This window comes from Candidatus Cardinium hertigii (assembly GCF_050864855.1).
GTDB lineage: Bacteria > Bacteroidota > Bacteroidia > Cytophagales > Amoebophilaceae > Cardinium > Cardinium hertigii_C.
This window is the reverse complement of record NZ_JBOZWW010000058.1, coordinates 57,672-115,342: the sequence shown is the minus strand read 5'-3', so window position 1 is coordinate 115,342 and position 57,671 is coordinate 57,672. Positions and strand designations below refer to the sequence as shown.

Below are 57,671 nucleotides of genomic sequence, written 5' to 3'. Positions count from 1 at the left end.
AATTGTACTTTACAACCATACTCATAAGGATTTCTAGACTTACCTTTACTCACACAGTAGACCGAGGGTTCATGGATACTATAAACTTTATCTTTACTATTTTTTGATTGATTTATAAGTTTTTTACTTATAGATAGTAGGCGCGTAAATTGGTTGCGTATTAGATCATCACAGGATGCTATAGAACGTTCTACATCTCTTATTACCCGACCAAGATAGGTTTTTAATGTTTTAACGCCCTTGGATAAACGTTTATACTGTTTGGCATGAGCATACCTATCAACTTTACGTTTAATAGATAGACCTAACCGCTGATAAGTTTGACGCAGTTTAATACCTGTTTTCTTGGCTATACTGACCAGTTTTTCTCTGGCTTTATTAAGCAAAGAAGAGTCAGTTGGGTAACGGATATTTTTCTCCATTACAGTAGTATCAGCTATAACTTTTTCAAGTTCTTTTCGGGTCACTACTTTTTTTTTTAGCGATAAGTCTATAGTCATAGATAAGATTTTATTGAGACCTTCTTGACCTAATCTATGGCGCCAACGGGTCAATGAACTGGGGTTACAAGGCACCTTAAACTGAAAATAATCATATCCACAAAAGTATTGCCAATAAGGGTTTTCTACCCATCTAACCACTACTTGTTCATCAGAAATATTATACATATGACTGATAATGAGAAGACCTATAATTAAACGAATAGGCAAAGGAGGTTGACCAGGTCCATAGCTAAAACCGCGGTCTAAATCTGATGCTAAGGCGTGCCAAGTAATCGAATCAGATAACTGGAATAAAGGATGTTTCGGGTTAAGAAAACTAGATAAGCGTTGCTCAAACAAACGCTCAAGGCTATTATTTATTTTCTTAGATTTCATCCTTATTTTGCAAGCTTTTTATACAAAACAACTCTAAAACTGGTTATTAACCAATACAAATTTAACCATTTATTTGCTGATTAACAAATAATTATACAGTATTTCAGGACCGACTATTTAGTCGACGCTAAAATATGATGTAATTATTTGTTAATGAAATGTAAAATTAATTGATGGATACAATTATAGTATAGCTATGCTATAATTTCGATAATTTGAGACCGTTGCGATAGATAGTTATTGTAATTTTTGATAAGTTTCAAATTGTATTTTTTGTAGTTTTTAAGGTTAAGGATGCATAAATTTGATTATTTAGTGATTTTCAAGTTAATATTTGTATATTTTAGATATACCATCCCCCTAAAAACCCTTTAAAATGATATTTGGAGCTCTGTATACATTATAGGCTATAGATTCCATTTTTCTACTAATGACCAGTTAATCAAATTATTGATTTGATCAAAAAACGTATGCTTGCATTTACGCCGACTAGCTGATATATCTGATAAACTTAACTGACCGCTTACTTTGATTGACATAACAATATCATAAATTTTTTATTACAAAAGCTAAACAATAAATACAAGTTAATCTTTTAATAAAATTAACAATTACTTTTTTATCCTAAAATCTAAAAACCTATTGCAATGGCCTCTGATTGTTTATCAATGATTTTAAAAATATTAAAGAGATTAAACATTACATGTATAAATACAATTACAACAGATTTCATTCCAGCATTAAATATCAGAAACCTATGAATGTATATATTACACATTTAAAAAATCAATACCCTAAGAACGGAATATCACGGAAACAAAGTATATAATTTCTTGTCCGCTTTTTTCAGTCCACTATATTACCCTTCTGATGCAGAGTCAGTCATAACCAGTGTAGCTACAAAAGCCAAAAAGGCTATATAACAGGCGGGTGCTATAGGGGTATGATATGTATGAAAAAGATAGAAACAAATAGCAGTAGCAGATTTTCCAAATAAAGTACTACCCAATACCGTAGCCAATCCTATGGTAACATAAGGTGTTCCTGTAGCTACTTGCTCTTTCGACCAAATAGTCAAAAAGCAGCTAAAAATAACCCCTAGAAAAATGAACCAACAGCGTACTGCTGTTATATAAAAGATAGAAGCGTTTTGTAATCCTGAAAAAAGGGGAATAATGGATAAAGTGATTAGCCCACTGGCTACTCCCATAAGGTTATTGTGGTCATATTTTTGACCAATTTTACCGATCCAGCTCATTAGCAAGATATCCAATACCATAAAGATGGGCAGGTATTCCATCATAGTTCCATAGGTAACCGTAGTGACCATAGGCACAAAACTACTCATAAAAAGAAAGGGAATTGTATAGGCCACGTAACCAAATCCAGCCACTATAGCGATGCGTATAATGGCTTTACGTGCTTTCCAAAGTGGTAGATAGGCGCATGCTTTTGGTGCCATAAAGTTGAGGTCGTTTTCCGTTTCTGTTGCTTTATTGCTGAAAAAAAGAATATTGCATAACGTAGATAGGGCAGCTATTAAAAAGGGAAAACGCCAATATGAAAATGGATCATCGATCCATGCAAAACAGACCGCTACGGCACCAGCTAATAAAATACCCATCATTGAAGCAACTTCATAAAATGGTGCTAGCTTTTTAGCCTGTTGGAGGGTTACACCTTTAAGTAGGTAGATTTTGGAAATATTATATGCACCGGCTGCACATAATTCTGAGCAACCCCTGGCCAACCACAATAACACAACTGTCCATAGTGATCCTCCTTTATAGATGGGTAAACAACTCATCCCTATTAAACTAATCCCTATACCCAAAAGCGTATAACGCAATACAACCATTTCTTTTTTATTTTGCGCCATATTGCTAAAAAAGAGCAGGCCAAAAGGCTTGGCGACAAAAGAAATAATAAAAGGACTATAGCCCCATATCAACTGGACCAATAGCTCTTTTTTAGGAAAAAAAAGAGGTGCCATAATCGGTACTAAGTAACCATATAATGCATTATCAAAATGGATCAAGAGATTGGCTACTCCTATACATAGTTCTTCTTTGGAGAAAAGTGCCTTTCGTGCATTTGCCATTATAGAAGTGAAAATTTGATTGCAACCTTCTTATCTATGCTTTTTAGCGTCTGTTCTATAATCGCAAGGCATTCTGCGTGGTTCTTTTCCCTAGCTATATCAAAGGCTGTTTTGCCATTATGGTTTTTTTGATTGACATTAATGCTTTTAGCATCCAGTAAAGCTTTTACCACTTTTAGATCATGGCGTGATGTTGGATGATGAAGCAGGGTATTGCCGTTTGTATCTTTTTGATTGACGAGAATACTTTTATGGGCTATTAAGGCTTTTACTACTCCTAGATGACCGTTATATGCTGAGAAATGGAGAGGTGTACGATCATCTTTATCTTTTAGATTGACCAACATATCTTTAGTGTCTAGTAAAGTTTTTACCATTTCTACATCACCTTGATCTGCTGCAACATGAAGTGGAGTATGGTCATATTTATTTTTTGGATTGATTGCTATACCTTTAGTGGCTAGTAATGCTTTAACGACTTTTACATGGCCATTTACTTCTGCCCAATGAAGGGGGGTAGCCCCATATTGGTCTTTTGGATTGACCTCTATACCTTTGGCGGCTAGTAATCCTTTGACCACTTTTACATGACCATTTGCTGCTGCCCAATGAAGAGGATCTTGAATATAATTGTATTGCGTATGTAGATCAACTGTTGGATCTTGTAGTAAAGATTTTACTGCATCTATATCATCTTCTTTAATTGCTATATACAGCTTATTGTCAATTTTTTTTATAGATGAATATGAGTTGGTATAACCATGACTATAGTTCGGGAGTAAGCAAAATAAGAGCAACCTATATAAGATAAACGTTATGCTAGAGGAATGCATATATGGCCTGTGTTGTATACATCTATACTATGTATGTAGTATATTGATCTGTTCTTTTATGCGCTTCTAATCGTTGGTTATTTTCTTTAAGTAGAACTTTATATGCAGCCAAATTAAGTAAAATCTTAAATATAATATAGTAGTGGACTAAAAATTTTATTAATTTTGTTTCTTTCTTTTTGGGTCCACTATAATAAGAGCTAAAAATCCAAGCTATTTTTTACTTTTTTGCCGCTATAGTACTAGCACTGTGGCACCACTTTTAAAAATGATTTGATCTATGCGTTGGTTTGTTATGGCAGTCGCTTTGATACTATTAAGTGGCTGGTCTGTTGATGCATTGGAACCGATTGTGGTGCCAAAAGCAATAAAATTTGCTGGTATACATTTAAAATTTACAGATGGTGTCCGTAATCGTGTACAAGAAAAAGTCAATCAATTGACAAGACCAAAGAAGATTTTTAGTGAAATATTAGATAGAACCCATCTTTTTTTTCCGCTTATAGAAAAGACTTTGGCGGAAGAAAATGTTCCAGATGATTTTAAGTTTCAGGCTTTACATGAAAGTATGCTGGTAGGAGATGCAGTGAGTCATACCCATGATGTAGGTTTTTGGCAAATACATAAAGTAGCTGCTATAGACTTAAAATTAATGATCGATCATCCTGTAGATGAAAGAATGCACTTGATTGAATCTACCAAGGCAGCAGCCCGTTTTTTAAAGAGTCATTGCCAATATTTTGATAGTTGGTTGGGAGCATTACTGGCCTATAATAGGGGTAGGACAGGGGCGATCAAACTGTTTCCTAAGGAATACCGTGGAGCCAAGGTGGTACGATTGAATGATAAAACAGATGGGTATATTATTTCAGTTTTAGCTACTAAGATTGCATTTGGAAAGATCGCTGGGAAAAAAAAACATTCTACATATAAGTTATGTCTTTATCATCAAGGCCATCATGGTCAAAACTTAAAAGACATTGCGGCCCATTTCAACATAGAAGAGAAATTGTTATCTAAACACAATCAGTGGCTTAGGACCTCTGTGGTACCAGATCATACAAAATGCGCTTTGTTGGTGCCATTGTTACATACGCATGCGTCCATGCGTCCTATTTTAAAGTTGCCCAAGCCAGTAAAGAATGTATTGCCTAAGGATAAAAAAGTAGTCTCAAATAGGCCACCTAAGCAAGGTCAATTGCATCGTATAGATTATGGAAAATACCTACAGTCTGCTAAAATCTTTCCGAAGGTGCGTCCTTTAAACAATAATGGCTCTAGTAGATTCATTCAAGCCAACGGAAGACGAGCCATTGTAGCCCAAAAAGGAGATACCATTGCTTATTTAGCCCAGTTGGTAAAGATGTCTATAGATAAATTTATTCTTATAAACGACATTAAAAAAATAGATCAACTGATTCCAGGGCATATATATTATTATAGTGCAAAAGGCAGTAAAGGGGGGATACATTATCATGTGGTAGCACCTGGAGAAGATACATGGTCTATTGCACAGCGCTATGGTATAAAGCAATCTGCTCTTTTGGAAAAAAATCGTATGCGACAGCCAGAACCTCTAGAAAAAGGACGCATATTATGGTTGCGGTTTATTAGGCCTTCTAAGGTTCCAGTGGAATATTACAATCTAGATCTATCTTGAAACGAAAATGGCATATAGTAGCAAGCTGCTCAATAACTATTTTTAGAGCTATTTTGTATAATTTTATGCTGATCTTGAGAAATAAGTTTGTAAAATACAACTGATCATGAATGATTTACAACATGCCAAAAGTCTTAAGGAATTGGTCCATAGGTTTCTTGAAACTTCTCCTTTTCAGAAACAATTGACAACAGCTATGGTACGTGCCGCATGGCATAAAACCATGCCTAAAGTGGTTTGTAATCGGACAGAAAAGCTCTATGTACATGATAATAAAATATTTTTAAAAATAACTTCTGCGCCTTTACGACATGAGCTAAACCTTAATAAGGATAAAATCCTTACTACACTTCATGCAGAGATGGCTCATACCCTTTTACAGGATGTTGTTTTTTTATAAAAAATTAAGGGTAAGTAGTAAAGAATAGCTTTGATAATCATAAATGCTTTACCATCAGGTATCTATAATTCTACAAAGGGTTTTAATTAAAATTGTTCATAATGATTGATATATAGATTTGTAAGATTAGGATCTATATTTATTAGCTGCAAAAGTTTAGATTTCTAATATCCATGCAAAAATATTTATAAAAGCTAAAAGCGACAAAACTTTTTAATTTAAAGCAATAAAGATGTCAAAGATTAGTGCCATTAAGGCGTATGAAATTTTAGATTCCCGTGGCCATCCAACCATAGCAGCTGAAGTACATCTAGTATCAGGCGAAATAGGATATGCCAGTGTACCCTCTGGTGCTTCTACAGGTTCCCTTGAAGCATTAGAACTAAGAGATCTAGATGCCAATCGTTATCATGGGAAAGGGGTGTTACAAGCAGTCGAACATATACAAAAGATTATTGGTACAAATTTAATTGGAAAAAATATTGATGATCAAGTTGGTTTGGACAGCTTAATGATAGCCCTTGATGGTTCGTCCAATAAACAGCATTTGGGTGCTAATGCTATTTTAGCTGTTTCTTTAGCCATTGCTAAAGCGGCTGCTTTGCATTTTTGCCAACCATTGTATCAATATTTTTCTAGTTTAATAGGTGGAGTATCGAATGGAATATACAGGATGCCAGTGCCTATGATGAATATTATAAATGGCGGTTTGCATGCAGATAATCCGCTTGCTGTACAAGAGTTTATGATTCTGCCTTTAGGATTTGCTTCTTTTAGTGAAGCATTGCGTGCAGGTGTAGAAATTTTTCATGTTTTAAAGCATTCTTTGAAGCAAAAAGGGCTAAGTACAAATGTGGGTGATGAAGGTGGCTTTGCTCCTAATTTATATAGTACCACAGAAGCGATTGAATCTATTTTAGAAGCCGTTATCCAAGCTGGTTACACCCCTGGTGAAGATATTTATTTGGGTTTAGATGTGGCTAGTACTGGATGGTATCAACCAGATGGATTTTATTATATAGAAAATAAGCAGTTCACTAGATCGGAATGGGTAGCTTATTTGGTAAAATTAGTGGATCGCTATCCTATCATAAGTATAGAAGATGGTATGGCTGAAACAGATTATACCGGTTGGGGTCAACTGACGCAACAATTGGGTGAACGGGTGCAATTGGTAGGGGATGATCTATTTGTGACCCATCCAGACCTAGTCAAGCAAGGCATAGAGAAAAATTTAGCTAATGCAGTCCTGATTAAATACAATCAAATAGGAAGTTTAACAGAGACTTTTCAAACGATTGCATTGACCATAAAAGCGCATTATAGTGCTATTATTTCCCATCGATCTGGAGAAACAGAGGATACTACGATTGCTGATCTAGTGGTTGGGACAGGGGTTGGACAGATTAAAACAGGTGCAGTTTGTCGTACAGATCGCGTTGCTAAATACAATCGCTTATTGCGTATTGAATCTGATTTAAAAAATAAAGTAAATTATGCAGGACGAGATGCTTTTGCTCGCTTTTTAAATAAAAAATAAGGAACATATAGACTAGCTGTTTGGTCTCACTAAAAAGTAATTTGAATTGGTAACAAGCTATTCTGGATTTTTTTATTTATAATTATATAACAGAAGCCATCTTAAGTTTAGTTGGCAGGCCGTTTAAATGAATATTACTAAGTAAGTGATGCTATATTTGATTGTATTTGAGTGAATGGTTTGTAATAAAGGGTTTTCTGAGGTTGATATATACCTGTTTATCTATTACTCAAACCAACAAGCCGTCCACAGCTTAAATTTAAAAGTAGTATGTTCGACCTACTACTCTATGGATTACAGATTTGTTGATGGCTATTCGTTTGTGCAAGCAAATTTTATGAATCAGTATAGCAGAGAATTTATTGGTAATGAAGCAAGCATAATATGCTAGTCTTCTAGTCTTGGTTGCAATTTTTATAAAAAAACAAAAAAATGAATAAAAATTTAAAACAAATTGATCTTATCAAACCGTCTAACTGCTCATCAAAAAGGATTGCAACGTTGTCATTTTTAGCTGCTTTACAGTTTTCTTCTTGTATAAGTGGTAAGCGTCAAGGATTTACGGATCTTAATGCTCCCCGTTCGATTGACTATTTTCCATTGGATATGTATAAAGACGTGGATAGGTTCAAACAGTTGCAGTGTAAGACACGTGATACACTTTTCCACCATGTGCCTGATTTAAATGGCCAAAGTGCGCTTCGCAATGCTATAAGTAAAGGTGACTTAATATCCGTTAAAGCTTTATTGAATGGTAAAGACATAGATCCCAATGCAGTGGGAAATGGTTTAACTTCACTTATGTGGGCGCTTAAATGTAAGCATGAAAAAATATTTGATTTTTTATTGGCACATCAGGATATAGATACCACCACTGCAGATCCGGAAACAGATATGACGCCGCTCCATTTGGCTATTATAAATAGATGGCCGGCTGGCGTAAGGGCGTTGGTGCCCCGTTTGCTTCAAGAGGATTTATCTGTTAAAGATAAAAGGGGAAGAACGCCGTTAGATCTGGCGATCCTCGATGGAGGAAAGGATCTACTTATGTTGCTTGTGGATACATTTCCTGCAGAAGTTTTAAGTGGCAAAGATGAAAATGGTATGCCACTATTACATATATGTATGCGACGCCAGTTGATTGATGCTATCGTACGCTTGATCCATAAGCTTCCTAACGGAGATCTATATCAAAAAGATCAAACAGGTATGACCCCCCTCCATTTGGCAGTTAAGTATTTGCCTAAGGATATACTAGTGTTGCTAGCAAATAAACTTCCTGTAGAAGCTTTGGCCAGTGAAGATAATAAGGGCAGGACACCGCTACACTTAGCTGCCCGTATTAAAAAGAAAAATGCGTTTAAATTATTATTGGATCAAATAGTAGATCGTTCGGGTAAAGACGGTGCAATTGCAGCATTGTTTAAACCCAATAATAAAGGTTCTTCTGTATTCCAGTGTAGTTATTTACCTAAACATAGGGATTGGTCGGCCTTATTGCATAACAGTAAAGTCCAAATTCCAACTGTATCTATTCAGGAAAAGCAGATGTTTAAGTATCTATTGGAAACCTTACCTGGCTGTCTGACCATTCAGGAGCTTGTTACTATCGTCCGCGAAATTGATGAAGTTCAGGATAGCTGTGTAATCAGCAAGCAACTTGGTGCTAAATTGCGCGGTATGGTAAGGGACGCTATCAACAAGCAGCGGTATGGTAGTGACGCAGATAAAATCAAGAGGCAGGTAGCCCAAGCAAGAAATCGTAAGGTCTAAAAAGTTCTTATAGGTCAGTCTGTTCTGTAAGCTAAGCAAAACTGCGCTTTCTGGGGTAGGGGAGGTGCTAATGGGCTAGCTTGCAGAACAGATTAGCACTGTTTTGTATGGTTTCTTTATAATTTCTTATCATTTTTTACACATTAATGCTTCTATTGCTTCCGCTTCTATAGGAATGTTTTGTGTTAAATTTTGTACGCCATCTGTTGTAATCACAACATTATTTTCTAGTCGTATGCCTATTTTTTCTTCCTTAATATAAATACCTGGCTCTATTGTTAAAACCATATTGGGTAAAATGACACCATGGGTATCGCCTAGGTCATGTGTACTCAGTCCGAGGTGATGTGAGATGCCATGCATGAAATATTTTCTGTAAGCTGGAGCCTCTTTAGGCTGGTTTTTAATATCGGTAGCCTTGATCAGGTTGAGTGCAACCAGTTCTTCTTCTACCCACCCACCAATTGCATTATGATAATCTAAGAAAGGTAGTCCTGGCCGCAATAGCCCTTCTGCAGCTTGCAATATACGCAGTACACTATTATATACTTGTCGTTGTCGGGCTGTGAATTTTCCATCAATAGGTATAACGCGTGTTACATCGGCAGAATAATTTGCATATTCTGCACCTATATCCATCAATAACAGTTCGCCTGGTGGGCAAGGCTTATCATTGTTGGTATAGTGTAAAATGCAACTATTTGTACCGCTGGCAATAATAGGGGCATAAGCAAATCCCCTTGAACCTCTCCTAAGCAATTCATATGAGAGCAATGCTTCTATTTCATACTCCATTAATCCAGGATGGACCATTGGTATAGTAGATAGAAACCCAGCTGCTGTAATGTCACAAGCCGTTTGTATAAGGGCAATTTCTATTTCGTCTTTTATGCCACGTAGTTTTTGCATAATTGGCGCTAGCCGTGCATATGTATGCAAGGGATAGTGGTGCTGGCACCAGCTAATAAAACGCCTGTCTCGAGTGGCTATAGGGAAGTTTGTCCTTGGATGCTCATTCGTATTAAGGTATAGCTGATCGGCTAAACCCATTAACGTATGAAAAATTGGCTTAAAGTCACTCAACCAGTGCACCGTCACAATTCCACTTATACGGCTTACTGCTTCTTTAGTATACTTGTTTCCTTCCCAAACAGACAGTATCGGATTGGTTTCTTTGATAAATAAAATTTCTTTCCATTCCTTTTTAATGGCATCTGGATAGAGCAGTAGAATAGTCTCTTCTTGGTCAATGCCAGAAAGATAAAAAAGATCACTATTTTGTACAAATGGCATCGTTCCATCTGTATTTTTGGCCATCAAATCATTGGCATGCAACACTACTAAGCTATTGGGATAAAGATAGATTTCCATTTTTTTTCTATTCTTTATGAATAGATTTGGATCAATGTTTCTATAACGCATAGGATCGTATGTAGTTTAGATATACACCGTGTAGCTGTTCAACCACCTGGGCTTTTGTTACCCAACTGTATAGATATCAATAATGTGTACCACATTTTTGAGGCTATCTGGCTTTGTATAAGTTACTTAATATTATTGCTTAATTGCTTAATAAACAAAAAGAACCATACGATTGGTTTACGTTTACACCATTGACATCGGTGGATAGCATGCAGCAGTTATGTAAGGAAACTTACTAAATTTTCTTTTGATAACTTGGCACATATTTTTCTTCCATCTGGTGTATACATGGTATTAGTAGATGAAAATAGTTGTGCCAATAGTGCGTCTATTTCTATGCCATTTAGTTTTATACCATGTGGTATGCTCGCTTTTTTGGCCAATGCTCTGATAAAACATTCTGAAGTTTCTAATTTTTGCTTGTTGTTGTTCCATTTAAGTTGTTCTATTACGCCTTCCAATAATTGCTTTGGTGAGTGGTGTTTTAATTCAGCTGGACAGCCATGAATAATAATCGTAGATTCCCCAAATGGGTCAATGATAAAGCCCAATGAACGTAAAATAGCTTTATTTTCTAATAGAACCATATAATCCACACCGTTTACAGTTAGATATTCTGGCATAAGCAACTGTTGCGATGCCCCATTTTTATTTTGAAAGTGGTCCATAAACTTATCATACAGCACCCGTTCATGAGCAGCTTGTTGGTCAATTAACAGTGCACCAGATTGTAGTTGAACAATAATATAGCTGGTATACAGTTGTACAGCTTTTCCTGTCCCCTCTTCGTAATGGACGGTTCCAACGTTTTGGCTAGCGGTTTCACTTTCTGCTTTGTCATCCGGAAATAAACTTTGCCAATCTTTAGGTGATGTAAGAGATCTATTAGAACGATCTACTTTAAATTGTGTATAATTTCGTTCTTTTGTTGAATGAGGGGAGCTTACTTGGATAGGATTGCTAAAATGCAGCAAAGAAAAATTGGTATCTTGTTCAAAATCTAAAGAATCAACCACATGATGGGTAGCTAAACTTTTTTTAATCGCCGCTTGCAAAATCGCATAAAGTGCTTTTTCATCTTGAAATTTAATTTCTGTTTTAGTAGGGTGTACATTTATGTCAATCAATTGAGGAGCAATGGTTAAATAGATGGCATAAAAGGGGAAACTATCTGTTGGTAGCAGTCTATCGTATGCATGTTTAATGGCATGATTTAAAAATGGACTTTTTACAAAGCGCTGGTTTACAAATAAAAACTGCTCTCCTCTTGTTTTTTTTGCTTGTTCTGGTTTCCCGATGTACCCTTCTATGGTCACCATATTGGTAGTTTCTTTACAGGGGATCAGTTGTTTTCTATAACTTTCGCCAAACAGATGTACTATTCTATGGCTTAATTTTTCTGGTGATAGGTTATATATTTCTATATCATTGTGGTGGAGCCTCCATCCAATTTCTGTTCTAGCAAGTGCGGCATGCTGGATTTCTTCTAGAATATGTTTGAATTCTACTGGATTGGATTTTAAGAAGTTTCTTCGTGCTGGAACGTTATAAAATAGATTTTTTACACTAATTTTAGTCCCTGGTGGTGTAGCAATTGCTTCTTGTTTTTTGATTTTAGATCCCTCTATCGCAATGAAAACGCCAATAGCTGCTTCGTGTAAACGGGTTTCCATTTCTACCTGTGCTACCGCTGCAATAGAGGCCATCGCCTCGCCTCTAAAACCCATGGTTTGGATTTTAGATAAATCATCTGTATGGGTAATCTTGGATGTGGCGTGTTTTTCAAAACACATTCGAGCATCGATTTCATCCATTCCTATGCCATCGTCAATCACTTGAATAAGTTGTTTACCAGAATCTTTTATAATAATTTTTATCTTTTTGCTGCCTGCATCTATTGCATTATCTAGTAGTTCTTTGACTACAGAAGCAGGGCGTTGCACTACTTCTCCAGCTGCTATTTGATTGATTAGTAAGTCAGAAAGCAGGTGAATGGTATGCATGGTAGTAATTCAATAGGATGAAGGATAGCTGTGATATAAAAACAAATTCTATTTGGCTAAACAGATTAGACTTTTTGACTACTTATTGCAATTATATGGTTGGTTACCATGCCATATGGTGTACTGTTTTGCTAAATGCGATCGAAAAAATTAGAGGTGCTACTTTCCCAGTATAATAGCTTATCAGCAGATAAAGCATTAAAATTTTTTTGTTGTAAAACCGAGCTATGAAGCGTTGAACAACCTTTTAACAAAAAGCTTATACAACTTGTAGATTGTAATTTTTTTTAATACCATTAAACCATGGCCTTTTGAAATGAAAGATATCACTCTCTAGGAAGATAGGGCAAAAGCTGATTTTCTTAGTTTGTTTTATTTTTAAGCCTATTTGAGAAGATTTAATACAATCTCTTTTATTAGCTTGTTTGAAACTTGGTTTTTTCGATATTATTAATCGATTTTATATATGCCGCTGCATCTTGCGCTATATACCATACATTTTTGATCTGTTTGTTTTATCCCAGCTTACATATAGCAAATGGATTATTGACCCAATGCAACTTGCATAATGAGGATTAAGAAAGACCTAGCTTGTGGGGCTGGCTTAAAATTTTATTGTTAATAACAAAACAAATTTACACATGCACCGCAATATAAACAAAACAAAATTAATATGCAAAGGAAGTATGCGCAAAAGCCTATTTTTATCTACTATGGGTACATTTTTATTTGCTTTTAACTGTAATAAAGGTATGCATGACTTTCATGCAAAAGCAATTCAAAATCGTTTAGATCCTGATTTTAGATTATTAAATAACCCATCAGTGGATCATTTTAGTGTCTCCTCTTCTATAAAAGAGGAAGAAAATAGTAGAACCATCTATAATCCTGTTATACAGCAAGTAGTTGACTCAACTCCAAGTAAGATGCCTGCAGCAATAGTAGCGGTTACAGATGATCTGCAAGAACATGTTAAAACGTCTAGTATATCGATCCAAACAGATGATCTGCAAGAACATGTTAAAACGTCTAGTATATCGATCCAAACAGATGATCTGCAAGAACATGTTAAAACGTCTAGTATATCGATCCAAACAGATGATCTGCAAGAACATGTTAAAACGTCTAGTATATCGATCCAAACAGATGATCTGAAAGAACATACTGAAGCTTCTAGTGTAGCGAATCAAACAGATGGTCTGTTAGAAGAGGCTGATTGTGACGGTCATGAAGATGAATCTTTTGATTGTACCTGGGATAATTCCTTTGATATAAGCAGTAATACCTATCCCGATCAAGATGAATATGAAGATAAAGATAAAGATGAAGATTCTTTTGTTGATGAGCTACCATTTGATGGACCACTAAATTTGTTTAGTGAATTGCCTGATTGTGTTGATAACAATCAACTTCAGAATGATGATAACCATTCTATAATACAAGAGGATAACCAAAATAATGGTTATTGTTTTTCTCAAGAGACAGAGAATGCGCTGGAAAGGCCATCCAATTATTTTTTATCCCTACATACACCACTGGATGATGATAGGGATGAAGGCCTATCTGGTAGTATGCATAAAGATCAAAATCAAAATAGAGCTGTAGCGTAACCATGTTGGCCTCCTATTGCGTCCATGGCCTTCATGGCGGTTGTAGAATAGGAGCAATATAAAATGTGCCATATATGCGGGTCTGTAGTTAATCTATTAGATTTAGCTATAAACCCGCGCTATATGCGGTATCTGTTGGAATATAGAATGGTTCTGTAAACCTGCAAACTGCTTCTTGCTATAGAAGCCGAACAGATATAGACGATGTTGCTACTTGGCTTTAACGCATAATTTTTAGCTTATTCAGTGCTTTGCTATATTTATTAGCGTTTTTTAAATGTTCTCTATAAGAACGGGCAAAATAATGCAAGCCTGAAAAATCTTCTTTTGCTGAAAAGAAAAGGTAATCATGTGGTATATAATTCAATACGGCGTCAATCATTGCTACGTTAGGCAAACCAATAGGTCCAGGTGGCAACCCTTTTCTACGATAGGAATTATAGGGAGAATCGATATAGGTATCCTGTTGTAAGACTCTTTTAATACTGCATTGCTTTTCTTTTAGCGCATAGACAAGCATTGGACAAGATTGAAGGGGCATATGGCGTTTGAGTCTATTTAAATAGACGCCTGCAATCTTAGCAGCTTCTTGTGGGTCGTTTGTTTCTGCTTGAACGATAGAGGCTAAAATAGAAACTTCTATTGGAGATAAGCCTATTTTTTTCGCTTGATTCAGACGTATTGTATCCCAAAAACGTTGGTAAACCAGATGGATTTTTGATAGCAACTGTTCTGCTGTAATGGTCCAGTATACTTCGTAGGTATCTGGAATAAACATAGTTAATACATTTTCTGGCGTAAAGCCATAGACTGATAACTTTTCTGCATCATGTAGCAGTGCTGATAGTGGTTCCTTGGTGATCCCTATAGGACGGACCAGCTGATCTATTAAGGAAGCTTTATTGGCCGCAGTAGAAAAAGTAAGCTTAACGGGATGTTGCATGCCACCACGTAGCACTTTAATCATATGCCAATTGTCCATATTATCCATTATTCGGTATTGACCAGGCCTATGTTCAGGATAATACCTCAATAAGTAGGTTGCCCATAAAAAAGTGGTTCCATTTTTTATATATCCTTCATGTTCTAGTTTGCTTTTGAGTTGGTAACGGGTACATCCCTTTGGAATGATCAGCAACCGACTGGGTGCGTGTGTGTTAGGAAAGGCCAGTATTGCATATAAGCTAACGCAAATTAAAAACCCAATTCCAATCATGCATCGCCACTGTCGCTTTGTTTTGAACCAAAAAAGCGGGTAAACGAAAGAAAGATTTACCATAAATGGGGTGTTTTTTAATAAAATAGCTGGAAAATCAAATGGTATACACTTGTGGTTGATAGGTGATTATAGGTTGGTATACTTATATTTCCAGTGTGCTGCCTCACCATATTCTGCTATATAGTCCATGCGCTCTGTACGTATTTGTATCTCTAATTGCCCATATTTATAGGTTTCAAAGGTAAGGTGGAGTGACTCATATCTACTATCTCTTGGTATACTGATCCAATCCCGCATAATATTGCATATTGGTTTGTACAGATTACTAATAATACTAAGTATTTTCCAACAAGCTACTTTTTCTTCTTGCAATGTTTTACCATCCATATTGGTTAATATAATTCTAATAGCCGTAAGGTCATGGACTTGATCAAAATCAATTTTTAGTTTTTGAATTTTATGCCAAATAGAATAAACCGATTTAATCCGTTTTTTTATAATAAAATCAATACCGCGTTCTTTTACAGCTGCTTGCACTTCTTCAGCAACAAGATTTAATTTTTGCTGTCTTTTTATTTTAGTCATTCCAAGCTTGGCGGTAATGGCATAGTAACTCAATGTATCTGTATGTTTTAACCAAAAATCTGCCAACTTAGTTTGAATATCATATAACCGCATTCTATGCGATAATGGGATATAAAAATGTTTGAGCTCCAGTAGCAGTTGGGTGTTAGAAGGGACCAATTCTGTATCGACATTTTCAAATGTTATGCCACTACAATGTAGGTGCATAATGTCACAAATTTGTAGCAAAATGGCTAAAATATGGTGGCAATTTATGTCAGGATGATTCGGATAGTTACGAATGGTATCGTTGCGTAATCTGTAATCTTTTAACAGGGCCAATTCCTGTAGTATAGAAGCTGTTTTTAAACCAAAATGCTTTTCAACAGCTTCTTTTTCAATAAATTTTGTTAAAAAAGCTGGTGTTAAGAGGGCAACTATAACGGTAGGAAGATCTAAAAACATCTCTGTAGCAGCAATCATGGCTACTTGTAGCGAATCTTTTACACAACGTTTGGATATTGCTTTATCCATTTTTGTTTCAAACTGCTCTGCCCATTCATATGCTGCTTGAATGGTAGACCAAGCTTGTTGGGTATCATTTGGATCTTTGCTTACGGCTCTTGCAAGCTGATGTAAATCCCAATTATTTACATCAGGAATTTCATGTTTTTTTATCATTTGATACAATCAAAAAATTGTCAGGTTAACCCGATCTATAAGCTTATCTTTTCAAGATTAAGGTTTACCCTTAAAGTAAATTTTCTGTTCTTAAAGTTACGAAGTTATCCTTCCAAGCGCAAAAAATAAACACTTATAGCAATAGTAACTTTTCAAAACGAATGCATACAATATATATGTATTATTACAAAATAATTACTAAAATTGCAAAAAAACACTTTTGCTCAGATTCTTTGATCTAATATAGATTTACCTGTTCTACAAGATGTACTCAAAATTTATTTAGGTTGCAATGTTTTATACGGGTCTAATGTATATGTTCATAACCACTAAGATGTCCTGTACTAGTTTATTTGTATTTAAAAATGCGCTAAATATTTTATTTTTGTAAAACATTTAAAGTTTACAATTTTTGATATATGGTTACAACTGTTTCAGAGCCCTATCATATACCAGTCATGCCAGATCAGGTGGTGCAGGGCTTGTCTATAGTACCAACAGGCCACTATGCTGACCTTACTTTTGGAGGAGGAGGCCATGCGAAAAGAATAGTCGAATCCCTATCTAGTGGCCATTTATTTGCCTTTGATAAGGACCCAGCAGCTGCTAAAATGGCCCAATCGTTTGCTGGTAAACCTTTAACTTTTATTAGGGCATCGTTTCGTTTTGTGAAGGAGTTTATAAATTTTTACGGTATTGCACAACTAGATGGTATCTTAGCAGATTTAGGCACTTCTTCTTACCAAATAGATACGCCAGAACGTGGTTTTTCTACTCGTTTTGATGGTACACTGGATATGAGAATGGATCCAAATGCTCTTTATTCGGCTCAGCATATAGTCAATAGCTATACAGTAGAACAATTGGCTGATGTATTGAATGGTTATGGGGAAATAGTAGGCGCGATGGCCGTTGCTGAAGCTATTATACAGGCACGCAAGCGTGCACCCATTCTAACGACCCATCAGTTAAGAACTATTCTTGAACCATTCGCGCCTAAAATAAAAGTAAATCAGTATCTTGCAAGGGTGTTTCAAGCCATTCGTATTGAAGTAAATAATGAGCTTGTTGCATTAGAGGAACTACTAAAGCGTAGTGTTGAATGTATTAAACCGAAAGGGCGTTTGGCCATTATTGCCTATCATTCTTTAGAGGATCGATTGGTTAAGAACTTTTTTAATACAGGTAATGTATGGGGCAAGATAGAACAGGATGGGTATGGCAATCTATTGCGTCCTTTTGTTCCGCTACAAAAAAAACCTTTTATGCCCTCTATAGAGGAGGTAAATAGAAACAATCGTGCGCGAAGCGCACGGTTACGGATAGCGGTACGTGTGGCATAACGTTATGCAACGAATCGATATCCACGGTCTTTTTAACCATCATGGATTGATAATGATTATCGAGTTTTTTGCACTTTTTTTTTCCGCATTACTAGGTGGCCTTTTGGTGGTTACACAGTGTTCGATGCGGGTTTTACCATGCTTGCTAACTTTTTCGGGAGGGTACTTATTGGCCAATACTTTCTTGCATTTAATGCCTGAGCTTTTTCTGTCTAAGGTAGTGCCTCTGTATGTAGGAGGGTGTATGATGATTGGATTTTTTTTGCAGCGTTTTATTGAAACCTTTACCGCTGGTGTGGAGCATGGCCATTCTATGGCCCCAACTTCAGGCCATGCTTGCCTAAAGGATTATAAAATGTTTTCGTTTTTAACTTCTATTGCATTGCATGCGCTATTAGATGGTACCCTTTTAGCCCATGGTCACCCTGGCCATGCTGCCCAAAAAGGGCTTTTATTCGGTATGATGCTCCATAAGTTTCTGGAGGCTTTTGCTTTAACCAGTGTGTTGCGTGGTTTTAACCTATCTATTAGACGCATGCTACGTTATTTGGTGCTATTTGCTTTGGCTTCTCCAGTAGGGTTGTGGCTGAGTAGCTATGCCCATCATTATATTTCTGATGGAGGTAGTGTTGTATTATCTGCTATTGTAACCGGTAATTTTTTGTACATTTCAGCTACTATGCTTTTTGAAGCGAGTCCCAATCATCATTCGAACCAGTTTACTTTATGGGTTAGTGTACTTGGGGCTGGATTGGCGGCATTGGTGGAATGTGTATTATAGTGGGTTGGTTGGGCGCTACAAAAAATAGGTTCAGTTTATAATATGGAGTGCATAGCCTATGAAACCATCTGATATCAGTAAGGAAATCAAACGTTTGGTAGATTTAATTGGGTACTACAATGAATGTTATTTTCAAAAGGGAATTTCTGAAATTTCTGATTATGCATATGACCAATTGTTGGAACAGTTGACGCGATTGGAGGAGGCCCATCCTCATTTAAAATGTTCTAACTCTCCCACTGAAGTAGTTGGAGAACAACCTTCCAAGGGTTTTGAAGTGGTGTACCACCAGACGCCTATGCGCTCTTTGGCTAAAACCTATTCAGAAATAGAGGTGATGCAATTTGTGGAAAGGGTAAAAAAAATGTTTCCAAATGAGACGGTAGATTTTGTATGCGAACCTAAAATAGATGGTGTAGCACTAAGCATCCTTTATGAAAAGGGCCGTTTGGTACGTGTGGTGACACGGGGCGATGGTGAAAAAGGTGATGATGTCACACGCCATGTGGCCCAATGTTTGCCCTTACCCCAAAACATTCGAGGTGTGCCATCTGATCCATTTGAGGTGCGTGGCGAAGCCTTTATGTCTAAGGCAGTTTTTAAAGCGTTAAATCGTGCACGCAAGGCAAAAGGTGAGCCTTTGTGGGCCAATCCCCGTAATATTACAGCTGGTACCTTAAAGGCATTGGATGTAGAGGGGGTGAAAGATCGTCAGTTGGCATTTTATGGGTATGGTTTGTATGGGTCATCCTATACTTGTCCTACGCAACAAGCGGCCTTGGCGGTACTGGCTGCCTTGGGTTTTTCTGTGCCACCTACCTATAAGGTATGTCGCAATGGTATGGAAATAATGGAGTATGTCCGTTATTGTGCGTGGCATAAAAAAGATTTACCAGTTGAGGTCGATGGAATCGTGATCAAGGTAAATACGTTGGATCAACAAGATAGAATGGGTACAACTGCCAAATCGCCACGTTGGGCCATTGCCTATAAATATCAACCAGAAAGTGCATCCTCTATCTTAGAAGGGGTAACTTTTCAGCTAGGCAGAACGGGAATAGTGACGCCAGTTGCCCATTTTACTCCAGTTCCATTGGCAGGCACCATGGTCCGTCGTGCTTCTTTGTACAATGCAGATGCGTTGGCTAGACTTGATCTTTGTTTGGGCGATACGGTTTTTATTGAAAAAGGTGGGGAAATTATTCCCAAGGTTGTGGGAGTAGATAGGGCCCGTCGCCATAGGGATGGTCAACCTATTCGTTTTATCTCTTCTTGCCCTGCTTGTGGGACATTACTCCACCGGGCAGCAGGAGTTGTTGCCTACTACTGTCCCAATAAGCAGCACTGTTTGCCCCAGTTAAAGGGTACTTTACTCCATTTTGCCCATCGGAAAGCGATGGATATTGATACCTTGGGCCCTAAAACAGTTGATGCTTTATTGGAGGCCAAATTGGTCCAAACGGCAGCAGATTTGTATACATTGCCTTATGATGCGGTCAATGGCTTAGAGGGCTTTCAAACGCTATCCACGCAAAAATTATTGGCTCATATTCAAGCCTCCAAAACAAGACCTTTTGATCGGGTATTGTTTGCCTTGGGTATTCAGCATGTAGGAGAAACGGTAGCCAGGAAATTAGCACTACACTTTAGGTCTATGGAGCGGTTGCAAGAGGCTACCGAAGAGGAGCTATTGCAGCTACCAGATATTGGAGAGAAGATTGTGCAGAGTATACTGGGTTACCTCCAGGATCCTTACCAACAAACCATGCTTCATGCGCTTCAAGCTGCGGGGGTGCAGTTTGCGCTGCCGGAGCCTGTGGATACTTTGTTGCCATTTGCTTCAAAAAACTTTGTTATATCGGGTACTTTTCAAAAATTTACAAGGGAAGAATGTACTAAATTAATAGAAGAAGCAGGAGGGAGGGTATTGCCTGCTGTTTCTACTAAGGTGGATTATTTCGTAGCAGGCACTAAAGTTGGTCCATCCAAGTTGGCGAAGGCCATGGAATGGGGCATTCCCATTTTGGAGGAAGTTGAGTTTATAAAGATGATGGCATGATGCATTTATACTTACGTGCAAAGCTTTTTATTTTAGCCGTTGTGACCCGTTTGGCCGCAAAAAATAAGACGGTGGCGCGCAGCAATGTGGGGTTGAAGCAAGCAACCACTATAGGCGTATTGTATAGTTATGAAAGTCCTGCCAAGCATGAGGTGGTACAACGTTTTATTCGAGATTTAAAAAATTTGGATAAGCAAGTCAGTGTGCTTTGTTACACTACACATAAAGACCGTATCCATACCAGTAGCCATTTGCGCTATGCTTTTGACCATCATGCCATTACTATTTTAGGGAAGGCAAAAAGTGACCGCATACAAAAGTTTATAAAAAGTTCTTTTGATTATTTGTTTTACTTAGATTTGACGGTCCATCCCGTCTTGGCATCTATTCTAGTCCACCATCATGCCAAATGCCGTGTGGGTCATTTTGATTCTATGTGCAGGAATTTCTTTGAAGTAATGGTCAAAGTAAATCGAACCACTCCGATCGAAGACATCAAAAGATTGGCCAGTCAGATGTTGCACTATACGGGATGTATGGAAGGGCAATGATAAAGTTACCCGAGGATGATAGAAAGTACCATTCGTTTACTGACCCACCTGGCTTATATACTTTATTATGGATATCTACTTAGATCATGCCGCTACTACGCCATTAGATCCAGCCGTATTGGATAGCATGCTGCCTTATATGGCCCATTTTTGTGGCAATCCTTCTTCTGTACATCGTTATGGCTGCCGTGCGAAAGCAGCAATTGAAAAAGCTAGAAAAAAAATAGCCTCCTTATTCGATGTGACACCTTCTGAAATCTTCTTTACCTCTGGTGGTACAGAGGGGAACAATATGCTCTTAAGGGGTGTTATAGAGGCGATGCAAATTGCCCATGTGTTGACTGCTCCCTTAGAGCATCTTTCGGTTCGGATGCCTCTAGAAACCTTGGCCAGACAGGGTAAGATTACCTTATCCTATGTCCAGGTAGACCAAGACGGGGGCTTTAGCTTGGATGAAGTAGCCCAATGGTTAAAAGACCATCCCCATGCTTTGGTCAGCTTTATGCGGGTCAATCATGAAATAGGTAATCTAACAGACGTCGTAGCCATCGGACAGCTTTGTAAGGCATATGGGGCCTATTTTCATTCTGATACCATTCAAAGCATCTATTGCGGCCTTGCTGACTTCCAGTCTTGCCACCTTGCCCTTGGTTCTGCCCATAAAATACATGGACCCAAAGGGATTGGCTTTGTCTATATAGATGCTACAGTATCCGTTGCACCACTGATTACGGGAGGGGGGCAAGAGTTAAATATGCGTGGAGGGACTGAAAATGTGGCTTATATTGTTGGCATGGCCAAAGCATTGGAAATGGCTTTTGCGCATAAAACAAAAGTAGTAGCACATTTATTGGCTATTAAACAGTATATGATCGAGTTATTGAAAACAGATATGCCTGATGTAACCTTTAATGGACAGAGTGCAAGCTTAACCCAAAGCAGTCCCAACCTATTAAATATTTCATTGCCTGACTCGGACGGGCGCGATATGGTGGTCTATCATTTAGATATTCATGGGATAGCTGCTTCTACAGGCAGTGCTTGTACAAGTGGTAGTGCTATAGGTTCGGCGGTTGTAGCGGCTTTGAAAAAAGAAAACAACCATGCGATACGTTTCTCTTTTAGTAAAAATACTACTTTTTCAGAAGTTAAAAAAACAGTTGATTTGCTCAAGCAGCTTTATATAAAGTAAGGTAGTATGAGAAAGGTGGGGGGGATGTACTAACCAACTGTATCGTTGTTTTTTTCCAATGGGTAGTTGGCACAAATGGCTAATGCGGCTTTGGCCGCTTCTTCTAAGGCTGCGCCTATCTCTGGGTTTAGGTATTTATTGGCTACTTGGACATCTATGGCTAGTGTTTCTTGTGCCATATGGTGTACCTCTGGTAGATGGACATAGCCGGCTGCATGGCGCAAATCATAGAGCCGTTCGGCTAGTTTGATAAACAGAACAGAAAGCTGTACATGTTCTTCCTTCACAGCTTCTTGCAAGCGGTTTTGTACATAAAGCAAAGAAGGATCGTCTAATGCTTGTCGTTTGTCTGTATTGACTACATTCCATACAAAGGCATACACCCCTAAATTATAATGTTCCTTTATGTATGAAAGGGGCAAGCAGGTATGGCGTACCAGCTCATAGAGCAAAGAGGCATAAATCACTTTAGGAGAGTGAAAAGCCCATTCTACCACGAGTGTAGCAATCCCTACTGCCCGTACATAAAACAATTGCCCTGAGGCATGCCGCTTACTGCCAAAGCGTTGCCGCATTAGTAGCAGCAACCCTGAAAGGGTGACTAGATCGATCGGATCATTTTCATAAGCAGATTTGCAGACATAGTCATGGAATTGCATCAAAACCATCATGGAATCAGCCTGCTCCTTAGGGGAGACAGGGCCTTCTGCCGCTAAAGCATCTATAGGTAGCCCAGCCGTTATGTGATGCAGTATTTCAGTAACATCAGTAGGCAATATCAGCAGAATAGTTGGTGGTTTTCTATCCATAGAAACTTCTGCGTAACCATGGTGGGCACTTACAATAGTCGATATAGTAGCCTCCTGCAGGTCTATCGATGGCGGACGTTGCTGCTGCGTTTGAGGTCGTATACAGTCTATCCTATCATCATAGCATTTTTTTACCTTCGGAAGCGCTTCAGAAGGGGTGGCTGCTTCGCTTATTACCCAGCCAGTAGCTTGAAAAAGAATCGATAGTGGGCAATGGCTTTCAATACCATCTGCTTGCTTAAATTGCAAAGCGGTAGGCTGCAGTTGTAGGCGGATAATCGGGGCCTTAGCTAGGCTACCCACCCGTAAAACAGCCTGAATCAATAAGTAAACTACTTGGTTGACATCACATATGATATCAGGGCACAATGGCCCATGCGTGCCATTTATTTTTTCTACCAGTAGCCTAGGCGGGTTGGACATCTCTTGGGACAACGCAAATTCTACTTTATGGATCAGTTGGTCTATACTAATTTTAGTAGGCTGAAGCAGTGCATGCCTTTTTGCCTTTTCTCTTCTATTAAAATAGGCTACCCAATCATACAGCTTATGGATAATACTTTGAAAATCTTGCTTGTAAAGGGGCATGTTTTGGTCTAAGAAAGAGATAGATTCTTCCATTTTGTGCACCACTTGCGCTAGAATAGCGCCATAGCCCTTGCACCCGCCAGCTGAAGCAGCTGGTACTATGGCTGCATCATATAAAGAAGCTTTTAGTTTTTCCGCTTCTTTAAGCTTTTCTCTATTTTCAAGATAAAGAATTTTAGTTGCAGAACAATTTAATCTGACTTTAAAGTAAATAATCATGGCAAATATGAATAGTATCGCTACACATAGTGGAAGTAGGGGAACTAATTCGGGTAAAAAGTATTGAATAGACATGGAGAGCATTAATAATCCGGTCCCTGCTACCACTTTTGTCCCTAGGTAGAGGGGTAAGGTCCATAAAATAATCGCGCAATGGGTCAAAGATAAGGATGCCGTAAAAATCGGGTCTAATGAATACCAACAGTTCCAAAGCAAATCTAACGGTAAAAGAATCGTTAGGACGATAAGTGCACCTAGGCCAATCAACCAGTTGGGCAGTGCTTTGCTAAAGAAAGTTTTAGAAGCTATAACAAAGGCACCTATACAAACTTGGCTTATTGCCCAAGAGATGCCAGTTGGTTCATAAAACCAATAATCCATAATAGAAGTAACTATGATATATAATCCTATTAATCGTAGGGTAGTATCACCAGGAGCCAATTTACCCAAAGTTATTTTTCTATTGGCCCACGCCATTTTAATCGCTGCTCTTCGTTCCGCACGCTTACGCTCCTGCGCTTGGCGCATCTGCCGAAATTCGTCATCTGGTTTAGACCAACCCGCCCCTTCTGGTTGTATCAGTAGATAATGGGCCGCTAGCATCGCCAAGCCATTGGCCAACATAGCAACAAAAGAACCATCCATCCCTGTAGCAGGTGCAACCCACTTGTTCCAGGCTAAAATAGTGAAGAGACCGGTAGCCATACCGATTAAAGCGGTACGCGAAGTACCCCGGAAACCAAAAACGGCTAATATAAAAGGTGCTGTTCCTATAGGTACAGCACAATCAATACCCCAATACATTAATTTTAACAGATCTTTACAGTGAAAAGCTAGGAGCATAGCCAATAAACCTACTACTAATGTAGTCCGTCTAGCTATTTTAAGTCGATATGCGTCAGGGAATTTTTTTCCTTTTTGTAGACTTTGCATGATATCATGACTCACCATAATAGAAGAAGCATTTAATCCAGAATCCGCTGTAGACATCGTCATAGAAAGTAAACTAATCGCAAGAAATCCTTTAAATAAGGAAGGAATATGGGTAGTTATATATTCCCAAATATTTTCTTTTGCTAAATCAGGTGCTCCTACAAAAACAAATAGACCAGTTAGTACTATGAAAAAAGTTATAATAAAATTAAAAAGTATTGCATAGGAAAAAACTTTTCGAGCTTGAATGGGACTAGAAGTCATATAGACCCGTTGTATAAGGTCAGGCTGCATAAATGATATCAGAGCAGACATAAGCAGTAGCACCATTCCCACTAGCTGGATATTAAACTGAAATAAGTTGCTAAATTGGAACTTAGGTTGGTCTTGTAGTATAGGAACAATTTCAGTAATTGGTTTGCCTATTTGTATAAACATAAACCAGGCTAGAAGAGGAATAATAACGGAAAAAGTTATAAACTGCAATACATCTGTATAGGTAATGGCCCGAACCCCCCCAAATGTAGAATAAAAAATAAGGAGTACAGTGGAAAGAATAGTAATGATCCGAGGGTCAATCGATCCCAAAGACATATTAATCGCTTGAGACATTACGTTAATTTGCAAAGTAATACCAATTATACAAGTACAGATACCAACCAAAGCAGCTATAATCCTTGGATAGGTACCATAAATACTACCTATCGTTTCTGTCATAGAGAAGTGTTGCATAAATGGTCCCATGCGCAAAGCTAACTTACTAATAATCCAGAATCCAAAACTATTCAATGTAATAAGGACTATCCAGTATAAGCCAAGAATATGAGTACACTCTACAGTACGAATTAATGCTCCCCCCCCAAATGACGTAGCCAATACGGTAGCGACCAAAGTAGCCGTACCAAATTGTTTATTCCCCACCGCATATTCCCGAAAAGTAGTTTTTTTTCTACTAAAATAGACACCCATTAGAAAGGTTAATCCCAAAAAAGCTGCCACTATATATAACGGCATATTAAAGTATATCATAAGATCAAGCCGTTAAAGAGTTAATAAATAGGCATAGCAGTAGTGCTACGCTTTATAATACGCATTCTTACTTAGAAATCAAAAAGGGGGAGCTGTTGTAATGGGTGGCTAAAGGGAGAGATAGGGCATTATTTTTTTCCCCCAATCTGGATGGTAGCCGGGTAGGTTTTGAATGGCACGCAAGGTAGTAAATTTTCCTTTGCGTTTTCTGTAATCTATAATGGCTTGGGCCATAGCGTATGAAATATAGGGATGGGCAGCCAAGCGCTTAAAGGTTGCCTGGTTTAAGGATATTTTTTTAGGTGGATGTCCTTTTCGTATGGTGGTGTGCTGCATCAGTTTGGTGCGCAGATGGCCAGATAGGCCATATACTTCTTTGTATTGGTCAAAGGAAACAAATCCGCCCAATTTGTCTCTATAGCGTAGGATTCTAAGGGCAAGTGGTTGGGGCATCCCTTCTATGGCTAGCAATGGTTCTGCTGTAGCGCTGTTTATATCGAATGGGACCAATCTATTGCTATTGGCTTGCAATAAAGCCAGCTGTTTGTCCAGTAAGGCGGTGTCTGCACAATGGTCTGGTCTATAGGTCCATCTGTAGTATAGCTGTACTACTTTAGGGGCGATAACGGCCACTAGCATAAAGGTTACTATAGCTAGTAAGCTATTGCTTTCCCTATTGGAAAAGTGAAAGGCTTTTTTGATCGACTGTTTTATCTTGCGCAACATGGTCCATACGAGCGGTGTTGTATTTTTCCCATTTCTCTATGAGTTTAACAAAATTTTCTGGTAAAGGCGCTTCAAAGAAGAGGGGTCTGCCCGTAACTGGGTGGTTAAAGCCCAATAGGGCTGCATGGAGTGGCTGATAAGGCATGATTTTAAAGCAGTTGCGTATAAAGGCCTTGTAGGAAGCATAGCGTTGTCCCTTAACAATTACATCACCGCCATATTTGGAATCACCGAAGAGGGGGTGGCCGATCTGTTGCATATGGACGCGGATCTGATGGGTACGTCCTGTTTCTAATCTACAGGCTACAAGGGCAACTTGGTGGAGGGGCTTGATGACCTGATAATGGGTAACGGCTCTTTTCCCTTGTTGGGCATCGGGAAAAGCTACGATTTTTTGATGGTGGCGAGGACTTTTCCCAATATTTAAATCGATGGTGCCGCATCTATTTTCAGGGGTGCCCCAAACCAATGTATGGTAGATCCGTTTGACCGTATGGTTGTAAAATTGACGGGACAAATGGGCCAAACTCTCTGCTGTTTTGGCAACTACCAGTAGACCAGAGGTATCTTTATCAATCCGATGTACCAAGCCCGGCCGGGTAGGCATATCGTCTTTTAAAGGTAAATTTTTATAGCGATGGAGCAATGCATGGGCCAGCGTTCCGGTTTGATGGGCGGTATCTGGATGGACTACCATCTGGGCCGGTTTGTGGACAACCAGTAGGTGGTCATCTTCATATACGATATCCAATGGTATCGCTTCTGGAGTTAGGTTAGTTGCCTCCGTGGCGGTAGGTATATGGGCTACGATGGCATCTTTAGGCTGAACCTTATAGTTGGATTTAATCGGCTGATTGTTAATGGAAACCCATTCTTTTGCAATGGCTGACTGAACTTTATGGCGGCTTATATGTAAAGCGTCTGATAGAAATTTATCTATACGCAGGTTGCAATTTTCGTTTGTAACGGTAATCAAATGTGGCTTTAAAAGCCCTTGAGATAGACTGTATGGTTTCATGTATAAATATAAAAACGGCTTAGTGCAATCTGCTATAAGATAAGCTCACCTTATATAGTCGTTTCGTTTCATAAGTGCATCCATTAGCAATCCATTTTTAAATAGTTTTCGTTTGCCGACCAAATGGGCTTTTCGATTCCCCATTACACTGGGAGTAGGTTTGGATGCGCTAGGATGCGCGGCTGCTTCTTGTGGCAAAGGTGGCGCTTGAGGCTTTCTGTAGCCCATTGGCTTGGAGTTGGTAGAAGAGATGGCTTGATGCGCTACCTCCTTCTCTTTCTCCTCTTCATTCTCTTCATCATAATCATATTCATATTGATATTCATAATCACAATCGTTTTCTTTATGGGAAGTTTCATGATCTGAATGCTTCCGATCGTTATAGCGTCGGATACCCCAAAGGATGAAAATTATAAGAATTTTAAAGCCTGCTTTAGATAGAAATGTATAAAAATCCATTGGTTGACCTTACAAATAAACAAAAATGTATTTCGTGCTGTACTGGATCAATTTACTACAAAAAAGGTAATATATGTTTTTTTGATCAAGCAAAAAGTAGTCTATACATCCCTTAATATATCAGATTATGTTATAAAACATTTTCGTTTCATAAGTTCATGCATCAGTAATGCACTTCTAAATAATTTTTGTTTGCTTATCAAGGAAGCTTTTTTTGCCTGTATTATGGGATAGTATCCTTGATTCTGTTGCCATTTTTGCTCCGATTCTTGAAAAGAAAGGATTGCTTTAGCAGGTTGCTTGGCTACTTTATTTTTCTTTAAGGTAGTAGAAACGGAATGATTATTTACTATTTTAGCTTTTTGTACAGAAAGTATCGTGTTATGCGAAGTGGCTTTTAACCGATGTGGCTTCTTAGCCCATGTGCTACAGTTGGGTATACCGTTAGGCGATGATGAACCAGTATTGGACGCAGTCGCTTTGCATAAGGTCGTAATGAGGTTATAAACAGCTAAGCAAATATCTTTACATAAAGGATATAGAATATAGATTTTATGAATAACTGGTCCTATAAGGCCAATAGTAATAAGCATACCCATAAAAATCAATACTATAGTACCTTTAGTTTCATTAGAAATCATGTTATCTTTTTTCTAGATGAAGTATATGTCTGCTTGGAATGCCCCAGAATGCGAATCTATTAAAGATAGGTTTAACTGTCGAATGCAGGCGAATAGACATAAAAATTTATGCAACCATTTGGCAATGGTTAAAAATAGAAAATAGGAGATTATCCCTTGTATTCAACTAAAAAGTAGCGTTAAAGCGTCCACTAAAGCTGTCGTTTAATTTCTTTTCGCTCAAAACCCTCTATAATATCTCCTACTTCAATTGCGTCAAAATTTTTAATATGTATACCACATTCAGAGACAGATTTTACCTGTTTGATTTCTTCTAGTCCATGCTTTATAGTCTGAATGGGACCTGTAAATACCACTTCTTCTTTCCGAATGACACGTATGGGGTTAGATTGTTTGATAAAACCTGTTTGAACCTGACAGCCTGCAATATTACCAATTTTTGAAAAAGTAAAGATTTTTTTAACTTCTGCTCGACCGGTAGGTACTTCTTCGATAGTAGGTGCCAAAAGTCCCTGTACCGCATTGCGTACATCATCTATAACACTATAAATAATGGAATAGTGTTTAATCTCTACCCCTTCTCTTTCAGCCAATTTTTTAGCTTGTGCAGATGGTTTAATATGAAAAGCAATGATAATAGCTTCAGAAGCAGCAGCAAGGAGCACGTCAGACTCTGAGACGGCTCCTACACACTTGTGTACAATATTGACGCCTACTTCTTCATGGGATAGACTCAGCAATGCATCTGCCAATGCTTCAATAGAACCATCCATATCCCCTTTAATGATAATATTAAGTTCCTTGAAGTTGCCTACGGCTAAACGACGTCCAATTTCATCTAGGGTAAGTTGCGATTTTGTGCGCAATGCCTGCTCGCGCAACAGCTGTTGCTTTTTTTGTGCCAATTCTCCTACTTCTTTTACACTACCCATTACACGAAAGGTATCGCCTGCTCTGGGGGGGCCATTTAATCCCAATATTTGCACCGCTGTAGCAGGAGGCGCTATTTTTTGCGCTATGTTTTGGTGGTTTAACATCGCTTTTACCTTTCCATAGTAGACACCGGCTAGGATAATATCGCCTATCCGTAAGGTGCCATCTTGTACAATGCCAGTTGATACGTACCCCCTACCAGGATCTAAGAAAGACTCAATAATCGTCCCTTTGGCCTTTTTAGAGGGTGTTGCTTCTAGGTTTAAGAGAGAAGCTTCGAGCAGAATTTTTTCCAGCAGTTCGTTGACGCCTTGCCCTGTTTTAGCCGATATCTCTTGGCATTGGTATTTTCCACCCCAATCCTCCACTAAGATGTTGAGCGTGGCCAAATCTTTTTTAACCTTTTCTGAGTTGGCTTGCGGTTTATCCATTTTATTGATGGCAATAATAATGGGACAACCTGCTACTTGTGCGTGGCTAATAGACTCTTTCGTCTGGTTCATAATGCTGTCATCTGCAGCGACCACAATTACAATAATATCGGTTACCTGTGCGCCCCTGGTACGCATAGCTGTGAAAGCTTCATGGCCGGGTGTATCTAAAAAGACAATCTTTTTCTTTTGATCGGTCTTAATAGCATAGGCTCCAATGTGCTGGGTAATACCGCCAGCTTCTTTTGCAGCTATTTTTGTAGTACGGATATAATCTAATAATGAAGTTTTGCCATGGTCTACGTGTCCCATAATGGTTACAATAGGTGGACGTTCTACCAGTGGACCACTGGCTTCTTCTATATCTTGGTAGACCTCTTCTTCTTGTATGGCCACAAATTCTACACTGTAGCCAAACTCATCCGCAACTACAGTGATGGCTTCTGCATCCAGACGTTGGTTGATCGATATAATCATACCTAAAGACATACAGGTAGAAAGTACTTCATTTACCGTAGTGTCCATAAAAGAGGCCAGTTCACTAGCTGAAATAAATTCTGTGATTTTTAAAATTTTTTCTGCTGTTTTTTCTTGACTTTGACGTTTTTCTTCAGCTTTTAGATGGGCGCTACGTTTGTCTTTTTTATATTTAGAGCGGGTCGCATCGCCGGTCCCTTGGTTTAATTTTGCTAAAGTTCTTTTGATTTGACTTTCTATTTCTTGGGAGGATACCCCTTCTTGTTCTTTTGGGCCTAATCTTGTTTTAAGATCTTTTTCTTTGCGAAAACCATTCGAGTTTGTATTAAAATTAGATAATCCTGTTTTTTTACCATGTATAGACCTAGGTGCAGCGGGGCCATCTATAGGCTTTTTGAACCTATTGTGTGGTTTGGTGCCCCCTGTTTTAGATGCACCGATGCCCCCGCTGGATTTTTGGGGTAGTGGACCGGTGCTCTGGTGGTGCCTTCTAAAAGTAGATTCAGGTAGCGTCATTTTACCTACGATAGAGGGCCTTTTAAGGGGTTCTGAAAAAGATATTTTATCTGGCTTAACAGGGGCTGGTTTGGCTGTTTCTTCTAAATAAGGTGGCTGGGTATTGGCCTCCGTTGTTACGGAAGGAGGAGGTATTGCTCCAGTGTCAGACGGAGTAGAAGGAACCATAGAAGGGACTTTAGCTTTCGTTTTTTCAGTAGTCAAGTCAATTTTTCCAACTGTTTTTAAACCAGGTAAAACGGGAATAGAAGCTTCATAATGAGCAGGTGGAGTAGGGGGCGTTTGTGCACCTTCTTTCACTTTTACTGGTGTGGCTCCTTTTTGTAGAAGTGGTTCTTTACTTTTTGTCCCATCATGCTTATCAGATGGGGCAACAATGTTTAGGTAGGTTTTACCAATGGTTACATGTGCAGCTTCTTCTTTATCCATACCAGCTGAGACAAATTCAGTAGCCAATAGGTTAAATTGTTCGATCGTTATTTTAGCGTTGGGCTTGTTATCTACTACAAATCCTTTTTGAGCTAAAAAAGACGCAAGCGTCTCTGTTCCTACATTTAATTTTCGAGCCACTTGGCTGAGTCGCATGTTTTTTTCTTGATTCATAGGTTGTATTACGCTACCTAGCGGATGTATTTAGGTTAACGATTGAGCGCTTGATCTAATATGGCATAGATTTCGTCTATTGTTTCTTGTTCTAAATCTATACGTTCCTCAAGGGTTGTTTTGGATAAAGTTAAAACGCTTCTAGCGGAGTCTAAACCAACTTTATGCAGTTCTTCCAAAATCCAAGGTTCAATGGCATCATTAAACGCAGAAAGTGGCATATCATGTTGTTCTAAATCGCTGGCCACATCCCTATACACATCTAGTTCTTTGCCAATTAGCCGACTGGCTAGTTTAATATTTTGGCCTCCTTTGCCAATGGCTAGTGCTACTTGATTGGGATCCAAGTAGACAGAAATCCTATCATTGCTTGATTCAATTCGATTGATACATGCAGGACTGAGGGCACGTGTAATATACAATTCTAAATTATCAGTATAATTAATAATATCAATATTTTCATACTGCACTTCTTTGACAATGCCGTGTATACGAGATCCTTTGATACCTACACAAGCGCCTACTGGATCGATTCTGTCGTCGAAAGTTTCAACGGCTACTTTTGCACGAGCACCGGGATCTCGTACAATTTTTTTTATGGCAATAAGCCCATCCTGGATTTCAGGAATCTCATTTTCAAATAACTTTTCTAGAAAAATAGGTGATGTCCTAGAAAGTATCACACGAGGTATTGCATTATGAATCCCTACTTTGGAGATAACTGCACGAACATGTTCTCCTTTTTTAAACTGATCCTTAGGTATTTGTTCTGATTTTGGTAAAAAAAGTTCATTGCTTTCGTCATCTAATAAAATGATTTCCCTACTCAAAATTTGATTTACTTCAGCTGTAATTAAGCAACCCACTAGTTGTTCATATTTATTATAGAGGGATTCTTTTTCCAGTTCTCGAACTTTTTGTACCAGCATTTGCTTAGCAGTCATAATCAGCCTTCTGCCAAAATCGGAAATTTTAATTTCCTCAGATAGTTCTTCTCCTAGTTCAAAATCGGCCTCTATTTTTCTAGCCTCTGAAAGGGGTATTTTATCAGGGGCGCATCGATCTGCTCCATCATCTGCTACTACTTCACGAAAACGCCATATCTGGAGATCTCCTTTGTCAAGGTTGATAATTATATCAAAATTATCACTATTCCCAAATTTGCTAACCATAACTGCACGCAATACATCTTCTAAAATACGTATGACGGTGGGGCGATCAATATTTTTAGATTTGGCAAATTCTGCAAATGACTCTACTAATTTATTATTATCCATGTGTCACTAAACATAAGCACGTATCAAGGTAAAACAGGCAGAAAAAGCAGCATAAACCACCGCTCTGCAACATAAATTGCTTTACCAGGGCTAAAACTAGGTTACGCGTTTTACTTTTTTATTAAAGGTTATTATAATGTACGCTGGGAATTAAAAATAATAAATTTATATTACTGTAACTAAAAATCTAATCCTAAATAGATGGCATGTAGGATGGCTACACAACAAAATTACATTTTTTTAACATAATGCCAGTTTACAGCGGTAAGATTGAACCCCACACAATATACAAAAAAATATCTCTAAACCATTTTACCTTCTCTTAGAAATAGTAAAATAGACTAAGCTATCCATTGCGTCCATTTTTTTTATATCTATTATAACGAATACCGGCCACTTCTTTTTGTAAATGTATCAGTTCTGTATCGATGACGCCTTGACCAATGCTTAATAGAATGCCCAATGCAATACCTGTAAATAAAACAGAAGTCCCACCCATACTCACAAATGGTAAAGGAAGGCCTGTAACAGGGCCGAGACCTACAGCAATGGACATATTCAATAAAGCTTGAAATACAATTAAAAGACTTATACCTGTAGCTAAAATTCCCCCATAATAACTAGAAGCTGTAGGCAGCAAAGCAATCGATCTATATAGTAAAAGCAAATAGAGCGCTGTGACAAATATACCGCCTATAAGACCATACTCTTCGATTAAGATGGCATAAATAAAGTCGGAATAGGGGTGGGGTAAGAAGTTGCGTTGGGTGCTGTTACCGGGTCCTTTGCCCAAAAGTCCACCTGTTGCAATAGCAATGTAAGATTGTTCAGCTTGAAAAGAGACATTACCTTTGATAAATCCCTCTATTCTTTTGAGGGCTGTCCCCCCACGTTGACCCCATATTAATGCGCCGCTTGCAACGAATATACCAGTAAGTACAATAATGAGTAAATATTTAATAGGGATTCTACCAATAAACATAAGGGTCAAGCAGGTGGCAAATAATAGAATGGCACAAGAAAAATTGGTTAAAGCAATTAATCCACTAATAAGGCCCGACCAGATTAACATAGGCAAACAGGCAGATCTAAAGCAAGTAATATTTTTTTGTTGCTTGGCTAGCATATGGGCGATCCGTATGATAAGGGAAAGTTGTGCTAGGTCGGATGGTTGAAAAGATTTATTAATAAAAGGGATATTTAGCCAACGAGAAGCTTCATTTAATTTTAGTCCATATTGCCAGGTTACCAACAAGAGTGGAATAGACATCCAAAGGGCAACTTTAGCGATAGCGGCATAGTAGCGGTAATCAATCCGATGGCTTAACCACATAGAAGCCAATCCGCCACCTATAAGCAGCGCCTGCCTGATCAAATAATATTCAGTATTGTGATGCATTTGTCTATAGGCTAGAGAACTAGAAGCGCTATAAACGGCTAAAATACTCAAGTGAGAGAATATAAAAGCAATCCCCCATATAATGGGATCTCCTTTTAGTTTTGCTTTAATCAACTGCTTCATAGGTAGTGGACTATATCCTATTTATATGCACTTAGTTAAAAGTAGGGTAATCGGATTTTTTTATGAGTCTATGGTATTTTTTTGACAGTATGGCTACTGCTGCAATCCAAATGATGCAAATTAAGATAAATACTACCATTGAAAATGGTGCCAGTTGATTGGGTTGTGCCGTAGCAAAAATAGTATAAGCAATGACTTGTACAATCGCACCTACAGATTTTCCTATTTTCCCACCTAATATATCCACTGCTGCTTTGCCTTTTGTAGCCATCTCACGGTCTAATGGGATGTATACCATCTCTTTGGTTGCATCAAATAAAGCGTATTTAGTTCCTTTGGCTAATACGTTTTGTAGACCACCGATCGCTATAATAATGGTTAAAGTGGATATACCCATTATAGCCTCTGGTAAAAAATTCAAATGCGTCGCTATTATAAAAAGGAAAAAAAAGCTGCCCACTGCCAGTGTTGTAATAGGTGTAACCAGTGCCGCACCTAGCCAACTTAGCTTCCGAATCATTGTATTGCCCAAGCAAGAACAAGTGAGGGTACAAATGCCTGTCCAGAATAAGACTTTTCCTTGATAAGTAATAAAATTTGTAGGATCTTTTTTATAAAAAAGACTGGTTTCATAGTGCCAGAGTCCTTCTATTAAATGCACAACTGTGGAGTAAGAAATCATCAATACACAGATTAAGCCAAGGTATTTAGACTTGGAAACTAGTTTAAAACTTTCATACAGACCCAGCTGTAGTTTGGTCTGTATGTGAACGGCTTTACCATAGATGATATGCTTTTCAATATACTTGTGTATAAATAAGATAAAGAGACACAAGAGCATAATCATCACCATAAGGGCAGCTATTTTTAGCTCTATTGCTGTTTTACGTACCCCTAGAAAGGGCAATAGAAAATGATCACTACGAGAAAAGTAAACCATAACACTGCTGGAAATAAGTAGATTAGCTTGTCCAACTAAGTTCCAAAAAAAGTAAAATCGGTTTGCTTCTTCTGTTTTAGTTATGGCATTGGCCAGTTGCCAATATAATAAGGTAAAAACAATCATAGGCCAAAGTTCACCCATTACATAGAAAAGTACCAATGTCCATTTCCCCCACATCATAAAAAACCATTTAAAGTGGGGATGGAGCTTAATACAACCATCTACCATACAAGGATCAGGATGTAATAGTCCTTGATAAGGGAATAAAAAAAAGCCGAATAAGATGAAAAAAAAGAGAAAAAAAAGTACAATGCCTCTAAAGATCTTTTCTGTGGTTGTCTTATTACATAAGAGGGTATAGATCACTACAAATACAACCCCTGCGGGCATTTCAATAAATAATTTGATAAAACTCAATACCTCTGCGCCTATTAAGGTAACGACAAGACTATCTTTTATGCCACGAATTAAATTTTGATTCAGTAGAATAAGAAACATTAAGATCGCCATAGAAAAAAATTTTTTTAGCGTACTGTTCTTAACAGGCCAGTGGGTAGCATAGGAATTTTTTAATAGGGCGATTACTTGTTTCATATTGATTTTTAGATTATTAAGTGTATCTTATACATCAAAATGGTGGTCGTACAGATGGATTGTAATCGCTAAGATTTGCCTAAGAAAAGCATTACAAGACCGTGGCCAATAGAATAGGGAACGATTTGCAAAATGCGCATCGTTAATCCATTAAAGATGGAAAGAAACTTCTTTTCTACTGTGATGTTATGTTTTAAGCGACCTATCCAAGTCATGCGCATCTCTGCACCACAATTTTGTGTGGCGATTAAATCAAAAGGCATGGTTAAAGCAGATGCAGCTATACCCAATAAAGTATTAACGATTATATTGATTCCTATTCCGTTTGTATCCTTTGTAAGCGCATGAGCCAATATGCATGGGGAGGCACTTAGTATATTTCTTAAAAGAACAGGGGTAAAAATATCCATAACCCTTTCTTTGCGTTTTATAAGGGGACCTTTATTGGCAGCAATTTCTTTTGTTTCGCTGTATACGGTGACGATGGTTTCAACTATTCCTGCTAGGAAGCATTCCCAACTAACCGATAAGGTAAAATAGGTTATTGGATAATAGTTAATAGAGCAACGGAAGAGCCATTGCGAAAGTCCAAAGGATAAAGCGGCTATGACCTGTCGAAATGCATAAATATGGGCACCTGAAAAAAACAATTTAATGTTTCTACTATCTATACATCTATTAATAATGGAGGTATAGGATTCACCCGTTTCTTGGTGGACTACTTTTATAAATTGAGCAGGTGCTACTAGATAAGCTACCATCATGCAGACGGTACCATGTGCAAGTGGATCAAGAAAGAAATGATATAAAAGTGTATTGTGCTGCATAGCCATAAATGATATAGGTAATTTGGGTTGATCTATATATCTAATCTATCACTAAGTGTGCTACAAATAGATATATTTTCTAGGTATAGAAGCTAACCTTGTATTGAGTTGCTGCGTTGTATGCGAACCATCATTTATTTAGGGGAAACGGTATGTGCATTTTGCAACGGGGTTAGCAACAGATCTTAAATATAAACCTTTCAAACGATTTTTTCAATTCATTATGTATTTAACGTCTTCTTATCTTTCTAAAACTAAAAAAGACCTGTAAAAAAAGTTCTCTGGCGTTTGTTTTAAAGCATCCATTGATAAGTCACTGTAGGATGTCTGATATAAGGTAGCACAATGGTTCGTTTGTGATTCTTATTTAATATTGGTAAATTGCTGCGCCATAACAAATCGCCATATAATAAAATATATTCCATGCAAAAATACATTCGTACTTTTTTGCCAACAGATTACGTTAGCACAGATTGGGCTTCCATTCAGCCCTTCTATAGCCACTTACTCGCTAGAGACCTCTCTTCATTGGATGGTCTAAAACAATTTTTAGCCGATTGGAGTGAGCTAGAAGGGGTACTAGAAGAGGATGCAGGCTGGCGTTACATTCGTACTTCTTGCAATACGACTGATCCAGTGGCTAAAGATCGTTACGAATACTATATTACGTCTATAGCTCCTCATTTAGCTGCTGTTACAGATCAATTGCATCAAAAAGTTTTAGCTGCAAAATCGGCCCATATATTACGTAAACAAACGCAATATGATATCTTTTTTCGAAAAATCGAAAATCAATTGCGTTGTTACAGACAAGAAAATATACCTATTCAAACTGAAATTCACTTAAATACAAGTCAATTTGGTGTGATAGCAGGTGCGATGGTAGTAGAGATAGCTGGTGAAGAGTGTACTTTGCAACAAGCTGCACCCCATTTAGAATCTACCGACCGGGCCTTTCGACGTGAGGTATATGATAAGATGCAACAACGCAGGTTGCAAGATAAAGATGCACTTAATGCACTCTACTCAAAGTTGATTCAGCAACGCCATCAATTGGCTTTGAATGCTGGATTTAAGAATTTTAGAGACTATGCCTTCGTATCTATGGATCGATTTGATTACACCCCAGCAGATTGTTTGACCTTGCATACAGCGATCCAAGAAGAAATAGTTCCACTCCTCAATGAATGTGCAAAAGCGCGCAAAGCAGCGCTCGGATTGGCCGTACTACAGCCATTTGATCATGCAGTAGATATAGAGGGCAGAAAACCATTGCGTCCTTTTACAGATGCTGAAGAACTGGTTGCTAAGACCATTACGGTATTTGAGCAATTGGATCCTTTTTTAGCAGATTGTTTGCGTACCATGCAACAAATGGGCCATTTGGACTTAGCTTCGCGTAAGGGGAAAGCACCTGGTGGGTATAATTATCCTTTGGATGAGACAGGCGTACCTTTTATTTTTATGAATGCAGCTTCTACTGTAGATGATGTACGAACCATGTTCCATGAAGCAGGCCATGCGGTTCATTCTTTTTTAGTGCATAACTTACCCCTAAATGTTTTTAAGCATTGTCCATCAGAAATTGCAGAATTGGCCTCTATGTCTATGGAGTTGCTTACTATGCCCTATTGGGATGTTTTCTTTGCCAAACAAGAAGAGCTTAATCGTGCTAAAAAAGATCATTTGATCCATGTCATCAGTTGTTTGCCTTGGATAGCTGCTATTGATGCTTTTCAGCATTGGGTCTATACGCATCCTGATCATACTGTATCAGAAAGAGCAGAAAATTGGAATCGTATCTTTACTAGTTTTTCAGATGGTGTAACGGATTGGACAGGTTACGAGGTAGTGAAAAGCCATTTATGGCAAAAACAATTGCATCTTTTTGAAGTGCCTTTCTATTATATTGAATATGCTATCGCACAGCTTGGTGCAATAGGCGTATGGAAACATGCACAAACAAATCCTACACAAGCATGGAATGGCTACCTCAATGCATTGAAATTGGGTTATACTACATCGATCCCTAAGGTCTACCAAACAGCGGGTATTGGTTTTGATTTTAGCAAGGGACATATTCGTTCCCTCGCGCAATTCGTGCGCAAAACTTGGGCGGAACTTTAGCCTTAGCCTTGCACTTTTCCCAATATAAGCTACTCTCTTTTGTAGCTACTTTTATGATGTTGTGGGTGTTTGATTGGATCAACTCTATTCAAGTACTTGACATTCACATGTTATAGAATCACTGTAAAAAATATCTTTCGCAAACTGAATTACCTCTTTTACCATAGTAGGATGGCATAATATATTTTTAAATGCTTCAATAGGAAATTCCTTTAAAAGTTCATCATGAGGGGCATCTTCAATAATCTTTCTTTTGAAATTTTCTTTGTTTGTAATATGCCATGCAAGCTGACTATAAAGCGGTACAATCATATCATGTTTGTTGTCTATAAGATCAAAATCTGTTTCGTTAAGATCTGTTTCGCCAACTATAATTTTAGTCCATGCGCTGTTGAGGTGTTTAAAATCATGGCTGGTTTCATGGCTGGTTTCTTTAGGTAGAAAAATTTTAAAGTCACTTGCCCCTCCTCCTATAGCTAGTATGGGCACTTCTTCTTCGGGAAGTGCATCCTTAATCGAGTTTAAAAATATACTTCCTGGTTTTAAATCGTAGCATCCAGCAATGAACTCTGCAACGACCAAATTTTCTAGCCTGCGCACAAGCTCTTGTTCAATCCAGTTAGTAGGTTGACCCATACTATCGGATAGTTTGTACATATCATTCAAAACAGGCGGTGTAAAATATTTTGAATACAATTCTTTGTTTTTAATCCCGGTGATTGTGTCACACTGGTTAAGTGTCTCAATTGTGTCAAGGAGCGGTGCGCCTTCCCATGGTGTAGCTAGTGTAATAATACCTTTTACATTTAATTCATCTTTATATTGATGAAACATATTATACGCACGAAGACCACCTTGGCTATGGCCTATTAGTAGGGTAGGGCTATGCTGTAGGTTAGGTTTGTCCTCTGAAAGTTTATTAAAGCATTTATTGCTTTGATCTTTTATAGAAAATATAGCCGTCTTCTCTGGCAGTATGTTATCCAAAACAACCACAGATTCTTTACCAAATTCATTCTCAAGTGCTTCTTGAAGTGTCTTAAGAGAAGAAACATTCGCACCTAACCCATGAAACAAGACGATTAATGGCTTGGTATGAACTTGGTGGAAATTCGTACTACCATTTTGGAAGCGTCTATTACAATCGCAACCAATTGTAAAGAGTAAAAAAGTTATGCAAATAGAAACGTTAAATAAAAACATATTTTTTAGGTAAAAGCAATCCTTTGCCTGATTTGGTTGCGATTATGAGACCAATAGAGATACGTTGCTGATTCTTAATATAATTTAAATTGAATTCAATTACAAGGCTATGATGCCATCAACAGAATGATGTAAAGTCTATGGATGGTCTATAGTCAGATAGATTGATCGCTATAGGTTTTTGTCCAAATAGTTTATCACTAGCATTTTGAAAAGAAGGGGTTAGCGCGGTTGCCATAAAGCAGTCAGGCAATCTTTTTTTTGTTTTGTTCAAAAGATGATGTCTACTTAAAAGTTGCTGGACCGCTAATGCGGTAAGTTTTGCTGGATTGATCAGTTCAATCTTTTTTAAAAAGTGTTTCCTTAAAAAGAAATTTAATGCTTGTTCTAAAAATATATAATGTGTACAAGCTGGAATCAGTGCATCTAACTTTGGGGAAACGATTTGGTTTAAATAATCATCTAACAAAACATGGTCTACTGATTTTCCATTGAAAGAGGCCTCTACCATAGGCACCAGTAGCGGCGTGGCCAGAGAAGTAAGTGTTATACCAGTGGTTCGAAACCGTTTTGCATAGATGCCATATGATACAGTATATTTTGTGGCTATAAGACCTATCTGGTTATAGCGATTCATTCCATCGATGTATCTAACTACTGGATCAACGACATTGATGATACCCATTTCATCTCCTATCGTTTTAAGATAATTGGGCATAAAATAATCTGCGGCAGCAGTGGCTGTATTACAGGCAATCACTAGTAGTTTATACCGTTTACTTAGGCAAAAATTTACTACTTGTGCAATATAACCACATAATGCTACAGATGTTTTGTCACCATAAGGTAAATTTTTAGTATCTGCGATATAATGAATAGATTCTTTTGGTAAAATTGCTTTGATGGCCTTAGCAATGGTTAAACCACCTACACCACTGTCATAGATGGCAATTGGTGTATATATATCGGAAAACACAGTAGAAGAAGGTGGCTATTATTAAGACTTGATTATATAATATAAACCAGGGAACTGATGGATTAAGGCAAGTAATCATTGCAGTAAGATAAATGGAGTGGGCCCACCAGGACTTGAACCTGGGACCTGCTGATTATGAGTCAGATGCTCTAACCGACTGAGCTATGGGCCCTTTTATGAAATTTACTGCTACACGTAGCTTTTGGGGATAAAACCCACAATACTACACAATGTTACGTCTTTTTTCTGAAAAAAACCAGCTGTTTTGCCCATATTGGGTTAGATTTTTATCTCTTATGATTCTGAACCCTCAATTTTCGATATAGAGCCACATGCACCCACTTTGAGCATCTGGTCGCTAACCTAAAGGGTGTCTCCAATCATTTTTGTATTCGACTTATTTTTTTTAAATTGCCCAACGTGTTTGGATTAGCTTTATTTTTACCTTTTTATTCCAATTTTTTATGCGTTGCTTTATAGGCTTCTTATTATGCCTTCTGAAGGCTTTAGTGGTTATGATTCCAGTATGCCTTTTGGAGGCATCGTCTTGCTCTGCTGAAAAACAAGAAATCGGGGTGTATCATCCTAGATGGTCTGAATTAAATGAGCCAGAGAAAGATTTTCCTGAAGATAAGTGTCTGGTTACCAAATTAGAGTTAGGAAAGATGCGTTTTCATATTGCGCGTGATCAAAAACCGCTTCATGATGGTGATACTGCTTTTAAGTTTAACAATAATATGGTTCAGACGGATAAAGCCGATAAAGAAGCCTTTGACTGGATATTAACCCCTAATTTTTATGGGCGTGTCACATCGGAAAAATTTCCTGAAACGATAAAATCTGGCATGAAGTATAGGGTTAATCATGATGATAAAGAAGGTGGTATACCAAAAGAATTTTTGGATGAATGGTTGGCTATAGATCCTATAGAAGAGGGCAGCAAAGCAATCGTATTGATCATTGCTAAAGGAATAGAAGGCAAATTAGATATAAGTAAATCACTACAAGAAGCGTTAAAAACGAAAAAACAAAACAATGCAATTCAAGATTATGAAATTTTACCCACTAAGCATGCCGTAATACGACACAACAAGTATGTTAAAGAAGGGAAAAAGGTTTATACTTTTATCCATACAGCTGGCTAGCTGATTGTTACGGTCCTTTGAATTGAAAATATTGTATAAATATATTGACTAAATCTGTGTGATTCGTCGAGGTGTGTTACACCTTTATGTTCCCATTAAGTTGTAGTAGTTGATATTTAATCTTACAGACGGTAAAAATTATAGTATATAGTTGTCGTTTAAGTTTAGCCTGTTAGATGTTCCTTTAACATATGCGATTTGATTACTTTTTTCAAGTACTAATTTTTTACTATCCTCCCAAGTTTGTATAGGTGTTTTACCATAACAATATTTTCCAGAATGCGTTCGTTGATGATTGTAGTAATGCACCCATCTATCTAAATCCTCTTGCAAATCATCCAGCTTGGTATAGATTTTTTTATGCATAGCTGTATCAAAGAATTCCTCTTTCATTGTTTTATTAAAACGCTCACAAAATCCATTGGTTGGTGATGCATAGGCTTTAGTAACCGTATGTCCTATACCTTCTATACTTAAAAACAACTCAAAAGCATGATGTTCTATTTTGCCTTTATACTTGGTGTCACGATCTGTTCGTATACGTAAGATAGGTATGCTTTGATCTTGATAACAAGATAGTATGCTATCACTTAGCAGATCGGCAGCCGTTAGAGCTGTCTTATCAGTGTAAAATTTTCCATTAGCTACTCTAGAATAGCTATCTATTTTGAGCCATTCATATTATGTTGATGAAAACATAACATTGAGAAACAAGTCTACTTTTTTCTCTCCGATTTTTTCGGTCCACTATACTACGAATCACATACATAGCTCCCTTTTAACTTATTGCTATACTCTGCTATGAGTATGACACAGTAAACTGCTCATTAGATCAAAATACAACATAGGGGAGGTGTTACTTGCCTTAAAAACATATGCACTTGATTTAAAAAAATCAAATTTTGTTTTTAAGGTGGTTTTTGGAATATATGTTTTCAATTGATGATAAGCCAATGATTTTTTTTCAATCAATCCACCTACCAGTAATGTACACGAAGTACGATCTAATTGCATAACCTGGACTACAGCTGATAGGTAGCCTAATAAGTCGTCAGATGTTTTATAAGAAAATAAATTACAATAGAGCAGTTTTTTTTTATTATGGACCAATATGTACAAATAGTCCTCTGCCAACCAGACAAATAACTCTGATTTATATAAGCATTCTATGTGAAATCCTTCTATAATCGCATTAACTTGGTGGATAATATGAAAATTGCTACCGGTATAACGTTTTCTAAACCAATCTAATACAGAAGCATTTTCTGCAAACACAACTGACATTTTTGCAAATGCATGGGTAAAAGAGATCATTTCATCATCTGGATCGACACCACAAGCAACGTGCATATAGGTCAACAAATCTTTTTTGCTTAGCAGCAAATGAGGTATAAGGGTAAATTTTTGATTTGAAATAGATAAAGTAACAGAAAACCAATTTTTTTTAATTAGAAAAAAATCTTGATTGTAAAATTGCTCTAAACTTTTGATGTAGGTTGGATGGTTTTTATCCAGAGGGAGTGCATATACGCCCAGCAATAGGCATGCTTGCGTAGTCTTTTCTATACAACATACCTTAATCAAACCATAACCTATATTAATAGACAAATGGTAGTTGATACTTTTATCGAAGTTGAATTTGCTTGGATGAACAACAGAAAGAATTTTTCTTGGGAAGACTTCCATAATCAATCTTTATATGAGCTATCGTTACCTACATAAAAATAGGCCATAAAGTTCCTTGCAAAACCCATTTACCTCCTAGCGAGTGGTTTTATATTCGACTTGTAGTTATAGTATATCTAAATTATCTTGCTATTACGGAATAGCTAGATGCGAGGATTGCTCCCTATAGTATCCTAATTTTAGTTGCTATAATGGTTGCTTTTTAAAATGGCCACCTAAGCCTAATGTATTTAATATCTACTTTAGGTTTACCCAATATAGGAGTTTTTACGTAACTTTACATAAAATGAATCACTTAAACGCGCTTATGGGATGAAAAAAATAGCTACTATTCTTTTCGCATTGTTGCTATTGTACTGGACCCGTAACGCACCCTTCACAACAGCTTCTACCAGCCATCCACCTACGACTATAGTCAATGAACATTTTTTTATGGTTTTTGTAAATGTAATAAGAGATTTGGAGTTGCTCAATAGTTGGTTACTTAATAGCTATTATCCTGAAGCAACTATATCTATATTACGTCGTGAAAACCATAAAAAAATATTAATACTATATAAGATAGACCCGCAGTCTTTCAATCAAAGTATAAAATATTATTTAGAAGATTCTTCAGAAAGGGCACTTGAAGTTTATAGAAAAATTTATCAAGCTTTAAAAGAACTTTCTATTTAGTTTTTTAATTCTTTTATATATGTGCGCCAACATTGCAATTGGTACCTATGTACGCATTAAAAATCAAGCTGCTATAGGTCAAGTAATAAGTATCAGTCTAGATAAGGTACTAATTGATTTTGGAAAATTGCACTTTTATCTACCACTTCAATCTGTTGAAACAGTCATGTTTCCGTCATCTATTCGAAAAAATAGACCTTTATCAAATAATGTGACGATACCCACACGATCTATGCCAGCTGATCCAATACTTGATCTACATGGTTTCAACAAAGCTCAAGCGCTATGTGCATTAGAGAAATTTATCAATCATGCGTTGCTATTAGGCCATTGTCGATTAAAAATTATTCATGGGCAAGGAAAAGGCATTTTGCGTAGTGCCGTGCGCAATTACTTAAATTACCATCCTTTGGTAAAAAGAATAACCCTCCAAAGTCCTGTACACTGTATGGCCGGTATGACTATAATTGAAATATAGTGTGTCTTTCGTTTAAACCTATTATCTTAGCATATAAATTTTTTATTTAAAATATTAAACAGCTTTTAAAGATGACCCCTACCATTAATGACTATTCAGCAGATAATATCCAAGTCTTAGAAGGGCTAGAAGCTGTTCGCAAACGTCCTGCTATGTACATTGGGGATGTAGGCATAAAGGGATTACATCATCTTGTCTGGGAAGTAGTAGACAACTCTATTGATGAGTCTTTAGCAGGCTACTGTACTCAAATTGGGATTATTATACACGAAAATAATGCGATTACTGTATGGGATGATGGTCGTGGCATTCCCACTGGCATGCATCTAAAAGAACAGAAGTCAGCTTTGGAGGTGGTTATGACCATACTGCATGCAGGTGGTAAATTTGATAAAGGTACCTATAAAATTTCTGGAGGCTTGCATGGTGTAGGGGTTTCCTGTGTAAATGCACTATCTGCTCACTTAGAGGTTACCGTATACCGAAACGGAAAAATTTATAAACAAGAATATGCACAAGGTATTCCATGCTACCCTGTTAAAGAAATAGGTACTACAGAACTACGGGGCACCACCGTTCATTTTACGCCAGATAGTTCTATTTTTACCACTACGGTCTATAACTTACATACGATTATCAATAGACTGCAAGAGTTGGTCTATTTAAATGTAGGGCTAAAGATGCAATTAGAGGATCGTCGTGAACAGGACGAACAAGGTAATCCTTTTCAACAAGCTTTTTATTCTCAAGGAGGCCTTCTAGAATTTGTTTCCCATCTAGAACGCTCCAAAACTTCCATTATGCCCACGCCTATTCTTGTAGAAGGAGAAAAAAATAATATAGGCGTACAGGTTGCCATGACCTATAATACAGGCTATTCTGAAACAGTGGTTTCTTATGTAAATAACATTCATACAATTGAAGGCGGTATGCATGTAACTGGATTTAAAAGAGCTTTAACCCGCACTTTAAAGAACTATGCAGATAAATCTGGTTTATTGGAAAAAGCCAAAATAGAGATCATTGGAGATGACTTTCGGGAAGGGCTAACTGCTGTAATTTCTGTAAAAGTAGCTGAACCTCAATTTGAAGGACAAACAAAAACCAAACTAGGGAATGCAGAAGTACAAAGCGCTGTAGAAAGCTGTGTAGCTGAAGTATTACATTACTACTTAGAAGAACATCCTAAGGAAGCAAAACTGATTGTTAACAAAGTTATTGTAGCTGCTCAAGCCCGCCAAGCTGCCCGAAAAGCACGTGAAATGGTACAACGCAAAAATGTATTAATGAGCAACAGCTTGCCTGGTAAATTAGCAGATTGTTCTGAACGGGACCCTACGCTTTGTGAATTATTTTTGGTAGAGGGTGATTCTGCTGGTGGTACTGCTAAAATGGGTAGGAACAGACGATTCCAAGCTATTCTTCCTTTAAAAGGTAAAATTTTGAATGTAGAAAAAGCACAAGCATATAAAATATATGATAATGAGCAGGTCAGAAATATGATCACTGCACTGGGTGTAGCGATAGGTACAGATGGTAGCGAGCAAGCCATTAATCTAGATAAATTACGTTACCACAAAATTGTGATTATGACTGATGCAGATGTAGATGGCAGCCACATTCGTACCCTTATTTTAACTTTTTTCTTCCGCTACATGCGGGACATTATAGAAAAAGGGCATCTCTATATTGCTTCTCCTCCACTGTATCTAGTGAAACGAGATAAAGAAGCGCACTATTGCTGGACAGAATCAGAAAAAGAAGAATGGGTCACACAATTTAGCCTTAAAGATGGAAAAGTTGATGCTGTCTTTGTTCAACGTTATAAAGGTTTAGGTGAGATGAATGAAATTCAACTTTGGGATACTACTATGGATCCAACACGTCGGAAGCTCAGACAGGTAACTATAGCCTCTGCATTGGCGGCAGAACATCTGTTCTCTATGTTAATGGGGGATGAAGTGCCTCCTCGTAGAGAATTTATAGAACGTTATGCCAAATATGCTAAATTGGATATTTAGATTTTGTTTCATCTTTATGATATCGATTCTGTTCTTAGGGTCGAATATTTTCTCTTTTTATAGCTTTATTAAGTTAAAGTGTGTAAATTTAGTATACTGGTTCAGTTTTATTTAGCCTTTTAAAGGCTTTAAGTTTAAAGTAAATTTATGTTTAAAAATGTGTATTACCTATCATTAGGTGTGGTATTAGGTGCTATATTGGGCATTTTAGTCTGCGATGATACCAAGAAAAAAATTACAAAAGCGATCCAAGGCAAGGCAAAAAAGTTATCGGGTTGCATTAAATCGTTATCTGAAGAAACGGTCCATACTATTAATGAATAAGCTTGCATAGGCCTCTATGCATACCATAGAGGCAACTAAAAAAGTTGCTATGCTTTGCTTCTTTATTGCTTTACGACTCTTTATAATCCCTATAGTTTATGTCTAAAAAATTATCGTTATGGTTGGGAACCATTTTAGGGGGCGTTTTAGTATGGTGGTTTATCTCTAATAAAGAAAAAACAAAACTTACAGCGGGCCTATATGATGGAACAAGGGGGGCTATTGTATCTATTGTAACCAAACGCTTACTGAAGCGTTGTGTAAAAAAAATAGTTGGTAGGCTATTACGGTAGTTAAAAAAACGATATATAAACAAATATCCAAACCCATCTATTACCTATCGTACTTGCTATCCCAGTACATTTCAGTAACATCTAGTGGAATCCTTTTGTGGCATTTGTTTTAAAAAATGATTAAGTTATGTTTTTCGTTTAAACCTTTAGTGCCCATATTGACTATTTACTACAGAGTTATTGCCCTATCTTAAAGGAAATAGTAATTTTGACCCGCTTAAATTACAATCGCTTAAAAAAATATGACAAAAAGTAATAAGTGTTTTACCTCTTTAATGCGTTTTGGGAAGTTTTCGATGCATTATGTCAGTTTTTAAGGCGTTTTGCCACAACATATGAAGAATATTCTTAATTAAATCATTAATTGTATACATTATGCCTTACTTAAACAAAGTATACAGTTATTCTATTTTTATTTTTTGCTGCCATATGGCTTATGCCAAACAAGCAACTACATATGTAGATCCATCATCAGATGCTTTATGGTCTATTACAAATAATCAGCTTAGGCCCCTTCATTTAGCGATAGCTAAGGGTAATCTATCAGAATTAAATCAGCTGATTCACCAGAAAGTAAATGTAAATAGTAAAGATCAAAATGGCCATAGCCCCTTACACTGGGCGGCTTACTATGGATATGAAGATTGCATCTCTCTATTGATTGCTCATAAAGGAATGATTACTAGCAAAAGTAAAGAAGGTGCCACCCCACTCCATATAGCCACTTTAAGAGGTCATTTGTCCTCTGTTAAACTACTAGCTAAAGATAAAAAAACATTATCTATAAAAGACAAATATGGCCATAATCCATTACAGATAGCCGTCCAAAGCGGTCAATCCGATTGTTTAAAAGTTTTATTAAATAGTGGAGGAGACATCTATTGTAAAGCCAAAAATGGCTATTCATTATTGCATTTGGCTGCTCAGATGAATCAAGTAGACTGTATCAAAGTATTGCTAGGACATGGTATAGATCTTCATAGCAGAAGTAAAAAGCAAGAAACAGCCCTCCATGTGGCTGCTGCAGCTGGTCATTTACCAGTTATAACCCTGCTAGTTGAAAGCGGTGCCAATCTATGCAGTCGAAATAAATCAGCCGAAATTCCATTGCATTTGGCTGCCAAAGAAGGGCATACGTCTTGTATAAAAATTTTAAGCAAGGAAGGAAAACTAGTTGATGAAGCAACCAAATCTCGGGAAACGCCCTTATTGCTTGCAGTTCAGGAAGGGCATGATGCATCTGTTACAGCCTTAGCGCAAGAGGGAGCAGATCTAACTATTTACAATTATCTTTATACAGCTGCTTACTACAACCAACCTAAATGCATAGAAAGTTTGGTAAAAGCAGGTATGCCTATCAATCCAAGCGATGATACAGGACTAACACCATTGTATATATCCGCTTACAAGGGACATATAGATTGTATAAAAATGCTTATAAAACTAGGTATTAAGCTAAATACTAAAAATAAAATAGTTCGTTGTACAGCTGTACATGCAATTTTACATGTTTATCGTGATTATAATACATTTTTTAAATGTATGATGGTCTTAGTTGAAAATGGTTCAGATCTTAACCTTAAAGATATGTTTGGTAGCACCCTTTTGCATCGAGCAGCTCAATCAGAGCGTTGTATACCATTTATAACTTGCTTAATAGAAGGTGGAGCTGACTTAAATATCCAGGATGCAGAAGGTTTTACTCCACTAGAAATAGCTAAGCAAAACAAAAATAAAAAAGCTATTGCGTTATTAGAAGCCGCTCTTATAGTCGATCAAAAATATCCTATGGAGAATGGCTATACGGCGCTACATAAAGCAGTAGAGGATAATGATCTTGAATTAGTGAAAAAGCTTATTAGAGAAGGCTGCCGTGTCAATCAGCAGGAATGCAAGAACCCTTGGGGGGATAGACCGTTACATATAGCTGCGACTAATAATAATGTTACAATAATGGAACTTTTAATTGACCATGGTGCTTATGTCGATGCACGAAACAAGTGGGAAAGAACGCCTATACATCGAGCAATTATTAATAATCGTATAGATTCAGTTGCCAAGCTTATAGAAAAAGGAGCTAATGTTAATATGCGCATAGTAAGTGACTTACCTAATGGCACAGGGAGCACATTGTTAGAACTAGCCCAATCCATGGCAAAAGACCATCCAGAAGAAGATTTTACCAAAATTATAAAACTGATACAAGCGGCTAGTAAAGAGAGATAAAAAATCATAATTTGTGTGTCCACTCATCACTCTGGAAGGGCTGAGTCTTTCTTTTTAAGTGTGTAAATATTTTTTAAGATTTGTAAATTTTGTATTAAATACATTAATTTTTATTTTTTAAGAATATGAAAAAGCAATTAGGTTCTGAAGATGGTATAAGCAAAGCGATAGATTTATTGGTAGAATCAGGAGTAGATTTATCGACCCTTTTTGAGAAAGGAGGTTTACTACAAGAACTAAGAAAACGTCTTTAGACCGTTGCAATAGACTTTTAAGCTTTGTTTAAAAAAGTATTTTTTTAGTGTTTATTTGAAAGTTTCTATATAGTTTTTTCCTAATTTTTTGGTCCACTATATTGTTTTATTTCCGATTGTTTGTTTTTAATTTTTTTACGCTATTAGAGCCATGAAGCTAAGTCTATGTTTTAGGCAATCGCTTATAAAATGCGAAACATCCAGAACTTTTTATATAAGTAATATCTAGATAATCTTTTAGCATGGCACGATCTTTTTTATATAAAATAAAAAAACAAGGCTTATCAATAGGACCCTCTAATAGCCAATTTATATCGGCTACCCGCAAGCTTTTCGGTAAGTCAGCATAGAAAAGAGGGGCAGCTGATTTAAAACCAATCGTAGCAAGATATACATTTTTTCCTTTACAAGCTTTACAGAAATCAATCATTGCTTTTTGGGTATAAGCTTCTACTTTGGGTGCTATACGAATCAAAAATAATGCCAATGTGCAAATATTGATTAATGCAAAATTACTTATAAAGGGAATAAAACGGAATTGTAAGAGAAAAGAGTAGGCGATCCCTATACCTATGATATAGATCATACCTGGTATCCTATCCCAGTAGTTCCATAGAACCGATACCTGTAGTGCGTCTTTTATAGTTTGATTTTGTACAAGGCTGATCCATAAGGTTTTATGTAACATTATCCATGGTATAAGCGCTAAAGTGGTGCCTATGACTACTCCAATGACTAAAAATAAAAAAGCCATAACTGAATGGCTATATTGCCTATTGTAGATCTGTTGGTGCAAAAAATCAGTTGCAAAAAATGTTATGGGGAAATAGGCCATAGCACTATAATGGACTATTTTTGTACCAACCAAGGTAAAAATGACCAATACAACTACTAATAAAGCTTGCATATTGGCTGCAAAGTAACTGTCTTGAATCAATCTTTTTTGTTTTAAGATAAATATGGCAAATAGAGCGCTTGGAAAGCATCCAAAAAAAAGCACTAGATAGTGATAGTACCAAGGTTGGTCATGGGTATAAACCGGTTGATGATAGAGCAATAGATGGTACTCCCAAAACTTTTTAATAAAAGTGCATCCATTACACCAAATCTCTGGAATAAGCCAACAGGATAGAACCCCTGTAGCAATCAATAGTGCTACAACCAATGATTTGAAGGAAACCACACTGCTCTTAAACCAAGTGTAAGACAATCCTAGCGTGGCCAATGGTATGATCACGGCCATAGGTCCTTTGGTCAATAGTCCGCAACCTATAGATAAACCCGAACCGCTGTACAACCATGGATTAGATGGCATCATGGTATGAGATAAAAAATAGATGGCCAATAGCAAAAAGTAATTAAAAAAAGGGTCTATAATACCTGATTTAAAATAAAAATGAGGTAAAAACGCAGTTGCGTACAAACACATCCATAAAAAGCCAAACCATTGATCTTTGTATTCCTTACCTATGTAGTATACCGTTGCAAGGGTTAATAGTCCACAGAATAAATTAGGGAAACGGGCTCCTAGCTCATTAATGCCCCAGAAATGCATAGAAAGTGCTTGTAGCCAAAAGAAAAAAGGAGGTTTTTCATAGAGTGGTTCAAAATTAAAAGTCACTTGACCATAGTCTCCCGTACGTATCATTTCTCTGGTAATTTCGGCAAAATAGAGTTCATCTAAATCAAATAGATGGACTCCTTTTATGCCGAGTGCAAAAATGCATCCAAAACCAATTAGAAAATAAAAAACGATACTATTTTTTAATTGGAAACCTTTTCCCATGGGTGTACAACAAAAAATAGATAGAACGGTCCAACCAATTTGGCCCATTGTAATCCACAACACAGATGTATGCTATTAGAGCAGCAATTGTACCAATCCAAGCACCTACATAAACATCTGTATAAAAATGTTGACAAAGATAAATTCTTGAGTAGACGACCATTAAGGCTATTCCCAACAAAATTACACTATAAATTTTTTTTTTGCTCTTAGAGAATAGCTGTAGTAGACATATCAAGGCAAAGATGGTAGCAGCATGACCTGAAGGAAAACTAAAATCTATTGGTAGCGATACTCCATCTACTAAGTGTAGCGATGCATCTACAGAAAGCAAAGCAATAGGCCTTAATTGATCTCTAAAAAAAACACGTTTTAGTAATTGTACTACTACAGACATAATCACAAAACTTCCCCCTATAACCATAGTTTTTCTACAAGTTGCATGTAATAAGGTTACTATACATAGCAAGGATAGATAGGTAATCCCATCACCCAACCAAGTACAATAAGGCGCTATACAATCCACCATAGGATGGTGCCACTGTTTAAGCAATCTAAAAAACGCAATTTTATCCCATACAAAAAGTGGAAAAATACCGATAATTAATAAACTAGCAATCAGGCAAAAAAACAAAGTATTTTCATACCAAATTATTTGAATGGTCCTTGTTTTTTTCATGCTATTTTTTTGAAACGGTAGCAATAGAATTAGGTAAAAAACCTAAATAAAAAATAAGTCATAAAAGTAGCAAAATAGTATACTACTGATGATACCAATCTAATGCTTATCTTTGTTTTTAATAATTTTTACCGCTTGTTGTCTGGCATATTTTATCTAATTAATTACTCATAGAAACCAAAAATTCTTCATTGTTACGTGTACCCCTCATTTTTTTAAGTAAGAAATCCATAGCTTCTGTAGAACTCATATCTGCCATAATGTTGCGTAATATCCAAATTCGTGCCAATTCCTCTTTACCTATTAACAACTCTTCATGTCTTGTTCCAGAAGCAGGTACATCAATAGCTGGATAGATACGTTTATTGGCTAACTTTCGATCCAGTTGTAATTCCATATTACCCGTACCCTTGAACTCTTCAAAAATCACTTCATCCATTTTAGATCCTGTATCAATAAGTGCTGTAGCCAAAATAGTCAACGAACCGCCATGCTCTACATTACGAGCTGCACCAAAAAATCGCTGTGGTTTATGCAGTGCATTGGCATCAATACCACCAGAAAGTACTTTACCAGAAGAGGGACTAACAGTATTATGTGCCCGAGCCAATCGGGTAATAGAGTCCAAGAGAATAACTACATCACGACCACATTCTACCATTCTCTTTGCCTTCTCTAAAACAATATTGGAAACTTTTACGTGCCGTTCAGCTTGTTCATCAAAAGTTGAAGCGATCACTTCTGCTTGTACATTTCTGGCCATATCTGTCACTTCCTCAGGACGCTCCCCAATTAGAAGAACAATTAAATAAACTTCTGGATGATTTGATGCAATTGCATTGGCGATCTCTTTTAATAGTACTGTTTTACCCGTCTTAGGCTGGGCTACAATCATACCACGTTGCCCCTTACCAATAGGTGAAAATAAGTCCATAATGCGGGTTGAATATTGGCTAGCCCCGTTGGAAATATGTAACTTATTATGTGGAAAAAGTGGCGTAAGATGTTCAAAAGGGATACGATTGCGTCCCTCTTCTGTGGTCACCCCATTCATATATATTACCTTTAGAAGTGCAAAATATTTTTCTCCTTCTTTCGGCGGACGTATTTTCCCACAGATGGTGTCACCTGTTTTTAGATTAAATAACTTGATTTGAGAGGGAGATACATAGACGTCATCTGGGCTAGCTAAATAATGATAGTCAGATGAACGCAAAAATCCATAGCCATCCTGCATAATCTCCAGTACACCTTCTCCTTCAATCGTAGTATCTAAATTGTGTTGCGCCACTGTCTCTTTTTTACCTTTTTCAGATGAAGAAGTAGCCTCTTTGGGCTCTTTTATAGGAGCAATAGGAGCGTATTCGATAGCTACTGATTTGGCTGACTCAGTAGCAGTAATTTCACTATTTTTATCATCTATATTGGTGTCAATTTGTATTTCTACTGTCTTAGATTTTGTATAACTTTTCTTAGGCGGTAAAGGTGGGGATACCTCTTTTGGTTGCAGGGATGCAACAGTCATTGGCGTGTTCTTTTTTTGAGTAATTTCCCTTACAGGTAGTAGTGCTTGCTGGTCTAATATTTTGTAAATAAGTTCTTCCTTCGAAAGCGTTTTATAGCTTTTAATTTTAAATTTTTCTGCTAATTCGCGTAACTCAGAAATAAGTTTTTGATTGAGTTCTCCGATATTGTACATGATTGAGTTAGGTGTAAATTAAATAAATCCTATTAAAATAATAGGCATCATCTTAACTATTTTAACGAATATGCTTAAAATAGTAGTAGCTTATATTACTCTAGTAGCCATGTAAGCCAAGTGTGTGAACATGAATGCAACAAATACCATTTGTCAGTTGATGATTCATTGATAAAAATAGCTTTACATAAAATGCTTCAATAGCACTAGGTAAAATCATTTTAAAAATTTATGGTTTTAAACACGTGAAAATTAGCTATTTTTAATTACTAAACAGAAGTAGTGTCTATAACTCAAATAAGATATTAGCTGCTTATTTGCGCTGATTTTGCTTTTTAAATCTAGTAAGAATGGTCAAAAATAAAAATATTTTTGTACCTATATAGAATATACAATAGATATAATGCGGAAACTTATACTAAAAAAATTAAACCAAAGGAATGAATATCAACCCAAGACTTTGAATAGAGCCCCATGGCAAACCAATATGAGCAATAATACAACTATAATTTGAAAAAATCAAACAAAGTATTTTTTTTGGAAAAAAGACAGAACTAATTCTTTAATTTACTGTAATTTTAGGTTAGCATAACCTATATTACAGCGCTTCAACACAAATAGCATGATTGAGTTACATCGTATAAGAACGGATAAAAAAGCAGTAATAGATGGCTTGCATAAGCGGGGCTTATCTAATGCAGCAGGGCTTATTGAAGCCATATGTAACCTAGACATAGAAAAACGGGCCATACAATTTCGATTAGACAACTTATCCGCTACACTCAATAAGCTGAACCAAGAAATAGGAAATATGTTGCAGAAAAAGGATGCAGCAGCTACGTTAGAAGCTAAAAAGGAGGAAAGCAACCAATTAAAAACAAGCATTAAGCAGTTGGCAGAAAAATTTAAAGCACATGCATCAGATCTCTTGGCGCAGCTTTATGTGCTTCCAAACTTGCCTCATGAAAGCGTACCAGTGGGGAGCCATGCTGACCATAATCTTATTATCTATCAAACACCACGAATGGTTGTAAAAGGGCTTTTGGCCCATTGGGATTTGGTTAAAAAATATGACTTAATTGACTTTGAGCTAGGTAATAAAATTACCGGTGCTGGTTTCCCAGTATATAAGGGAAAAGGTGCTAAGTTACAACGTGCTTTAATCAACTTTTTTTTGGATCAAGCATTAAAAGCAGGCTATACCGAAATTCAACCTCCTATTTTGGTAAATGAAGCATCTGCGTATGCAACGGGTCAACTGCCTGATAAAGAAGGTCAGATGTATCAAATTGCATCCACACCATTCTATCTAATACCTACTGCAGAAGTCTCCATCACCAACATCTATCGTGATGTCATTATAGCAGAGACTGCTCTACCCGTTAAACATGTAGGGTATACACCTTGCTTTAGAAGAGAGGCAGGCTCTTGGGGAGCTGACGTACGCGGACTGAATAGGCTCCATCAATTTGATAAGGTAGAATTGGTTCAGATTGCTCATCCAGACTGTTCTTATGCGAACTTAGAAGAAATGTTGACCTATGTACAAGGATTGGTGGAAGAACTGGCGCTACCTTACCGTGTGCTAAAACTTTGTCATGGAGACTTAGGGTTTTGTGCTGCTATGACCTATGACATAGAGGTACATGCCGTAGCTCAAAATAAGTGGCTAGAAGTAAGCTCAATCAGCAATTTCGAAACTTTTCAATCCAATAGGTTGTCCTTGAGATATAAGGATAAAACAAAAAAAACTTGTCTTTTACATACTTTAAATGGAAGTGGACTAGCTCTTCCACGTGTAGTAGCTGCACTATTGGAATTAAATCAGACCCCAGAAGGGATTCGTATTCCAAAAGTCTTACAACCGTATACAGGATTTGATATAATTGACTAAATCTTTCTTATTGCAACTTTTTTCAAAAGGCCTTTTTCTGTTTCTTGAGCGGTAATAGAAACATAGCTGCTCACTAGCCTATAGGATTTTTTTGAGATAGCTTTCAGATAATTTTGTAGCCTTAAACTTTAATGGACTGATCTCATGCCACTGATGGCTTTCTTGTTTATTGTGCTATACCCAGATTAGCATAACAAAAAATTAATATGTCGTTTATCTAAATCGCAATTTTTTACTTTGACCTTTACGATATCCCCTAATCGATAACGTTTTTTAGACGATTTTCCAACTACTTGAAAGTGCTTTTCCTCAAAAGCATAGACATCATCAGTAAGGTCTGATAGGCGAACCATCCCCTCACAACCATTTGATAAGATTTCTATATACATATTCCATTCAGTTATGCCACTGATGATTCCCTCAAATATTTGTTCCTTTAGATTTTCTATAAATTCTACTTGTTTGTATTTGATGGAGGCCCTTTCTGCATTTGCAGCCAGGTATTCTTTTTCTACAGCATACTGGCATTTTTTTTCATAGGATGCTACATCATAGATGTGCGCACCTTTTAAATATTGCTTTAAAAGACGGTGTACCAATACATCTGGGTACCTTCTGATCGGAGAAGTAAAATGGGTATAATGTGCAAAAGACAATGCAAAATGGGGATCAGGTTTTGTAGTGTAAATCGCTTTGGCCATAGATCGGATGGCCAGCGATTGGATAATGGTTGCTTCTTTTTTGCCCTGAATAGCCTTTTCTAGATCATGCATGGCTTTACATATAGATGTTTTGGATCTATTTATTTTGTATCCTAGTTGGTTCACAAATAGAAAAAATTCATTTAACTTATCTGCATCTGGGTGGCCATGCGTTCTATATATAAAAGTAGGCCCTAATTTTTCCTGTTTTTGTTTTAGGTTTGCTGCAAAGGTAGCTACTTCCTGGTTGGCTAGTAGCATAAACTCTTCAATAAGTTTGTGGGCATCTGTGCGGCACTTTGAGGTCACTTTAAGTGGCTTCCCATTGGTATCCAGATCAAATACTAAT

43 protein-coding genes, 1 tRNA gene and 3 pseudogenes (2 of these 47 cut by a window edge) are annotated in these 57,671 nt (G+C 37.3%); 20 read left to right on the top strand and 27 right to left on the bottom strand.

Annotated elements, in window-relative coordinates; all coding sequences use genetic code 11:
* The 4 genes and pseudogenes from ACRRVB_RS03925 to ACRRVB_RS03910 form a co-directional block, all read right to left on the bottom strand.
* Positions 1–878 (bottom strand): annotated as a pseudogene (locus tag ACRRVB_RS03925) (IS5 family transposase) (it extends 528 nt beyond the left edge of the window).
* Positions 879–1,297: 419 nt separating this feature from the next.
* Positions 1,298–1,417: pseudogene (locus ACRRVB_RS03920) on the bottom strand (IS5-like element ISCca3 family transposase); the annotation flags it as partial.
* 320 nt (positions 1,418–1,737) lie between these two features.
* Positions 1,738–2,979, bottom strand: a complete 1,242-nt coding sequence (locus ACRRVB_RS03915; protein ID WP_432466672.1) for an MFS transporter — start codon at positions 2,977–2,979, stop codon at positions 1,738–1,740.
* Positions 2,979–3,812 (bottom strand): ankyrin repeat domain-containing protein, encoded by an 834-nt coding sequence (locus ACRRVB_RS03910; RefSeq protein ID WP_432466671.1) that lies wholly within the window; start codon positions 3,810–3,812, stop codon positions 2,979–2,981. Before ACRRVB_RS03910 ends, ACRRVB_RS03915 begins: the two co-directional genes overlap by 1 nt.
* 280 nt (positions 3,813–4,092) lie before the next feature.
* Between ACRRVB_RS03910 and ACRRVB_RS03905 the strand changes: the two genes are divergently transcribed.
* The 4 genes from ACRRVB_RS03905 to ACRRVB_RS03890 all read left to right on the top strand — a co-directional run bounded on the left by ACRRVB_RS03905 (position 4,093) and on the right by ACRRVB_RS03890 (position 9,185).
* Positions 4,093–5,472, top strand: coding sequence for a LysM peptidoglycan-binding domain-containing protein (locus ACRRVB_RS03905; RefSeq protein ID WP_432466670.1), 1,380 nt, complete (start codon positions 4,093–4,095; stop codon positions 5,470–5,472).
* 106 nt (positions 5,473–5,578) lie between these two features.
* The gene (locus ACRRVB_RS03900; RefSeq protein ID WP_432466669.1) at positions 5,579–5,872 is read left to right on the top strand and encodes a DciA family protein; all 294 of its coding nucleotides are present in this window, start codon (positions 5,579–5,581) and stop codon (positions 5,870–5,872) included.
* Between the two features lie 232 nt (positions 5,873–6,104).
* Entirely contained in the window at positions 6,105–7,412 is a 1,308-nt protein-coding gene (eno, locus tag ACRRVB_RS03895) for a phosphopyruvate hydratase (RefSeq protein ID WP_432466668.1), read from the top strand.
* Positions 7,413–7,844: 432 nt separating this feature from the next.
* Positions 7,845–9,185 carry an ankyrin repeat domain-containing protein gene (locus tag ACRRVB_RS03890; RefSeq protein ID WP_432466667.1) on the top strand — a complete coding sequence of 447 codons (1,341 nt, stop codon included), beginning with the start codon at positions 7,845–7,847 and terminating at the stop codon, positions 9,183–9,185.
* Positions 9,186–9,314: 129 nt separating this feature from the next.
* Here the strand turns inward: ACRRVB_RS03890 and ACRRVB_RS03885 are convergent, their stop codons facing one another.
* Positions 9,315–10,607 (bottom strand): aminopeptidase P N-terminal domain-containing protein, encoded by a 1,293-nt coding sequence (locus tag ACRRVB_RS03885; RefSeq protein ID WP_432466666.1) that lies wholly within the window; start codon positions 10,605–10,607, stop codon positions 9,315–9,317.
* A gap of 218 nt (positions 10,608–10,825) precedes the next feature.
* Positions 10,826–12,610: a DNA mismatch repair endonuclease MutL gene (gene mutL, locus ACRRVB_RS03880; RefSeq protein ID WP_432466665.1), complete on the bottom strand. Its 1,785-nt coding sequence runs from the start codon at positions 12,608–12,610 to the stop codon at positions 10,826–10,828.
* A gap of 713 nt (positions 12,611–13,323) precedes the next feature.
* Here mutL and ACRRVB_RS03875 point away from each other — a divergent pair.
* Positions 13,324–14,220: a hypothetical protein gene (locus ACRRVB_RS03875; RefSeq protein WP_432466664.1), complete on the top strand. Its 897-nt coding sequence runs from the start codon at positions 13,324–13,326 to the stop codon at positions 14,218–14,220.
* Positions 14,221–14,440: 220 nt separating this feature from the next.
* Here the strand turns inward: ACRRVB_RS03875 and mltG are convergent, their stop codons facing one another.
* Complete coding sequence (gene mltG / locus ACRRVB_RS03870) at positions 14,441–15,436, bottom strand: endolytic transglycosylase MltG (protein WP_432466663.1); 996 nt, start codon at positions 15,434–15,436, stop codon at positions 14,441–14,443.
* Between the two features lie 129 nt (positions 15,437–15,565).
* Complete coding sequence (locus tag ACRRVB_RS03865; protein WP_432466662.1) at positions 15,566–16,684, bottom strand: HD domain-containing protein; 1,119 nt, start codon at positions 16,682–16,684, stop codon at positions 15,566–15,568.
* A gap of 419 nt (positions 16,685–17,103) precedes the next feature.
* Between ACRRVB_RS03865 and rsmH the strand changes: the two genes are divergently transcribed.
* From rsmH to ACRRVB_RS03840, 5 genes are all read left to right on the top strand, one after another.
* Positions 17,104–18,027 (top strand): 16S rRNA (cytosine(1402)-N(4))-methyltransferase RsmH, encoded by a 924-nt coding sequence (gene rsmH / locus ACRRVB_RS03860; RefSeq protein ID WP_432466661.1) that lies wholly within the window; start codon positions 17,104–17,106, stop codon positions 18,025–18,027.
* Positions 18,028–18,031: 4 nt separating this feature from the next.
* On the top strand, positions 18,032–18,808 hold the full coding sequence (locus ACRRVB_RS03855; protein ID WP_432466660.1) for a ZIP family metal transporter: 777 nt from the start codon (positions 18,032–18,034) through the stop codon (positions 18,806–18,808).
* Positions 18,809–18,866: 58 nt separating this feature from the next.
* Positions 18,867–20,867, top strand: coding sequence for an NAD-dependent DNA ligase LigA (gene ligA / locus ACRRVB_RS03850; protein ID WP_432466659.1), 2,001 nt, complete (start codon positions 18,867–18,869; stop codon positions 20,865–20,867).
* Positions 20,864–21,418, top strand: a complete 555-nt coding sequence (locus ACRRVB_RS03845) for a DUF6913 domain-containing protein (protein ID WP_432466658.1) — start codon at positions 20,864–20,866, stop codon at positions 21,416–21,418. The genes ligA and ACRRVB_RS03845 overlap by 4 nt, the downstream gene beginning before the upstream one ends.
* 67 nt (positions 21,419–21,485) lie before the next feature.
* A complete protein-coding gene (locus ACRRVB_RS03840; RefSeq protein WP_432466657.1) occupies positions 21,486–22,610 on the top strand; it encodes a cysteine desulfurase family protein in 1,125 nt (374 codons plus the stop codon).
* Between the two features lie 29 nt (positions 22,611–22,639).
* Here ACRRVB_RS03840 and ACRRVB_RS03835 read toward each other — a convergent pair whose 3' ends face one another.
* From ACRRVB_RS03835 to ACRRVB_RS03790, 10 genes are all read right to left on the bottom strand, one after another.
* Positions 22,640–26,173 (bottom strand): sodium:solute symporter family transporter, encoded by a 3,534-nt coding sequence (locus ACRRVB_RS03835; protein ID WP_432466656.1) that lies wholly within the window; start codon positions 26,171–26,173, stop codon positions 22,640–22,642.
* A 123-nt stretch (positions 26,174–26,296) separates the two neighbouring features.
* The gene (locus ACRRVB_RS03830; protein WP_432466655.1) at positions 26,297–26,914 is read right to left on the bottom strand and encodes a ComEA family DNA-binding protein; all 618 of its coding nucleotides are present in this window, start codon (positions 26,912–26,914) and stop codon (positions 26,297–26,299) included.
* Positions 26,862–27,932, bottom strand: a complete 1,071-nt coding sequence (locus tag ACRRVB_RS03825) for an RluA family pseudouridine synthase (RefSeq protein ID WP_432466654.1) — start codon at positions 27,930–27,932, stop codon at positions 26,862–26,864. Before ACRRVB_RS03825 ends, ACRRVB_RS03830 begins: the two co-directional genes overlap by 53 nt.
* A gap of 45 nt (positions 27,933–27,977) precedes the next feature.
* Positions 27,978–28,391 carry a hypothetical protein gene (locus tag ACRRVB_RS03820; protein WP_432466653.1) on the bottom strand — a complete coding sequence of 138 codons (414 nt, stop codon included), beginning with the start codon at positions 28,389–28,391 and terminating at the stop codon, positions 27,978–27,980.
* 125 nt (positions 28,392–28,516) lie between these two features.
* Positions 28,517–29,032 (bottom strand): hypothetical protein, encoded by a 516-nt coding sequence (locus ACRRVB_RS03815; RefSeq protein WP_432466652.1) that lies wholly within the window; start codon positions 29,030–29,032, stop codon positions 28,517–28,519.
* Positions 29,033–29,223: 191 nt separating this feature from the next.
* Positions 29,224–31,992: a translation initiation factor IF-2 gene (gene infB, locus ACRRVB_RS03810; RefSeq protein WP_432466651.1), complete on the bottom strand. Its 2,769-nt coding sequence runs from the start codon at positions 31,990–31,992 to the stop codon at positions 29,224–29,226.
* 35 nt (positions 31,993–32,027) lie between these two features.
* Entirely contained in the window at positions 32,028–33,269 is a 1,242-nt protein-coding gene (nusA, locus tag ACRRVB_RS03805; protein ID WP_432466650.1) for a transcription termination factor NusA, read from the bottom strand.
* Between the two features lie 346 nt (positions 33,270–33,615).
* On the bottom strand, positions 33,616–34,791 hold the full coding sequence (locus ACRRVB_RS03800; protein ID WP_432466649.1) for an FtsW/RodA/SpoVE family cell cycle protein: 1,176 nt from the start codon (positions 34,789–34,791) through the stop codon (positions 33,616–33,618).
* Positions 34,792–34,822: 31 nt separating this feature from the next.
* On the bottom strand, positions 34,823–36,328 hold the full coding sequence (locus tag ACRRVB_RS03795; RefSeq protein WP_432466648.1) for an Npt1/Npt2 family nucleotide transporter: 1,506 nt from the start codon (positions 36,326–36,328) through the stop codon (positions 34,823–34,825).
* Positions 36,329–36,396: 68 nt separating this feature from the next.
* Positions 36,397–37,155: a hypothetical protein gene (locus tag ACRRVB_RS03790; protein WP_432466647.1), complete on the bottom strand. Its 759-nt coding sequence runs from the start codon at positions 37,153–37,155 to the stop codon at positions 36,397–36,399.
* A 423-nt stretch (positions 37,156–37,578) separates the two neighbouring features.
* Here ACRRVB_RS03790 and ACRRVB_RS03785 point away from each other — a divergent pair, with 423 nt between their 5' ends.
* Positions 37,579–39,282: a M3 family oligoendopeptidase gene (locus tag ACRRVB_RS03785; RefSeq protein ID WP_432466646.1), complete on the top strand. Its 1,704-nt coding sequence runs from the start codon at positions 37,579–37,581 to the stop codon at positions 39,280–39,282.
* Between the two features lie 84 nt (positions 39,283–39,366).
* Here ACRRVB_RS03785 and ACRRVB_RS03780 read toward each other — a convergent pair whose 3' ends face one another.
* The 3 genes from ACRRVB_RS03780 to ACRRVB_RS03770 form a co-directional block, all read right to left on the bottom strand.
* Positions 39,367–40,485, bottom strand: coding sequence for an esterase/lipase family protein (locus ACRRVB_RS03780; RefSeq protein ID WP_432466645.1), 1,119 nt, complete (start codon positions 40,483–40,485; stop codon positions 39,367–39,369).
* Positions 40,486–40,603: 118 nt separating this feature from the next.
* Positions 40,604–41,461, bottom strand: a complete 858-nt coding sequence (gene murI / locus ACRRVB_RS03775) for a glutamate racemase (RefSeq protein ID WP_432466644.1) — start codon at positions 41,459–41,461, stop codon at positions 40,604–40,606.
* Between the two features lie 98 nt (positions 41,462–41,559).
* Positions 41,560–41,633: transfer RNA gene (locus ACRRVB_RS03770), tRNA-Ile, on the bottom strand.
* 343 nt (positions 41,634–41,976) lie between these two features.
* Here ACRRVB_RS03770 and ACRRVB_RS03765 point away from each other — a divergent pair.
* On the top strand, positions 41,977–42,606 hold the full coding sequence (locus ACRRVB_RS03765) for a hypothetical protein (RefSeq protein ID WP_432466643.1): 630 nt from the start codon (positions 41,977–41,979) through the stop codon (positions 42,604–42,606).
* Positions 42,607–42,744: 138 nt separating this feature from the next.
* Here ACRRVB_RS03765 and ACRRVB_RS03760 read toward each other — a convergent pair.
* Positions 42,745–43,287: pseudogene (locus tag ACRRVB_RS03760) on the bottom strand (integrase core domain-containing protein); the annotation flags it as partial.
* A 108-nt stretch (positions 43,288–43,395) separates the two neighbouring features.
* The gene (locus ACRRVB_RS03755) at positions 43,396–44,292 is read right to left on the bottom strand and encodes a DUF3822 family protein (RefSeq protein WP_432466642.1); all 897 of its coding nucleotides are present in this window, start codon (positions 44,290–44,292) and stop codon (positions 43,396–43,398) included.
* A gap of 312 nt (positions 44,293–44,604) precedes the next feature.
* On the opposite strand from ACRRVB_RS03755, the gene ACRRVB_RS03750 reads away from it, so the two are divergent.
* The 7 genes from ACRRVB_RS03750 to ACRRVB_RS03720 all read left to right on the top strand — a co-directional run bounded on the left by ACRRVB_RS03750 (position 44,605) and on the right by ACRRVB_RS03720 (position 50,563).
* Positions 44,605–44,967, top strand: coding sequence for a DUF4296 domain-containing protein (locus ACRRVB_RS03750; protein ID WP_432466641.1), 363 nt, complete (start codon positions 44,605–44,607; stop codon positions 44,965–44,967).
* Between the two features lie 19 nt (positions 44,968–44,986).
* A complete protein-coding gene (locus ACRRVB_RS03745; protein ID WP_432466640.1) occupies positions 44,987–45,445 on the top strand; it encodes a Smr/MutS family protein in 459 nt (152 codons plus the stop codon).
* 71 nt (positions 45,446–45,516) lie between these two features.
* On the top strand, positions 45,517–47,466 hold the full coding sequence (gene gyrB / locus ACRRVB_RS03740) for a DNA topoisomerase (ATP-hydrolyzing) subunit B (protein WP_432466639.1): 1,950 nt from the start codon (positions 45,517–45,519) through the stop codon (positions 47,464–47,466).
* A 147-nt stretch (positions 47,467–47,613) separates the two neighbouring features.
* Complete coding sequence (locus ACRRVB_RS03735; protein WP_432466638.1) at positions 47,614–47,790, top strand: hypothetical protein; 177 nt, start codon at positions 47,614–47,616, stop codon at positions 47,788–47,790.
* A gap of 98 nt (positions 47,791–47,888) precedes the next feature.
* The gene (locus ACRRVB_RS03730; RefSeq protein WP_432466636.1) at positions 47,889–48,083 is read left to right on the top strand and encodes a hypothetical protein; all 195 of its coding nucleotides are present in this window, start codon (positions 47,889–47,891) and stop codon (positions 48,081–48,083) included.
* 375 nt (positions 48,084–48,458) lie between these two features.
* Complete coding sequence (locus ACRRVB_RS03725; RefSeq protein ID WP_432466635.1) at positions 48,459–50,309, top strand: ankyrin repeat domain-containing protein; 1,851 nt, start codon at positions 48,459–48,461, stop codon at positions 50,307–50,309.
* Positions 50,310–50,434: 125 nt separating this feature from the next.
* A complete protein-coding gene (locus tag ACRRVB_RS03720) occupies positions 50,435–50,563 on the top strand; it encodes a hypothetical protein (RefSeq protein WP_432466634.1) in 129 nt (42 codons plus the stop codon).
* Positions 50,564–50,726: 163 nt separating this feature from the next.
* Here the strand turns inward: ACRRVB_RS03720 and ACRRVB_RS03715 are convergent, their stop codons facing one another.
* The 3 genes from ACRRVB_RS03715 to rho all read right to left on the bottom strand — a co-directional run bounded on the left by ACRRVB_RS03715 (position 50,727) and on the right by rho (position 54,727).
* Complete coding sequence (locus tag ACRRVB_RS03715) at positions 50,727–52,349, bottom strand: ArnT family glycosyltransferase (protein ID WP_432466633.1); 1,623 nt, start codon at positions 52,347–52,349, stop codon at positions 50,727–50,729.
* Positions 52,321–53,028, bottom strand: a complete 708-nt coding sequence (locus tag ACRRVB_RS03710; protein WP_432466632.1) for a phosphatase PAP2 family protein — start codon at positions 53,026–53,028, stop codon at positions 52,321–52,323. The genes ACRRVB_RS03715 and ACRRVB_RS03710 overlap by 29 nt, the downstream gene beginning before the upstream one ends.
* Before the next feature lie 160 nt (positions 53,029–53,188).
* The gene (rho, locus tag ACRRVB_RS03705; RefSeq protein ID WP_432466631.1) at positions 53,189–54,727 is read right to left on the bottom strand and encodes a transcription termination factor Rho; all 1,539 of its coding nucleotides are present in this window, start codon (positions 54,725–54,727) and stop codon (positions 53,189–53,191) included.
* 622 nt (positions 54,728–55,349) lie between these two features.
* Between rho and serS the strand changes: the two genes are divergently transcribed.
* Positions 55,350–56,621, top strand: a complete 1,272-nt coding sequence (serS, locus tag ACRRVB_RS03700) for a serine--tRNA ligase (RefSeq protein WP_432466630.1) — start codon at positions 55,350–55,352, stop codon at positions 56,619–56,621.
* A 185-nt stretch (positions 56,622–56,806) separates the two neighbouring features.
* Here the strand turns inward: serS and rnr are convergent, their stop codons facing one another.
* Positions 56,807–57,671 carry the 3' end of a ribonuclease R gene (rnr, locus tag ACRRVB_RS03695; protein WP_432466629.1) on the bottom strand. Its footprint extends 1,235 nt past the window's final position, so only the last 865 of its 2,100 coding nucleotides appear in the window; its start codon lies off the right edge, out of view — the gene reads right to left on this strand; it ends in the stop codon at positions 56,807–56,809.

Excerpts from the sequence above, each read along its gene's own strand:
- ACRRVB_RS03915 (WP_432466672.1), bottom strand. The coding sequence starts at position 2,979 with ATGGCAAATGCACGAAAGGCACTTTTCTCCAAAGAAGAACTATGTATA.
- ACRRVB_RS03910 (WP_432466671.1), bottom strand. The coding sequence starts at position 3,812 with ATGCATTCCTCTAGCATAACGTTTATCTTATATAGGTTGCTCTTATTT.
- ACRRVB_RS03905 (WP_432466670.1), top strand. The coding sequence starts at position 4,093 with ATGCGTTGGTTTGTTATGGCAGTCGCTTTGATACTATTAAGTGGCTGG.
- ACRRVB_RS03900 (WP_432466669.1), top strand. The coding sequence starts at position 5,579 with ATGAATGATTTACAACATGCCAAAAGTCTTAAGGAATTGGTCCATAGG.
- eno (WP_432466668.1), top strand. The coding sequence starts at position 6,105 with ATGTCAAAGATTAGTGCCATTAAGGCGTATGAAATTTTAGATTCCCGT.
- ACRRVB_RS03890 (WP_432466667.1), top strand. The coding sequence starts at position 7,845 with ATGAATAAAAATTTAAAACAAATTGATCTTATCAAACCGTCTAACTGC.
- ACRRVB_RS03885 (WP_432466666.1), bottom strand. The coding sequence starts at position 10,607 with ATGCGTTATAGAAACATTGATCCAAATCTATTCATAAAGAATAGAAAA.
- mutL (WP_432466665.1), bottom strand. The coding sequence starts at position 12,610 with ATGCATACCATTCACCTGCTTTCTGACTTACTAATCAATCAAATAGCA.
- ACRRVB_RS03875 (WP_432466664.1), top strand. The coding sequence starts at position 13,324 with ATGGGTACATTTTTATTTGCTTTTAACTGTAATAAAGGTATGCATGAC.
- mltG (WP_432466663.1), bottom strand. The coding sequence starts at position 15,436 with ATGATTGGAATTGGGTTTTTAATTTGCGTTAGCTTATATGCAATACTG.
- ACRRVB_RS03865 (WP_432466662.1), bottom strand. The coding sequence starts at position 16,684 with ATGATAAAAAAACATGAAATTCCTGATGTAAATAATTGGGATTTACAT.
- rsmH (WP_432466661.1), top strand. The coding sequence starts at position 17,104 with ATGGTTACAACTGTTTCAGAGCCCTATCATATACCAGTCATGCCAGAT.
- ACRRVB_RS03855 (WP_432466660.1), top strand. The coding sequence starts at position 18,032 with ATGCAACGAATCGATATCCACGGTCTTTTTAACCATCATGGATTGATA.
- ligA (WP_432466659.1), top strand. The coding sequence starts at position 18,867 with ATGAAACCATCTGATATCAGTAAGGAAATCAAACGTTTGGTAGATTTA.
- ACRRVB_RS03845 (WP_432466658.1), top strand. The coding sequence starts at position 20,864 with ATGATGCATTTATACTTACGTGCAAAGCTTTTTATTTTAGCCGTTGTG.
- ACRRVB_RS03840 (WP_432466657.1), top strand. The coding sequence starts at position 21,486 with ATGGATATCTACTTAGATCATGCCGCTACTACGCCATTAGATCCAGCC.
- ACRRVB_RS03835 (WP_432466656.1), bottom strand. The coding sequence starts at position 26,173 with ATGCCGTTATATATAGTGGCAGCTTTTTTGGGATTAACCTTTCTAATG.
- ACRRVB_RS03830 (WP_432466655.1), bottom strand. The coding sequence starts at position 26,914 with ATGTTGCGCAAGATAAAACAGTCGATCAAAAAAGCCTTTCACTTTTCC.
- ACRRVB_RS03825 (WP_432466654.1), bottom strand. The coding sequence starts at position 27,932 with ATGAAACCATACAGTCTATCTCAAGGGCTTTTAAAGCCACATTTGATT.
- ACRRVB_RS03820 (WP_432466653.1), bottom strand. The coding sequence starts at position 28,391 with ATGGATTTTTATACATTTCTATCTAAAGCAGGCTTTAAAATTCTTATA.
- ACRRVB_RS03815 (WP_432466652.1), bottom strand. The coding sequence starts at position 29,032 with ATGATTTCTAATGAAACTAAAGGTACTATAGTATTGATTTTTATGGGT.
- infB (WP_432466651.1), bottom strand. The coding sequence starts at position 31,992 with ATGAATCAAGAAAAAAACATGCGACTCAGCCAAGTGGCTCGAAAATTA.
- nusA (WP_432466650.1), bottom strand. The coding sequence starts at position 33,269 with ATGGATAATAATAAATTAGTAGAGTCATTTGCAGAATTTGCCAAATCT.
- ACRRVB_RS03800 (WP_432466649.1), bottom strand. The coding sequence starts at position 34,791 with ATGAAGCAGTTGATTAAAGCAAAACTAAAAGGAGATCCCATTATATGG.
- ACRRVB_RS03795 (WP_432466648.1), bottom strand. The coding sequence starts at position 36,328 with ATGAAACAAGTAATCGCCCTATTAAAAAATTCCTATGCTACCCACTGG.
- ACRRVB_RS03790 (WP_432466647.1), bottom strand. The coding sequence starts at position 37,155 with ATGCAGCACAATACACTTTTATATCATTTCTTTCTTGATCCACTTGCA.
- ACRRVB_RS03785 (WP_432466646.1), top strand. The coding sequence starts at position 37,579 with ATGCAAAAATACATTCGTACTTTTTTGCCAACAGATTACGTTAGCACA.
- ACRRVB_RS03780 (WP_432466645.1), bottom strand. The coding sequence starts at position 40,485 with ATGTTTTTATTTAACGTTTCTATTTGCATAACTTTTTTACTCTTTACA.
- ACRRVB_RS03765 (WP_432466643.1), top strand. The coding sequence starts at position 41,977 with ATGATTCCAGTATGCCTTTTGGAGGCATCGTCTTGCTCTGCTGAAAAA.
- ACRRVB_RS03755 (WP_432466642.1), bottom strand. The coding sequence starts at position 44,292 with ATGGAAGTCTTCCCAAGAAAAATTCTTTCTGTTGTTCATCCAAGCAAA.
- ACRRVB_RS03750 (WP_432466641.1), top strand. The coding sequence starts at position 44,605 with ATGAAAAAAATAGCTACTATTCTTTTCGCATTGTTGCTATTGTACTGG.
- ACRRVB_RS03745 (WP_432466640.1), top strand. The coding sequence starts at position 44,987 with ATGTGCGCCAACATTGCAATTGGTACCTATGTACGCATTAAAAATCAA.
- gyrB (WP_432466639.1), top strand. The coding sequence starts at position 45,517 with ATGACCCCTACCATTAATGACTATTCAGCAGATAATATCCAAGTCTTA.
- ACRRVB_RS03735 (WP_432466638.1), top strand. The coding sequence starts at position 47,614 with ATGTTTAAAAATGTGTATTACCTATCATTAGGTGTGGTATTAGGTGCT.
- ACRRVB_RS03730 (WP_432466636.1), top strand. The coding sequence starts at position 47,889 with ATGTCTAAAAAATTATCGTTATGGTTGGGAACCATTTTAGGGGGCGTT.
- ACRRVB_RS03725 (WP_432466635.1), top strand. The coding sequence starts at position 48,459 with ATGCCTTACTTAAACAAAGTATACAGTTATTCTATTTTTATTTTTTGC.
- ACRRVB_RS03720 (WP_432466634.1), top strand. The coding sequence starts at position 50,435 with ATGAAAAAGCAATTAGGTTCTGAAGATGGTATAAGCAAAGCGATAGAT.
- ACRRVB_RS03715 (WP_432466633.1), bottom strand. The coding sequence starts at position 52,349 with ATGGGAAAAGGTTTCCAATTAAAAAATAGTATCGTTTTTTATTTTCTA.
- ACRRVB_RS03710 (WP_432466632.1), bottom strand. The coding sequence starts at position 53,028 with ATGAAAAAAACAAGGACCATTCAAATAATTTGGTATGAAAATACTTTG.
- rho (WP_432466631.1), bottom strand. The coding sequence starts at position 54,727 with ATGTACAATATCGGAGAACTCAATCAAAAACTTATTTCTGAGTTACGC.
- serS (WP_432466630.1), top strand. The coding sequence starts at position 55,350 with ATGATTGAGTTACATCGTATAAGAACGGATAAAAAAGCAGTAATAGAT.